The sequence below is a fragment of the Comamonas sp. 17RB genome (assembly GCF_030056555.1).
GTDB lineage: Bacteria > Pseudomonadota > Gammaproteobacteria > Burkholderiales > Burkholderiaceae_C > Comamonas > Comamonas terrigena.
In genome coordinates, this window is the sequence record NZ_JASHHY010000013.1 from 1 (window position 1) to 55,283 (window position 55,283).

53 protein-coding genes (1 of these 53 running past the window's edge) are annotated in these 55,283 nt (G+C 67.4%); 21 read left to right on the top strand and 32 right to left on the bottom strand.

Features of this window, described 5'->3' with window-relative positions; genetic code table 11:
* Window positions 1-246: 246 nt before the first annotated feature.
* Together QM470_RS20125 and QM470_RS20130 are read right to left on the bottom strand one after the other, a co-directional pair.
* Complete coding sequence (locus QM470_RS20125; protein WP_283340496.1) at window positions 247-504, bottom strand: cysteine-rich CWC family protein; 258 nt, start codon at window positions 502-504, stop codon at window positions 247-249.
* A gap of 161 nt (window positions 505-665) precedes the next feature.
* Entirely contained in the window at window positions 666-866 is a 201-nt protein-coding gene (locus tag QM470_RS20130; RefSeq protein ID WP_283340497.1) for a hypothetical protein, read from the bottom strand.
* A 71-nt stretch (window positions 867-937) separates the two neighbouring features.
* On the opposite strand from QM470_RS20130, the gene QM470_RS20135 reads away from it, so the two are divergent.
* Entirely contained in the window at window positions 938-1,825 is an 888-nt protein-coding gene (locus QM470_RS20135; RefSeq protein ID WP_283340498.1) for a LysR family transcriptional regulator, read from the top strand.
* 74 nt (window positions 1,826-1,899) lie between these two features.
* On the opposite strand, the gene QM470_RS20140 is transcribed toward QM470_RS20135, so the two are convergent.
* The 4 genes from QM470_RS20140 to QM470_RS20155 all read right to left on the bottom strand — a co-directional run bounded on the left by QM470_RS20140 (window position 1,900) and on the right by QM470_RS20155 (window position 5,778).
* On the bottom strand, window positions 1,900-2,814 hold the full coding sequence (locus tag QM470_RS20140; RefSeq protein WP_283340499.1) for a ChaN family lipoprotein: 915 nt from the start codon (window positions 2,812-2,814) through the stop codon (window positions 1,900-1,902).
* 137 nt (window positions 2,815-2,951) lie between these two features.
* Window positions 2,952-3,950 carry a Bug family tripartite tricarboxylate transporter substrate binding protein gene (locus tag QM470_RS20145; RefSeq protein WP_283340500.1) on the bottom strand — a complete coding sequence of 333 codons (999 nt, stop codon included), beginning with the start codon at window positions 3,948-3,950 and terminating at the stop codon, window positions 2,952-2,954.
* A gap of 54 nt (window positions 3,951-4,004) precedes the next feature.
* Window positions 4,005-4,388: an AtuA-related protein gene (locus tag QM470_RS20150; RefSeq protein WP_283340501.1), complete on the bottom strand. Its 384-nt coding sequence runs from the start codon at window positions 4,386-4,388 to the stop codon at window positions 4,005-4,007.
* Window positions 4,381-5,778, bottom strand: coding sequence for an acyclic terpene utilization AtuA family protein (locus QM470_RS20155; protein ID WP_283340502.1), 1,398 nt, complete (start codon window positions 5,776-5,778; stop codon window positions 4,381-4,383). The genes QM470_RS20150 and QM470_RS20155 overlap by 8 nt, the downstream gene beginning before the upstream one ends.
* 80 nt (window positions 5,779-5,858) lie before the next feature.
* Here QM470_RS20155 and QM470_RS20160 point away from each other — a divergent pair, with 80 nt between their 5' ends.
* Window positions 5,859-6,755 carry a LysR family transcriptional regulator gene (locus QM470_RS20160; RefSeq protein WP_283340573.1) on the top strand — a complete coding sequence of 299 codons (897 nt, stop codon included), beginning with the start codon at window positions 5,859-5,861 and terminating at the stop codon, window positions 6,753-6,755.
* A 139-nt stretch (window positions 6,756-6,894) separates the two neighbouring features.
* On the opposite strand, the gene QM470_RS20165 is transcribed toward QM470_RS20160, so the two are convergent.
* The 4 genes from QM470_RS20165 to QM470_RS20180 form a co-directional block, all read right to left on the bottom strand.
* Entirely contained in the window at window positions 6,895-7,566 is a 672-nt protein-coding gene (locus QM470_RS20165) for a DUF799 domain-containing protein (protein ID WP_283340503.1), read from the bottom strand.
* Between the two features lies 1 nt (window position 7,567).
* Window positions 7,568-7,936 (bottom strand): DUF4810 domain-containing protein, encoded by a 369-nt coding sequence (locus QM470_RS20170; RefSeq protein WP_283340504.1) that lies wholly within the window; start codon window positions 7,934-7,936, stop codon window positions 7,568-7,570.
* Window positions 7,937-7,947: 11 nt separating this feature from the next.
* On the bottom strand, window positions 7,948-8,634 hold the full coding sequence (locus QM470_RS20175; RefSeq protein ID WP_066541495.1) for a CsgG/HfaB family protein: 687 nt from the start codon (window positions 8,632-8,634) through the stop codon (window positions 7,948-7,950).
* A gap of 169 nt (window positions 8,635-8,803) precedes the next feature.
* Complete coding sequence (locus tag QM470_RS20180; RefSeq protein ID WP_283340505.1) at window positions 8,804-10,996, bottom strand: malate synthase G; 2,193 nt, start codon at window positions 10,994-10,996, stop codon at window positions 8,804-8,806.
* Between the two features lie 324 nt (window positions 10,997-11,320).
* Between QM470_RS20180 and QM470_RS20185 the strand changes: the two genes are divergently transcribed.
* Both QM470_RS20185 and QM470_RS20190 read left to right on the top strand, forming a co-directional pair.
* Window positions 11,321-12,253, top strand: coding sequence for a LysR family transcriptional regulator (locus QM470_RS20185; RefSeq protein WP_283340506.1), 933 nt, complete (start codon window positions 11,321-11,323; stop codon window positions 12,251-12,253).
* On the top strand, window positions 12,250-12,696 hold the full coding sequence (locus QM470_RS20190) for a DUF2214 family protein (RefSeq protein ID WP_283340507.1): 447 nt from the start codon (window positions 12,250-12,252) through the stop codon (window positions 12,694-12,696). The genes QM470_RS20185 and QM470_RS20190 overlap by 4 nt, the downstream gene beginning before the upstream one ends.
* 86 nt (window positions 12,697-12,782) lie before the next feature.
* On the opposite strand, the gene QM470_RS20195 is transcribed toward QM470_RS20190, so the two are convergent.
* The 6 genes from QM470_RS20195 to QM470_RS20220 form a co-directional block, all read right to left on the bottom strand.
* Complete coding sequence (locus tag QM470_RS20195; RefSeq protein ID WP_283340508.1) at window positions 12,783-15,251, bottom strand: TonB-dependent siderophore receptor; 2,469 nt, start codon at window positions 15,249-15,251, stop codon at window positions 12,783-12,785.
* A gap of 130 nt (window positions 15,252-15,381) precedes the next feature.
* A complete protein-coding gene (locus QM470_RS20200; protein WP_283340509.1) occupies window positions 15,382-16,383 on the bottom strand; it encodes a FecR family protein in 1,002 nt (333 codons plus the stop codon).
* The gene (locus QM470_RS20205) at window positions 16,380-16,886 is read right to left on the bottom strand and encodes a sigma-70 family RNA polymerase sigma factor (protein ID WP_283340510.1); all 507 of its coding nucleotides are present in this window, start codon (window positions 16,884-16,886) and stop codon (window positions 16,380-16,382) included. Before QM470_RS20205 ends, QM470_RS20200 begins: the two co-directional genes overlap by 4 nt.
* A gap of 166 nt (window positions 16,887-17,052) precedes the next feature.
* Window positions 17,053-19,518, bottom strand: a complete 2,466-nt coding sequence (locus QM470_RS20210; protein WP_283340511.1) for a TonB-dependent siderophore receptor — start codon at window positions 19,516-19,518, stop codon at window positions 17,053-17,055.
* A gap of 197 nt (window positions 19,519-19,715) precedes the next feature.
* Window positions 19,716-20,690 (bottom strand): FecR domain-containing protein, encoded by a 975-nt coding sequence (locus QM470_RS20215; RefSeq protein ID WP_283340512.1) that lies wholly within the window; start codon window positions 20,688-20,690, stop codon window positions 19,716-19,718.
* Window positions 20,683-21,234 carry a sigma-70 family RNA polymerase sigma factor gene (locus QM470_RS20220; RefSeq protein ID WP_272971707.1) on the bottom strand — a complete coding sequence of 184 codons (552 nt, stop codon included), beginning with the start codon at window positions 21,232-21,234 and terminating at the stop codon, window positions 20,683-20,685. Before QM470_RS20220 ends, QM470_RS20215 begins: the two co-directional genes overlap by 8 nt.
* A 295-nt stretch (window positions 21,235-21,529) precedes the next feature.
* Between QM470_RS20220 and argS the strand changes: the two genes are divergently transcribed.
* From argS to QM470_RS20255, 7 genes are all read left to right on the top strand, one after another.
* Window positions 21,530-23,239: an arginine--tRNA ligase gene (argS, locus tag QM470_RS20225; RefSeq protein WP_272971708.1), complete on the top strand. Its 1,710-nt coding sequence runs from the start codon at window positions 21,530-21,532 to the stop codon at window positions 23,237-23,239.
* A gap of 18 nt (window positions 23,240-23,257) precedes the next feature.
* Window positions 23,258-23,947: an SPOR domain-containing protein gene (locus QM470_RS20230; protein ID WP_218334068.1), complete on the top strand. Its 690-nt coding sequence runs from the start codon at window positions 23,258-23,260 to the stop codon at window positions 23,945-23,947.
* 69 nt (window positions 23,948-24,016) lie between these two features.
* On the top strand, window positions 24,017-24,667 hold the full coding sequence (locus QM470_RS20235) for a thiol:disulfide interchange protein DsbA/DsbL (RefSeq protein ID WP_066541485.1): 651 nt from the start codon (window positions 24,017-24,019) through the stop codon (window positions 24,665-24,667).
* A 154-nt stretch (window positions 24,668-24,821) separates the two neighbouring features.
* Entirely contained in the window at window positions 24,822-25,463 is a 642-nt protein-coding gene (lptA, locus tag QM470_RS20240; protein WP_218334069.1) for a lipopolysaccharide transport periplasmic protein LptA, read from the top strand.
* Complete coding sequence (gene lptB, locus QM470_RS20245) at window positions 25,460-26,239, top strand: LPS export ABC transporter ATP-binding protein (protein ID WP_098065964.1); 780 nt, start codon at window positions 25,460-25,462, stop codon at window positions 26,237-26,239. The genes lptA and lptB overlap by 4 nt, the downstream gene beginning before the upstream one ends.
* 54 nt (window positions 26,240-26,293) lie before the next feature.
* Window positions 26,294-27,859: an RNA polymerase factor sigma-54 gene (locus QM470_RS20250; protein ID WP_283340513.1), complete on the top strand. Its 1,566-nt coding sequence runs from the start codon at window positions 26,294-26,296 to the stop codon at window positions 27,857-27,859.
* A 203-nt stretch (window positions 27,860-28,062) separates the two neighbouring features.
* Window positions 28,063-29,076: a ribokinase gene (locus QM470_RS20255; protein ID WP_283340514.1), complete on the top strand. Its 1,014-nt coding sequence runs from the start codon at window positions 28,063-28,065 to the stop codon at window positions 29,074-29,076.
* A gap of 51 nt (window positions 29,077-29,127) precedes the next feature.
* Here the strand turns inward: QM470_RS20255 and QM470_RS20260 are convergent, their stop codons facing one another.
* Window positions 29,128-29,499, bottom strand: a complete 372-nt coding sequence (locus tag QM470_RS20260) for a hypothetical protein (protein WP_083520633.1) — start codon at window positions 29,497-29,499, stop codon at window positions 29,128-29,130.
* 140 nt (window positions 29,500-29,639) lie between these two features.
* Between QM470_RS20260 and QM470_RS20265 the strand changes: the two genes are divergently transcribed.
* Both QM470_RS20265 and QM470_RS20270 read left to right on the top strand, forming a co-directional pair.
* Window positions 29,640-30,944, top strand: a complete 1,305-nt coding sequence (locus QM470_RS20265) for a THUMP domain-containing class I SAM-dependent RNA methyltransferase (protein ID WP_283340515.1) — start codon at window positions 29,640-29,642, stop codon at window positions 30,942-30,944.
* Window positions 30,941-31,441, top strand: coding sequence for a PIN domain-containing protein (locus tag QM470_RS20270; protein ID WP_283340516.1), 501 nt, complete (start codon window positions 30,941-30,943; stop codon window positions 31,439-31,441). Before QM470_RS20265 ends, QM470_RS20270 begins: the two co-directional genes overlap by 4 nt.
* Here QM470_RS20270 and fos read toward each other — a convergent pair whose 3' ends face one another.
* A complete protein-coding gene (gene fos / locus QM470_RS20275) occupies window positions 31,442-31,855 on the bottom strand; it encodes a fosfomycin resistance glutathione transferase (protein WP_283340517.1) in 414 nt (137 codons plus the stop codon).
* Between the two features lie 269 nt (window positions 31,856-32,124).
* On the opposite strand from fos, the gene QM470_RS20280 reads away from it, so the two are divergent.
* Window positions 32,125-32,442: a DMT family transporter gene (locus tag QM470_RS20280; RefSeq protein WP_283340518.1), complete on the top strand. Its 318-nt coding sequence runs from the start codon at window positions 32,125-32,127 to the stop codon at window positions 32,440-32,442.
* On the opposite strand, the gene QM470_RS20285 is transcribed toward QM470_RS20280, so the two are convergent.
* Window positions 32,405-33,169, bottom strand: coding sequence for a hypothetical protein (locus QM470_RS20285; RefSeq protein WP_283340519.1), 765 nt, complete (start codon window positions 33,167-33,169; stop codon window positions 32,405-32,407). The two genes, QM470_RS20280 and QM470_RS20285, sit on opposite strands and share 38 nt — an antisense overlap.
* Before the next feature lie 141 nt (window positions 33,170-33,310).
* Between QM470_RS20285 and QM470_RS20290 the strand changes: the two genes are divergently transcribed.
* The gene (locus QM470_RS20290) at window positions 33,311-34,456 is read left to right on the top strand and encodes a 3-deoxy-7-phosphoheptulonate synthase (RefSeq protein ID WP_283340520.1); all 1,146 of its coding nucleotides are present in this window, start codon (window positions 33,311-33,313) and stop codon (window positions 34,454-34,456) included.
* A 75-nt stretch (window positions 34,457-34,531) separates the two neighbouring features.
* Here QM470_RS20290 and QM470_RS20295 read toward each other — a convergent pair whose 3' ends face one another.
* Window positions 34,532-34,786, bottom strand: coding sequence for a hypothetical protein (locus QM470_RS20295; protein WP_283340521.1), 255 nt, complete (start codon window positions 34,784-34,786; stop codon window positions 34,532-34,534).
* A 241-nt stretch (window positions 34,787-35,027) separates the two neighbouring features.
* Window positions 35,028-36,032 (bottom strand): isopenicillin N synthase family dioxygenase, encoded by a 1,005-nt coding sequence (locus tag QM470_RS20300; protein ID WP_283340522.1) that lies wholly within the window; start codon window positions 36,030-36,032, stop codon window positions 35,028-35,030.
* Window positions 36,033-36,589: 557 nt separating this feature from the next.
* On the opposite strand from QM470_RS20300, the gene QM470_RS20305 reads away from it, so the two are divergent.
* A complete protein-coding gene (locus QM470_RS20305) occupies window positions 36,590-37,621 on the top strand; it encodes an ABC transporter substrate-binding protein (RefSeq protein WP_283340523.1) in 1,032 nt (343 codons plus the stop codon).
* Window positions 37,618-38,163: a nucleoside deaminase gene (locus QM470_RS20310; protein WP_283340524.1), complete on the top strand. Its 546-nt coding sequence runs from the start codon at window positions 37,618-37,620 to the stop codon at window positions 38,161-38,163. Before QM470_RS20305 ends, QM470_RS20310 begins: the two co-directional genes overlap by 4 nt.
* Before the next feature lie 97 nt (window positions 38,164-38,260).
* Here QM470_RS20310 and QM470_RS20315 read toward each other — a convergent pair whose 3' ends face one another.
* A complete protein-coding gene (locus QM470_RS20315; protein ID WP_283340525.1) occupies window positions 38,261-38,581 on the bottom strand; it encodes a heavy metal-binding domain-containing protein in 321 nt (106 codons plus the stop codon).
* A gap of 132 nt (window positions 38,582-38,713) precedes the next feature.
* Window positions 38,714-39,673: a carbon-nitrogen hydrolase family protein gene (locus QM470_RS20320; protein ID WP_283340526.1), complete on the bottom strand. Its 960-nt coding sequence runs from the start codon at window positions 39,671-39,673 to the stop codon at window positions 38,714-38,716.
* A 650-nt stretch (window positions 39,674-40,323) separates the two neighbouring features.
* On the opposite strand from QM470_RS20320, the gene QM470_RS20325 reads away from it, so the two are divergent.
* The 3 genes from QM470_RS20325 (at window position 40,324) to QM470_RS20335 (ending at window position 43,124) form a co-directional block, all read left to right on the top strand.
* Window positions 40,324-40,962, top strand: a complete 639-nt coding sequence (locus tag QM470_RS20325) for a response regulator (protein WP_279998009.1) — start codon at window positions 40,324-40,326, stop codon at window positions 40,960-40,962.
* Window positions 40,963-41,138: 176 nt separating this feature from the next.
* Window positions 41,139-41,525 carry a hypothetical protein gene (locus QM470_RS20330; RefSeq protein ID WP_283340527.1) on the top strand — a complete coding sequence of 129 codons (387 nt, stop codon included), beginning with the start codon at window positions 41,139-41,141 and terminating at the stop codon, window positions 41,523-41,525.
* 354 nt (window positions 41,526-41,879) lie between these two features.
* Complete coding sequence (locus QM470_RS20335; RefSeq protein WP_283340528.1) at window positions 41,880-43,124, top strand: GGDEF domain-containing protein; 1,245 nt, start codon at window positions 41,880-41,882, stop codon at window positions 43,122-43,124.
* Between the two features lie 114 nt (window positions 43,125-43,238).
* Here QM470_RS20335 and QM470_RS20340 read toward each other — a convergent pair whose 3' ends face one another.
* Entirely contained in the window at window positions 43,239-44,042 is an 804-nt protein-coding gene (locus QM470_RS20340) for a PhzF family phenazine biosynthesis protein (RefSeq protein ID WP_283340529.1), read from the bottom strand.
* 158 nt (window positions 44,043-44,200) lie between these two features.
* Window positions 44,201-46,816 (bottom strand): hybrid sensor histidine kinase/response regulator, encoded by a 2,616-nt coding sequence (locus tag QM470_RS20345; RefSeq protein ID WP_283340574.1) that lies wholly within the window; start codon window positions 46,814-46,816, stop codon window positions 44,201-44,203.
* A 315-nt stretch (window positions 46,817-47,131) separates the two neighbouring features.
* Between QM470_RS20345 and QM470_RS20350 the strand changes: the two genes are divergently transcribed.
* Window positions 47,132-48,457, top strand: coding sequence for a dicarboxylate/amino acid:cation symporter (locus tag QM470_RS20350; RefSeq protein ID WP_283340530.1), 1,326 nt, complete (start codon window positions 47,132-47,134; stop codon window positions 48,455-48,457).
* Window positions 48,458-48,616: 159 nt separating this feature from the next.
* Here QM470_RS20350 and fahA read toward each other — a convergent pair whose 3' ends face one another.
* The 7 genes from fahA to QM470_RS20385 all read right to left on the bottom strand — a co-directional run.
* On the bottom strand, window positions 48,617-49,888 hold the full coding sequence (gene fahA / locus QM470_RS20355) for a fumarylacetoacetase (protein WP_283340531.1): 1,272 nt from the start codon (window positions 49,886-49,888) through the stop codon (window positions 48,617-48,619).
* 114 nt (window positions 49,889-50,002) lie between these two features.
* On the bottom strand, window positions 50,003-51,028 hold the full coding sequence (locus QM470_RS20360) for a 3-hydroxyacyl-CoA dehydrogenase family protein (protein ID WP_283340532.1): 1,026 nt from the start codon (window positions 51,026-51,028) through the stop codon (window positions 50,003-50,005).
* A gap of 23 nt (window positions 51,029-51,051) precedes the next feature.
* A complete protein-coding gene (locus QM470_RS20365; protein WP_283340533.1) occupies window positions 51,052-52,032 on the bottom strand; it encodes a tripartite tricarboxylate transporter substrate binding protein in 981 nt (326 codons plus the stop codon).
* Window positions 52,033-52,072: 40 nt separating this feature from the next.
* A complete protein-coding gene (locus QM470_RS20370; RefSeq protein ID WP_283340534.1) occupies window positions 52,073-52,825 on the bottom strand; it encodes a GntR family transcriptional regulator in 753 nt (250 codons plus the stop codon).
* A gap of 201 nt (window positions 52,826-53,026) precedes the next feature.
* Window positions 53,027-53,785: a YoaK family protein gene (locus QM470_RS20375; RefSeq protein WP_283340535.1), complete on the bottom strand. Its 759-nt coding sequence runs from the start codon at window positions 53,783-53,785 to the stop codon at window positions 53,027-53,029.
* A gap of 73 nt (window positions 53,786-53,858) precedes the next feature.
* The gene (locus QM470_RS20380) at window positions 53,859-54,680 is read right to left on the bottom strand and encodes a BUD32 family EKC/KEOPS complex subunit (protein ID WP_502846871.1); all 822 of its coding nucleotides are present in this window, start codon (window positions 54,678-54,680) and stop codon (window positions 53,859-53,861) included.
* Between the two features lie 119 nt (window positions 54,681-54,799).
* On the bottom strand, window positions 54,800-55,283 hold the 3' portion of the coding sequence (locus QM470_RS20385; protein ID WP_283340537.1) for an FMN-binding glutamate synthase family protein. 1,229 nt of this gene lie beyond the right edge of the window; only the last 484 of its 1,713 coding nucleotides appear in the window; its start codon lies beyond the right edge, outside the window; the stop codon is at window positions 54,800-54,802.

Consider the following 55,283-nt stretch of genomic DNA (forward strand, 5'->3'; position numbering starts at 1 on the left):
GGCGGCGCAGAAAAATACAGAAGGCAAGGCGAAGGTCCCTCCATTATTTAATTCGCCGTTTTCCATTTACAGACAGACAACCCCATAAAAAGGAGCACGCTGCGCGTGCTCTTTTTTATTGATGGGGCAGGGGTTGGTCGTGCCGATGGAAATCGCTGCAGCCGCATCTGGCAACGCGGGTGGCCGCACGCATCCTGGCCAGGCCCTGGGCACCGGTCCCCGGGACGGAACGCGGTAGCTTTCTGCTCAGCTGCGCGGTGCAGTGATCGTGGGGGCGGTCCCCGGGAACTGCCCGGCGGCGCAACGCGGGCACAGGCAGGATTGGCGGCGCTGGGCTTCGGGGATGGCGGCCAGCGCGTCGGGAGCGATATCGGCGCTCATGCACCAGCAGCTTTCCGGCGCCAGGCCGGCGGTGATGGCGCACTGGTTGCTCTGGCCGCACAGGGGGCAGCGCAGCGGGTCCACGCTGGTGGAAGCGACAGGGGAAGGTGCAGAGAACGCCATGCTGTGCAGTGTAGGGCGGCCAGCCATGGCCAGGGTGCGCGGGGATATGGCTGCGGGTGCCTGCACCGCCCCAATAGCTGGGGCTTGCCCAAACAGATTCAACAGATTCTTGCGTCACCAAGGCCGGTGAGAGCTGCCGATCTGGCGTTGCAGCCTGTCCCTCAGCCACCATGGGGCGGCACCCGAAAGTTCTCGGTGATGCGCTTTTCGGCACGCCGCAGTGCGTCCAGGGCACGGACCGCTGCGGTGCGGGCGCTGCGCTGCAGACAGCCCCCCACGTGGCGGCGGGTCTCCGGTGGTGCAGCAACCGGCTCCGGGAGGAGCGGACAGACAACGGTGGTGGGCGGAGGTTGGTGGGGCATGGACGTGATGTTCCATTCCGCACTACCATCCGTAAAGTTGAATTCAATGAAGCATTGCTGCAGAAATTCTGATGCGTAATCTCAACCTCGACCAGTTGCAGACCCTGATCGCCATTGCCGATCTGGGCACTTTCGCCGCCGCCGCACAGGCACTGCATCTGGCGCCGCCGACGGTGAGCCTGCACATCAAGGAACTGGAGTCCCGCCTGGATGCCGTGCTGTTGCTGCGCGGGCGCCGGCAGGCCGAGTTGACACCAGCCGGTGCGGCGCTGGTGGAGCAAGGCCGCAAGCTGTTGGCGGCGAGTGACGATCTGATTGAGCTGGTGCAGCGCCGTGCCAGCGGGCGCGAAGGGCTGGTGCGTGTGGGCGTGTCGGCCGGCGTCAGCACCCGGCTGCTGCCCTTGATGCTGGAAGCCCTGGGCCAGCGCAGCCCGGGCGTGGAAGTGCGGCTGGAGGCCGAGTGTTCTGCCGACGCCATGCAGCGCCTGCAGGCCGGCACGCTGGATATCGCCGTGGTGGCCGGCCTTCAGCCGGCGATGGCCGACATTGTGCTCACGCCCTGGCGTACCGACGCCATGGTGGCTTTGCTGCCTTCGGCCTGGAATGCACCGGCGCAGATCACGCCGGATTGGCTGGCCGAGCGCCGCTGGGCCTCGTTTGCGCCCGCCACCCAGATGCACGGGCTGATTTCTGCCTGGTTTGGCCAGGCCGGCCACCATCCGCGTCCGTTTCTGACGCTGACCTACCCCGGTGCCCTCAAAAGCCTGGCCGCCGCCAGCCAGAGTGCGGCGCTGCTGCCGCTGGAAGAGGTGGAGGACCAGCGCCATGCGCCGGGTGTGGACATCCGCCCGCTGTACCCGCCGCTGCTGCGCCCCATGGCGGTCGCCCACCGCCGGCTGCCCGTGCCCAACCCGGCGGTGGAGGCGGTGCTGCAGGTGCTGGCGGCGTTTGCCAGCTGAGGCAAGGCAGGTTCTCTATAGCCGCTGGTGTCAGGCGTGCCCGCCGTGTGCGCTGGTGCGGTGCATACCCACCGTCAAGGCTGTTTCGCGGCGGGCCGGTTTGTGCCTGGGGCACCGTCTTTCCACTGCGCACGCAGTGCGGCGCAATGGTCTTCGGCGGGGATGGCCGGGGTGTGGACCAGCCAGTCGCGGTCGCTGACCCGCGTGGGCTCGGCGCCTTGGGCCTGGGCCACGGCCACACCGGTGGTGATATGGGCCGGCAGCCAGGTGGGGATCCCCACCTCCCGCAGCACATGGCCGCGCCCGGCCACGATCAGCACGGTCTTGCCAGGTTGGAGCAAGGCCTTGGCGGTCTGGGCCATGCGCTCGTCCTTGGCCAGCTGGATGCGGGCCATGGGGGTGAGCTGGGCCTCAGGCAGCAGGCCGCAGTGGCCGGTGCGGATGGCATCGCGCTGGCGCTCCCAGGCTTCAGGGGGCAGGTGCTGGTCCCAGTGGGCTTGCTGCATCACGCCCCGCATGGCGCTGCGCGCCAGATTGCCGCCATAGACCGGCACGCCGGCCTGCACGGCGGCCATGACCACGGGGGCATAGCGTTCCCAGGGCCAGCCGGCGGCATTCCATTGCAGTGCGGCCTGGACATCGTTTTCGCTGGGGTTGGCGTCCAGCGCACGGCTGTCCGTGCCGGCATGGGCCATCTCCAGCACCACGGCCGCCAGGCGGCCGTCACGGGCCAGGGCCTGGATGGTGTCGCGCTCCCACTGCTGGTGGGCGGGGGCATCGTGCTGTTCGCCCAGCAGCAGGATGGCGGGCAGGGGCTGGGCACGGTCGAAACGTTCCAGATGCTGCAGCCAGGCCGGGGCATCGAGGGCGTCTGCGGCCAGGGAGGATGGAGGGGGCGAGCGCAGTGCGCCACAGCCGGCCAGGGCCAGCACCGCCGCCGCCAAGGTGGCGCGTGCAAGCTTGTTAATGAGAATGGTTTTCAACTGCATGGGCGCATGGTAGCGGAAGCCATGGGCATTCCCCTGCCCACTCCCCAGAAAAAAAGGCCCCGCAGGGCCTGGCAGTGGATGGCGCCATATGGCACCCGGAAAGCGCGGCGGTCGCCTGGCTTCCCGGGGCAAGGCCCTCATTCGGGTGTGATGCCCGCGGCCTTGATCACCTGGCCCCACTTCTGGGTTTCTGCCGCCTGGAACTGGGCCAGCTCCTGCGGGGTGGTGGTCCAGGGCTCGGAGCCCGACATCTCGAAGAACGATTTGGCGGCGGCGCTGGCCACGGCAGTGGTCAGCAACTGGTTGAGTTTGGTCACCACGGGGGCCGGCGTGTGGGCGGGGGCATAGGCGGCAAACCAGTAGCCCATGTCGTAGCCCTTGACGCCGGCTTCTGCAATGGTGGGTACATCGGGCAGCTGGGTGCTGCGCTTGGGGGTGGAGTAGCCCAGGGCGCGCAGCTTGCCTGCCTTGATCTGCGGGACGCCGGTGGAGACGTCGGTGATCATGAGGTTGATCTGTCCGCCCAGCAGGTCGGTGATGGCCAGCGGGTTGCTCTTGTAGGGCACATGCAGGATGTCCACGCCCGCCAGTTGCTTGAGCATCTCGCCTGCGATGCGGCTGGACGAGCTGCCGCTGCCGAAGCTCAGCTTGCCGGGGTTGGCCTTGGCAAAGGCCACCAGCTCGCCCACGCTCTTGTAGGGCGCATTGGCGGGCACCACCAGCACCTGGCCGCCCTTGCCCAAGCCGCCCAGCGGCGCAAAGTCCTTGACGGGGTCGTAGGACAGCTTTTTGTACAGGTGTTCATTGGCCGCATGCGTGGTGTTGGTGGTGATCAGCACGGTGTAGCCGTCCGGGGCGGCCTTGGCTGCGGCCTGCGCGGCAATCATGCCGCTGGCCCCTCCCTTGTTTTCCACCACCACGGGCTGTTTGGTCTGGTCGGTGATGGACTGTCCCAGGGCGCGGGCCAGCTGGTCGGTGGCACTGCCGGCGGCAAACGGCACCAGCAGGGTGATGGGCTTGTTGGGGTAGGCGCCTTGGGCAAAGGCGCTGGGGGCCAGGGCCAGGGCGATACCGCTGGCCAGCAGGGTGCGGCGAGCGAGGCGGGCCAGGGGGGCGGGATGGGGCAGTGTCGGCATGGTGTGTCTCCTTGGTATGGTTATGAAAGCAGTACGTTGGCGGTCTGCTGCCGCCTAGGCGTCTGTCGGGGGGCCGGCCAGATGCGGCTGCAACTGGGGCAGCAGCGCGGTGGGCACGGCAATGGGCATTTGCAGCACGCGAAAGCACAGGGTCTTGCCGTGGCTGTCGAGGTTGAGGGCATCGTTCACGCCCCCGTCCAGCACATCGTCCAGCACCAGGTTCATGGCCTGCAACCGCGGCAGCACGTGGCGGGTGACCTGGCCCGGCTGGCGGTCGGCAAACAGGGCGCGCACGGCGTCTGCGGTGACCTGGGCATGGACCAGTTCCCACAGCGCGGGGTGGTAGGCGATCACGCTGATGTTGGAGCGGTTGCCTTTGTCGCCTGTGCGGCCATGGGCCAGCCGGTACAGCGGCAGGGTGGTGGTGGGCTCAGGCATGGGACAGCTCCGTGGTGGTCAAAGGGGCGGCCCAGGTGAAGCCGGTGGGAATGTGCTGCTGGGCGATGTAGCACGAGGTCAGCCCCAGCCGCTGGCGCATATGGGTGCGCACGCCACCGCCGCCGGCCGGGCCGCAGCAGTACAGGGCATTCACCTCGCGCGGCAGGCGCAGGGCGGCCGCGTGCTCGGCATGCTGCCAGGCCATGCGCAGGCGCACATCCTGGCTGGCCTGCTGCAGGTCGGCGCCTTCCAGCCAGCGGCTGTGGTCATCGCCCCACACGCTGGTCACGCCAATCAGGTCGGTGCGCAGGGGGGCGATATGGCCCAGGCGCTGCTGGATGGTTTGCCCCGCCAGGCGCGCACGCTCCGCGGCACGGGGGCCGGCGTAGGAGATTTCGGCCTCGGCAAACCAGCCGGTGGCGTAGCAGACATTGACCTTGAGCGTGTCGGGGCGGGCATGGCCTTGCACCCCCTGCAGGCGCACCCGGTCCGGGCCGACGGCGATGACTTCTGAGGTGCTGATGTCGGCCACCACATCGGGGGTCAGGTACTGCGCCGGGTCGTGGATTTCGTACAGCAGCTGTTCCTTGACGGTGGCCGTGGTGATGCAGCCGCCGGTGCCCTGTGGCTTGAACAGCGTGCAGTGCCCCTCGGCATCCACCTCGGCAATCGGGTAGCCCAGGCGGTCCATGCCCGGCACGTCCTTGTAGCCGGGGTCGGCAAAGTAGCCCCCGGTGACTTGCGTGCCGCATTCCAGCAAATGGCCGACCATGGTGGCGCGGCCCAGGCGGTCCCAGTCGTCCCAGGCCCAGCCGTAGTGGGCCATGACGGGGCCCACCACCAGGGAGGGGTCGGACACCCGCCCGCAGACCACGATCTCGGCCCCGGCCTGCAGCGCTGCCGCAATGGGCTGTGCGCCGATGTAGGCATTGGCGCTGACCAGCTCCTGTGCGGGCATGCGCTCGGCCAGGGCGGCGGTCAGCAGCGGGCGGTGTGCGGGCGCGCTCAGGTCATCGCCATACACCACCGCAATGCGCGGCGCGCGGATGCCCAGCTCCTGCGCCAGGCGCTGGATGGCGCGGGCCGCCGCTGGCGGGTTGGCCGCGCCAAAGTTGCTGACGATGCGGATGCCGTGCTGCAGGCAGTCGGCCAGCACGGGACGCAGGAATTCGGGCATCAGCGGCTCGAAGCCGGCTTCCGGGTTGCTGCGGCGGGCCAGCTGGGCCAGTGCCAGCGTGCGCTCGGCCAGGGTCTCAAAAATCAGCACCGCCGGTTGCTGCTGGCGGATCAGCTCTTGCACCACGGGGCCGGCGGCATCGATGCGGTCGCCCGAGAAGCCGGCGGCGCAGCCAATCAGCAAAGGGGCGGGAGGGGGCGTAGCGGGTGTCATGGAATCTCCTGTAGACCACTATAGGAAGCGGCATCTAAGCTGTGAAATCGATAGTTGAGATGAATTGATTTGGAATGCAGATGAATCTTTCGGCGCGGGACATCCAGGCCTTTCTGGCGCTGGCCGAGGTGAAGAACTTCACCCGCGCCGCTGCGCGCTGCCACCTCTCCCAGCCTGCGTTCAGCGCCCTCATCAAGGCGCTGGAAGACAGCGTGGGTCTGCGCCTGTTCGATCGCAGCACGCGCCATGTGCTGCTGACCCAGGAAGGCGAGCGCTTCTTGCTGTCGGCCCAGCGCATTGCGGCCGAGCTGGACGACTGCGCCCGCGCCATGCGCGACACGGCCCAGCTGGCGCGCGGCCATGTGGCGGTGGCGCTGCTGCCGTCGCTGGCGGCGGGGTGGCTGCCGCAGGTGCTGGCGCAGTTCATGTCCCAACACCCGGGGGTGGAGCTGGCGGTGCACGATGTGCTGTCCGAGCCCTGCATTGCCGCCGTAGCCCAGGGCGATGCCGACTTTGCCCTGGCGGCCATCCGCGCCGATACGCCGGAGCTGCAGGCCGAACCGTTTTGCCGCGACGACTTTCACCTGGTGTGCCGCACCGACCATCCGCTGGCCGCCCAGGCGCAGATCCGGGTGGGCGATCTGCAGCCCTGGCCGTTTGTGCACCTGGCCCGGCACAGCAGCGTGCGCCAGTACCTGGATGCCGCACTGTTTCCGCAAACCCTGCGCACCCTGGTGGAGGTGGAGCAACTGGCCACGGTGATGGGGCTGGTGCAGGCGGGCCTGGGCATCAGCGTGGTGCCGGCGCTGTCGCTGTTCCACTTTGACAAACCGGGCCTGTGCACCCGGCCCTTGCCGCTGCCCGGGATGGAGCGCCAGATCTACCTGGTGCGCCGGCGCGAGCGCAGCCTGTCGGTGGCGGCCCAGGCCCTGTACCGCCTGATGCTCGCAATGCAGCCGACGTTGGGGCAAGCCTAGGGTCTGTGCTTCGCATGCGCGCATGTCGGCTTGGCCGCGCGAGGATGGGGCAGACCGGTGGCCCCGCGTGCGCAAGGAATGTCAGTCAGGCAACCATGAAAAAAGGCCCCGAAGGGCCTTGGCTTTGCGCTGCGCGGGTTCAGTTCTTGCCGTACTGCGGCGAGCGCGGGCCGTACAGCAGACCGTTGGGAGCACCCACCGCGAGCAGGCGGTTGGTGGCCACTCCCGCCATGGGGTGGGCCGCATCGGTGGCGGAGTTGATGATCTGGTTGACCAGGGCCGTCACCAGCATGCCGATCAGACCGCCACCGGAGTTGTTGCCGCCTTCCTGGTTGGAGGCGGATGCACGACCGTCCCACAGCTGCTCGCCGGTGCGCAGGTCGACGAGGCGGGCCTCGACGCTGACCACCGTGGCACTCTGGATTACCTGGTAGGTGGTGCCGTACTTGGTCACGCGGATGTACAGCGCGGCATCGGCGCCGAAGATTTCCTTGAGCTTGGGCGTCGGCACTTCGTGGATGTCACCGGCGATTTCCAGGCCGTTCTGGCGGAAGGTTTCACTCACCAGCGTGACAGGCATCACGTAGTAGCCGGCCTCGGCCAAAGGCAGGGTGGCCTGTGACAGCACGCTGGCGCTGGCCTGGACTTCGGGGGCGTCGTTGACCGGTGGGAGCACCAGAATGGAGGCCGGCTTGGCGGCGCGGTAGGCGCTGTAGTCCTTGGTGGGGGCTGTGACACAGCCGGCCAGCCAGGCGCTGGTGGCCAGCAGGGCGCCCCATTGCAGGGCGCGGGAAATCCGGGGGAAGCGCATATCAGTTGCCGTTCTTCTTCAGGTTGCTGACCAGGTAGTTGATGTAGGGAGCCGACTCGGGAAACTGCTGTTTCTCCTGTTCCCAGGCGGCCAGGGCCTGGTCGGTGCGGCCGGTGTTCAGGTACAGCAGACCGAGGTGGGCCTGGTAGCCGGGGGGCAGGTGTGCATCCTTGCCGGCGGTTTGTTGCACGCCTTTTTCCAGCTCCAGGATCTGTTCTTCCTGTGCCGGCCCATCGCTCTTGAGGTAGCTGTAAACCTGCGTCTGGTAGCCGTTCCAGCTGTAGAGTGGCTTGGGTGCGGACACGCAGCCCACCAACAAGGCAGTCAGGGCCAGGGCGCTGCCGGTACGGATGGCCGAAGTGATCTTCATGGCGTGCTCCTTCAACGCTGCGCCGAGAGGGCAGGCAGTGCGCCGGCATCCACGGCTTCGCCCAGACGGTCCACGGCTTCGCGGATGGCCAGATCCAGCACCTTGCCGTTGAGGGTGGAGTCATAGCTGGCGGTGCCGCCGAAGCCGATGATTTCGCGGTTGGAGAGCTGGTATTCGCCTGCGCCTTGCACGGAGCGCACCACTTCCGAGGTGCGGATGTTGACAATGTTCAGTGTGACCTTGGCGTAGGCCGTCTGGGTCTTGCCGCGGCCCAGCACACCGAACAGCTGTTTGTCGCCGACTTCCTTGCGGCCGAATTCGGAGATGTCACCGGTGACCACATAGTCTGCGCCCTTGAGCTGCTGGGTGGCGCCCTGGATGGCCGCTTCCTGCTTGATCTCGGCCATGTTGTCCCGGTCCAGCACATTGAAGCGGTTGGTCTGCTGCAGATGGGCCATCAAAATGGTCTTGGCCTGGCTGCCCAGCCGGTCCGCGCCGTCAGAAAACGCACCACGCAGGTAGCTGGAACGGTTGTCGAACTTGCCCACGGCAATCGGGCTGCGCGGGCCGTGGTAGCTGCGGGTGGCGCTCTGGGTCTGGGTGGCGGCCACGGCCTGGGAGGTTTCGGTTGCGCAGCCGGTCAGCACCAGCGGCGTGGCCACGACAGCGGCCAGGAAAGTCAGTTGGAAAGAGCGCATGTGATCGTGCAGGAATAAAAGAAATGAATTCTGCGCGTATGTAACAGCAAGATACTTTTAACTGGCTGACAAGATGTACGCAGAACGCAAAAAAGCGGCACCCAAAGGTGCCGCTTTTGCGCCATGTCATACGGCAGTGGCGAATGCGCGCTGCCGCCGGGGGAAGTCCTTATGCGCCGGCCTTGACCTTCAGACGCCAGGCGTGCAGCAGGGGTTCGGTGTAGCCGGAAGGCTGTTCCACGCCCTTGAACACCAAGTCCAGGGCCGCCTGGAAAGCGGCGCCGCCGGGGTTGGCGGCCAAGCTCTTGTAGCTGGCGTCGCCGGCATTCTGGCCGTCCACCACCTTGGCCATGCGGGCAAAGGTGTCACGCACCTGCTGCTCGGTCACCACGCCGTGCAGCAGCCAGTTGGCGATGTGCTGGCTGGAGATGCGCAGCGTGGCGCGGTCTTCCATCAGGCCCACGTTGTGGATGTCGGGCACCTTGGAGCAGCCCACGCCGGCGTCGACCCAGCGCACCACATAGCCCAGGATGCCTTGCACGTTGTTGTCCAGCTCCTGCTGCTTTTCGGCGTCGGTCCACTTAGGGTCCTTGGCCACGGGGATTTGCAGCAGATCGGCCAGGATGTTGTCGCGCTCGGTGTCGGCACTGGTCTTTTCCAGTTCCTTCTGCACATCGGCCACGCTCACCTGGTGGTAGTGCAGGGCGTGCAGCGTGGCGCCGGTGGGCGACGGCACCCAGGCGGTGTTGGCACCGGCCTTGGGGTGGCCGATCTTCTGCTCCAGCATGGCCTTCATCAGGTCGGGCATGGCCCACATGCCCTTGCCGATCTGGGCGCGGCCGCGCAGACCCATGGTCAGGCCCACCAGCACGTTGTTGCGCTCATAGGCGGCCAGCCAGGCGGAGGACTTCATGTCGCCCTTGCGCACCATGGGGCCGGCTTGCATGGCGGTGTGCATCTCGTCGCCGGTGCGGTCCAGGAAACCGGTGTTGATGAAGGCCACGCGGGCGGGGGCGGCGGCGATGGACGCCTTCAGGTTGACGGAGGTGCGGCGCTCCTCGTCCATGATGCCCAGCTTCACGGTGTTGGCCTTCAGGCCCAGCAGCTGTTCGACGCGACCGAACAGCTCGTTGGCAAAGCCCACTTCCACGGGGCCGTGCATCTTGGGCTTGACGATGTAGACACTGCCGGTGCGGCTGTTGCGGATGCCGTTGGCACCGTGGCCCTGCAGGTCGTGCATGGCGATGGCGGTGGTCACCACGGCGTCCAGGATGCCTTCGGGAATTTCCTTGCCTTCAGCACCCCACAGGATGGCCGGGTTGGTCATCAGGTGGCCCACATTGCGCAGGAACATCAGCGAGCGGCCGTGCAGCGTGACCGGCTGGCCGTTGGCGCCCGTGTAAGTGCGGTCGCCGTTCAGGCCGCGGGTCAGCGTCTTGCCGCCCTTTTCGAACGATTCGGTCAGCGTGCCCTTCAGAATGCCCAGCCAGTTGCTGTAGCCCAGCACCTTGTCTTCGGCGTCCACGGCTGCCACGGAGTCTTCCAGGTCCAGGATGGTGGACACGGCGGCTTCCACGACCACGTCGGACACGCCGGCGGCGTCGGAGCTGCCGATGGGGGTGGACTTGTTGACGATGATGTCGATGTGCAGGCCGTGGTTCTTCAGCAGCACCGAAGTGGGGGCTGCGGCATCACCCTGGAAGCCGATGAACTTGTCCGCGTCCTTCAGGCCGGTCTTACTGCCGTCCTTGAGGGTGACGACCAGCTTGCCGCCTTCGACGGCGTAGGCCGTGGAATCGGCGTGCGAGCCCGCGGCCAGCGGCACGGACTGGTCCAGGAAGTTGCGGGCGAAGGCGATGACCTTGGCGCCGCGCACGGGGTTGTAGCCCTTGCCCTTTTCTGCGCCGCCTTCTTCGCTGATGGCGTCGGTGCCGTACAGCGCGTCATACAGGCTGCCCCAGCGGGCGTTGGCGGCATTCAGTGCGTAGCGGGCGTTCAGAATGGGCACCACCAGCTGGGGTCCGGCGATCTGGGCCAGTTCGGCGTCCACGTTTTCGGTGGTGGCCTTGGCGTCCTTGGGGGACTCGACCAGGTAGCCGATCTGCGTCAGGAACTGCTTGTAGGCCGCCATGTCGGCGATGGGGCCGGGGTTGGCCTTGTGCCAGGTGTCCAGCTCGGTCTGCAGGCGGTCCCGCTCGGCCAGCAGGGCGGCGTTCTTGGGGGCCAGGTCACCCACCAGGGTGCTGAAGCCCTTCCAGAAGGCGTCCTGTTCCACACCGGTGCCGGGCAGCACTTGTGTGTTCACAAAGTTGTACAGCTCGTTGGCCACTTGCAGGCCGTGGGCGTTGGTGCGTTGGGTCATGGAAACCTCGTGGGCAGAAAACAAAACAAAGCGGGCCGGAAACAGCCCACCAGGATAGGTGCTGGGTACACTGTATTAGAAATAATTCGGTTAATAAACCGACCGAATATGTCAAAACCAATGACTTTTTTGCAAAAGTGACGCATGCTGCGCACCAGCGTGGGGCTGCGGGCCTTTCTGCCACGGTGGCAGCGCTGTAGCAATATCTGTTTGGATCGCTGTGCGTGCAAGGACCGCAGGCGCAAGCGGCCGATTCCATGGCAAGGCGTGGAGGGGCCGCCACGCTGCGGGCTTGCACCAGGCACTGTGACTGCACCGGGGTGTATGGACAAACTCAAAGCCTTCGAATCCTTTGTTTCCGTTGCCACCAAGGGCAGCCTGACGGCTGCGGCCAAGGCGGAAGGGGTGGCGCCCGCCATCATGGGGCGGCGCCTGGACGCGCTGGAAGAGCACCTGGGCGTGAAGCTGCTGGTGCGCACCACGCGGCGCATCAGCCTTACACACGAGGGCAGTGCTTTTCTGGAGGACTGCCAGCGGCTGCTGTCCGATGTGGCCAACGCCGAGGCCAGCGTGTCGGCCGGCGGCGTCAAGGCCACCGGGCATTTGCGCGTCACGGCGCCGGCCGGCTTTGGCCGCCGCCATGTGGCGCCGCTGGTGCCGCGTTTTCACGATCTGCACCCCGAGGTGACGATTTCGCTGAACCTCAGCGACCGCGTGGTGGACCTGGCCGGTGAAGGCTATGACTGCGCGGTGCGCGTGGGCGATCTGCCCGATTCTTCCCTGGTCAGCGTGCGCATGGCCGACAACCGGCGCCTGTGCGTGGCCACGCCCGCCTATCTGGCGCGCTACGGCACGCCGCGCCACCCGGGCGAGCTGGCGCAGCACCGCTGCCTGACGCTGTCCAGCGATGCCTCGCAGACGCGGGGCTGGGCGTTTCGCATGCCGCAGGACAGTGGCAGCAGCGAAGTGGTGCACATCAAACCCGGGGGACCGCTGGATTGCTCCGATGGCCAGGTGCTGCACGACTGGTGCCTGGGCGGCTGGGGCATGGCCTGGCGCAGCACCTGGGAGGTGGAGACCGAGATCGCCGCCGGCCGGCTGGTGGCGGTGCTGGAAGCGTTTGCCGCCCCCCCGAATGGCATTTACGTTGTCTTTCCTCAACGCAAACACATGCCGCTGCGCGTGCGGCTGTGGATCGATTACCTCAAAATGCACTATGAGCGCCCGGAGTTCTGGCGCGAGGGAGTGAATCCATGACCCTGGAAGCTGTACTGGCCGCCATCCACATCGTGGCCATCCTGACCCTGGTGGTGTTCCTGAGCAGCGAGGCGGCCCTGTGCCGTGCCGAATGGATGAATGCCGCCGTGGTGCGGCGCCTGGCGCGGCTGGACCTGATCTACGGCATTGCCGCCGTGGTGCTGCTGCTGTCCGGCGTGGCGCGGGTGCTGTGGGGGGCCAAAGGCATGGGCTGGTATGTCAGCCAGCCGCTGTTCCACCTGAAGATGACGCTGTTTGTGCTGGCGGCGCTGATGTCCATCAAGCCCTCCATCGACTTTCGCCGCTGGGCCAAGGCCTTGCAGGCCGAGGGCAGCCTGCCGCCGGAAGAGGCCGTGCGCCGCACGCGCCGCTGGATCATGTGGCAGTCGCACCTGATTCCGGTGATCGCCGTCATCGCGGTGTTCTGGGCGCGCGGCTGGTGAGTGCGCGGCGCTGCTGAAAAGGCCGCTTCAGAGCGGCCTTTTCACTGCCGGGATGGGCGGGCGCCGGTGGTGCGTGCTGGCGCAGGTCAGAACGTGCCGCGCAGGGTCAGCGTCGCATTGCGCGGGGCACCGTAGTAGCTGCCGTTGCGGGTGCCGCCAATGGCCGTCCAGTACACGCGGTCGGTCACGTTGGCGATGTTCAGGGACGCTGTCCACTGGCGGTTGATGCGGTAGGCGGCACGCAGGTCCAGCACGGCGTGGCCGGGGTTTTGCACCGTGTCCACATAGGCATTGCTTTGTGCGGCCAGGCTGGCGCCAATCTTCCAGTCCGACCATGCATCCGGCAAGGTGTAGCTGGTGGACAGGCGCAGCAGATGGCGTGGCGCATCGGACGCCAGGGACTGGCCTTCCGCATTGCGCGTGCTCAGGTAGGTGTAGCCTGCGGCAACGTCCCAGCCCCTGGCGATGCGGCCACCGATTTCGGCATCGAAGCCCTTGCTGCGCAACAGGCTGGCGTTGCGGTAGCAGTCGTTGGTGGTGATGCCGGGGCACAGGCCTTCATGGTCGCGGTCGTAGACGGCGACATTGCGCTTTTTGATGTTGAACACCGACAACGCCACGTTCAGGCGGCTGTCCATGAGTTCGCCCTTGATACCGGCTTCGTAGTTGGCGCCGATGGCAGGCTTGAGCTGCTGCCCTTCGAAGTTGGCGTACTGCGATTGCGGCTCGAAGGTGCTGGTGTAGCTGGCATACACCGACCACTGCGGGCCGAGGTCGTACACCAGACCGGCATAGGGCGTGAACTGGCCGCTTTGCCGGTAGTCATTGGTCAGCGCGCCCGTGAAGTGGTCGTTGGAGCGGAACTTGAACCAGTTGAAGCGCCCGCCCAGGTGCAGGTGCAAGGGATCGGCCAGCTGCAGGCGGGCGCTGGCGTAGATGCCCAGCAGGCTGGAACGCTCCTTGAGCCCAAAGTCATACACCGGCGTGGCTGGCTCGGGAATCAGGTCGTGGTTGAAGTGGAACAGGTCGATCGGAATGCGCTGGCCGGCAGTGAACGACTGGGTGAAGACGTCCTGCTGCTTCCAGCTGGTGCCGAACATCAGCTTGTGCACCCCGCCCCATGCCTGGAAGCTGCCGCTGACATGGGCGTCCAGCCCACTGGCATCGATATCGCGGTCGGTGAATTCCGTGCCCAGAAAGTACGCACCCAGATTGGTGGCAGGGTCGACTGCGCCGCGTGCCATGCCCAGTTTCTGGGTGACCGTGGTCTTGTTGCGGTTGAGCGTGAGCTTGCCCACCCAGTCGCCGGCAAAGTGTTTTTCCAGTTCGGCAAACACTTCGTCCACCTTGGCATCGTGCCGGTTCCAGCGCTGGCCCAACGAGGTGGAGCGCGGCAGGCCCAGCGACGCGCCGGTGGTGTAGCTGGGCAGGCCGAAGATGGCATAGCCATCGATGCCCACCTGCTCATGGCGGTAGCCCACGGTGAGCTTGGTGCTGTCGCCCAGGTCCGCATCGATCACGCCGTAGAGCATGGGAGCCTTGCTGTGGGCCAGATCGTAGAAATACTTGCGATCGGTATAGGCGGCCACCACCCGGCCGCGCACGGTGCCAGCCTCGTTGAGCGGGCCGCCGGCATCGATCTCGCTGCGGTAATTGCTCCACGAGCCAATGCTTTGGGCCACTTCCAGGTGTTTTTCGCTGCGCGGGCGCTTGCGCACCATGTTGACCACGCCGCTGGGGTCGCCAGCGCCGACCACCAGGGCGCCGGCGCCGCGCAGCACTTCCACACGGTCCAGGATGGCGGTGTCCATGGGCACCCAGCCCGTGGGGCTGTAGCTGGCGCCGCCCACACCGTCGAGCAGGTAGTTGCTGTCGGGAATCTCATAGCCGCGCATGGTGTAGACATGGGCGCCATAGTTGCGCTGCGACTTGGATGTGCCCGTGGTCTGGGCGATCACATCTTCCACGGCCACCAGATGCTGGTCTTCCATCTGCTGGCGCGTCACCACGGTGACCGATTGCGGCGTCTCGCGGATCGACTGCGGCATCTTGCCAATGGAGAGGGCGTGCGTGGTGTAGCTGCCGGTGTGCTCGGTCGCCAGGCTGCGCTCCCCCTGGGCGGTCACACGTACTTCCCCCAGGGAGACATCACTGCCCGATGCCGTGCCGGCACCGGAGGCCGGTTTGCCGGCTGGCGCTGCGCGCAGCCCCCAGCTGCCGTTGGCCATGCGCACCAGTTCCAGTCCGCTGCCGACCAGCGCAGCCTGGGCCGCTTGCTGCAGCGTGTAGCGGCCCTGCACGGCAGGGGAGGCGCGACCGCGGACCAGGGCGGCATCGATGGAGATGGTCTGCCCGCCCTCGGTGGCGATGCGCGCCAGCGTGACCCCCAGGGGCTGGGCGGGGATGTCGAAGCTGCGGACCTCGGCATCGGCAGAGATTGTGGAGGCCTGGGCCTGCACGGCGGGGGCGGCACAGGCCAGCAGCAAGGCGGTGGCAAGCACGGTGGGGCGCAGGGCGCGGGGTGGCAGCGGGGTGAACGGGGTGGCGCGTCGCATGGCGGGTTCCGGTGAAAGGTCACAAACAAAAAGGCTTTCACCGGATGTGCAACGAGCCGCCGAAAGTGCTACCGCCTGCCTAAAAAAAGTGCGGATCACGACGCATGTGTATGTGGCCGCCTGCCGGGCCTTACGCCAGGGCGATGCGCACCAGCCACCCCCCTGCCTGGTGGTGCACCACCACGGGCAGCGTCTGGGCGATGGCGGCCAGGGCATGGTCGGTGTCATCCAGCGGGTAGCTGCCGTAGACCTGCAGGGCGGCGGCCGCATCGGTGATGCGGATGAAACCGCGCCGGTAGGCGCGCAGGGCCGCAACGACCTCGCCCAGCGGGCGGTCGTGCACCTCCAGCTGGCCGCGCTGCCAGGTGGCGGCGGTGGACGCGATGTGGGGGGCGGCATCGATGCCGTCCGGACCGAACCAGGCCGCCTGGCCCGGTGCCAGTGCCTGTTGTGCGCCCTGGGGCGTGCTCAGCTGCAGCGGCTGTTCCAGCGCCACGGCCAGGCTGCGTGTGGTGTCCAGGCGCATCAGCATGCGCGCCTGCACGCCGGGCTCCACCTGGAGCTGGCCGTGCGGGCCGCGCAGGGCAAAAGGGGTGCTTCCCGCCGTGACCTGGGCAATGGCCTCCCCTGCCTGCAGCGCCACGCCGCGCACGCCTGGGGTGTGCAAGGGGTTGGCGGCCGAGCGGGCATTGAGCAGCAAGGTGCTGCCGTCCGCCAGGGCAAACTCGCGCCGCTGGCCTGTACCCGTGCACCACGCGGCCAGCATGTCCTGCAGGGGCCAGCAGCGGTCGGCCAGCAGCGCGCCGCCGGCCGACAGGCCGCCCACGGCCAGCGCGCCGCGCAGCAGACGGCGGCGCTGGACCAGGCGCCGGCTGCTGTCGTGCAGCGTGCCGTTGATGACCTCGGCCTGGCCGGGGTGGCGCTGGTTCAGCGCGTGTGCTTGGGTGAACAGGCCTTGGACCGGTCCGGTCAGTTGCTCCCAGGCCTGGCGGTGGGCCTGGCTGCCCTGCAGCCAGTGCTCGAAGGCCTGCTGCTCGGCCCCCGTGGTGGCGCCGGAGCGCAGCACCACCAGCCATTCGATGGCGGCTTCGGTGACGGGATCGAGCGTGCGCGCCGTTACCTTGGCCCTCATAGCGTGGCCAGCGTGCAGGCGCGCCAGCCCTGGGCCATGTACTTGCGCACCATGCCGTGCGAGACGCCGATCTGCGTGGCGATCTCCTGGTAGGTCAGTCCGTCGAGCTGGCTGAGCAAAAAGGCGTGGCGCGCCTTGTCGCTCAGCCCGTCCAGGGCCTGGGCAATCCGGTCCAGCGATTCCAGCAGCAGGGCCCGGTCTTCGGCAGAGGGCATGTGGCTTTCAGGCAGCTGTTCCAGCACCGCGCAATAGGCCCGCTCCAGATCGCGCCGGCGCCAGAATTCGTACAGCACCCGCTTGGCCACGGTGGTCAGGAAGGCGCGCGGCTGCTCGATGGCAGCCAGGCGCTCGCTGCTGATGACCTGGACGAAGGTCTCGGAGGCCATGTCCTCGGCCTGCGCACGGTTGCGCAGGCGGTCGTGCAGACGGCCCAGCAGCCAGGGGTGGTGGTCGGAGAACAGCGCCTGGGCACGCAGGCGGTCAACGGGAGAGAGCGCAGACATGGACGAGGCGGAGCAACAAAGCCATCAATGAGAATGACTCTTATTATAGATTTTGCACCCCTGATACAGGGGATCGTCCGCCACTGTGGCGGAAAGGCCGCACGTCAAAAAGCCGCCCGGAGGCGGCTGGGGATGGGGCATGGCCCGCAGGCAGCGGGCCGCTGCGTCAGAAGTTGCCGCGCAGGGTCAGCATCACATTGCGGGGATCGCCGTAGTGGCTGCTGTTGACCAGGTTGCCGATCGATGTGTAGTAGCGCTTGTCGAACATGTTGTTGAAGTTCAGCGAAGCCTGCCACTGCTTGTTGATCTGGTAGCGCACATAGCTGCTCCACACCGCGCGGCCCGGGGCCTGGATGCTCACGGTGCCCACCTTGCGGTAGGAGGCGCTTTGCGCATTCACACCGCCGCCAAGGGTGAAGGCACTCCATGCACCGGGCAGCTGGTAGGTGGTCCAGGCACGCAGCATGTGCTTGGGCGTATAGGTGTTGAAGTCCTGTCCCTGGTTGTTGATGTCGCGCTCGTAGGTGTTGCGGTTGAAGGTGTAGCCGGCAAACAGGTTCCAGCCGCGCGCCAGCTCGCCGCTGATTTCGGCGTCAAAACCCTGGCTGCGCACCCGGCCGCCGTCGGTGTAGCAGTAATAGCCGTCGCGGCAGTTCGCACCCGAGGCCAGGTCTTCGGTGGCACGGTTTTTCTGGTCCACGCGGTACAGGGCGAAGGACGTGTTGGCGCGGCCGCCGAAGAGTTCACCCTTCAACCCGATTTCATAGGTGGCACCCTGGATGGGCTTGAGGTTCTGGCCTGCCGCATCCAGTGACCACTGGGGGTTGAAGATGTCGGCATAGCTGGCGTAGGCCGACCAGCTGGAGTTGACCGCGTAGATCAGGCCCGCAAACGGCATGAAGCGGTTGTTGTCCTGCAGCGTGGACGAGGGCGTGGCGACGCCCAGCGTGGTGACGGTGGTGTCCCAGATGGTCCGGTAGGAGGCTGCACGACCACCCACCACCAGCTTGAGCGGGTCGCTCAGCTGCAGGCGCAGCGCACCATAGGCGCCCAGCTGGCGGGACGTGGCCAGGCGGTTTTCGGTGTTGGCGTAGCGGATCTCGGCATCGGTGGGTTCGGTCCGGTAGGGATTGGGCGCAAACACATCGATGGGAGTGAACGGGGTCTTGGAGGCGTAGTCTGTGTCCGCCCGGGTGTGGTTGTAGCTGGCGCCCAGCACCAGCTCGTGCTGGCGGCCGAAAGCCGCGAACTCGCCGGTCAGGTTGGCGTCGATACCCCAGGCTGTCTGGCTGGCATCGGTGATGTTGGCCACGGTGCCGCCCAGTCCGGTGGCGGGGTTGACGGTGCGTTGGGAGGAGGCGTACTTGAGGTAGACGTCTTCCTGCACATGGATGGCCGAGACCTTGGCGCGCCACTGGTCGTTGAACTGGTGCGACAGGTCGGCGTAGATGGTCTGGGTGCTGTTGTCCTGGCGGTTCCAGCTGGCGCCCAGGTAGGTGGAGCGCGGCAGGCGGATGTCGCTGCCGTCGCTGTAGCGCGGCAGGCCCGAGATGAAGGGCCGTCCCTTGAAGGTTTCGTAGCTGGCGCCGATGCTGACCTGGGTCTGGGCCGAGAGGTCGTATTCCAGCGTGCCGTACAAGGTGGTGTTGCGGCGGTTGACTAAGTCGATGAAGGAGTGTTCGTCTTCCACGTCCAGCACGGCCCGGCCGCGCAGCGTGCCTTCGGCATTCAGCGCGCTGCTGCCATCGATCTGGGTGGCATACCGGTCCCAGGAACCGGCCTTGGCCGTGACGCTGACGCCGCCTTCCTTCAGCGGGCGCTTGCGCGACAGGTTGACGGCGCCGCTGGGGTCGCCACCGCCCTGCAGCAGGCCAGCCGAGCCGCGCAGGATCTCGGCGCGGTCGTAGATGGCGGTGCTGCCGTTGTAGTTGTTGGAGCGGCCGTACAGGCGCTGCACATTGACCCCGTCGTACTGCAGGGTGGCGATGTCAAAGCCGCGCGAGTAAATGTATTTGCCGCCCTGCGGGCTTTGCAGCAAGGTGATGCCCGTGGTGCTGGCCAGGGCGTCGTAGACCGAGGTGGCGTTCTGCTCGTCCATCAGCTGGCGCGTCACCACGCTGACCGACTGGGGAATGTCCTTGAGGGGCTGCTCGCTCTTGCCGATGGTGACGGCGCGAGCGGTGTAGCTGCCGGTGTGCTCGGTGGTGGCGCTGCGTGTGGCCTCGGCGCTCACGCGCACTTCGCCCAGGTTGGGGGCTTCGCCTGCCGCCCGTGGGGCGGGCGTGGACTGCGTGCGCAGCGACCAGTTGCCGGCGCCGGTGCGCACCAGTTCCAGTCCGCTGCCCGCCAGCGCGGCGCGCACGGCCTGCTCGGCGGTGTAGCTGCCGCGCACGGCCGGTGCGGTGCGTCCGCGCACCAGCTCGGCATCCAGGCTGATCTGCTGGCCGCTGTCGGCGGCAATGCGGGCCAGGGCGCTGCCCAGGGGCTGTGCCGGCAGGTCATAGCTGCGGACGGCGGTGGAAGTGGTGGCGGCGGGGCCCGCGGGGGTGGCGGTCTGGGCGTGGGCGCTCAAGGCGCAGGCCAGGGCCGCGGCGGCCAGGGCGCGCAACGGCAGGGGGCAGGGGTGCAGCATGCAAAGGCTTTCGACAAAGGTGGACAAAGGACAAAACCTGAAGGTGTCCATGGCTTGTCGAACAGCCCGCACAAAGTGTTCATTTTTTTGCGCGGGCAGGGTACGGGAAGCCGGTCGGGGGGCATGGCAGCGCTGTGGCTGCGGAGGGTGGGGGCATCCGCAGCCCGCGGGATGCCCGGTTTCTGTTCCGTGCGGCCCTACTCGATCGTCACCAGCCAGCCGCCGAGCGCGCGGTGCACGGTGATGGGCAGGGTCTCGGCCAGCACGGTGAGGGCGCGGTCGGTGTCGTCCAGTGCATAGGTGCCATAGACCTGCAGGGCCGCCGCACGCGGCGCGATGCGCAGCACGCCCGGGCGGTAGGCGCGCAGCGCCTGCACCACCTCGGCCAGCGGCTGGTCGTGCACCTGCAGCATGCCGTGCCGCCAGGCGGCCGTGCCTTCGGGGCTGAGCGTGTCGGCATCCTCGATGTCCGTGGCATTGAAGCGGGCGCTGTGCCCTTCGTGCAACAGGCGCTGCTGGCCGCTGGCGGTGGTGATTTCCACGCTGTGCTCCAGCATGCCCACCAGGCTGGAGGTGTCCTGCAGGCGCACGGTAAAGCGGGTGCCCAGGGCCTGCACCTGGCCATGCACGGTGTGCACGGTGAAGGCCGGGCCGAGATCGGCCCGGGGTGTGGCCTCGGCCAGCAGGGCGCCCTGGCGCAGCCGGACGCGGCGGTGGCCGGGGCGGAAATCCAGGTCCACGGCCGAGCGCGCATCCAGCGTGAGGCGGCTGCCATCGGGAAGCAGAAATTCGCGCCGCTCGCCGGTACCGGTGCGCAGGTCGGCGCTCCATTGCGCCACGGGCTGGTGGCGGTCGGCCAGCCAGGTGGCGCCCACGGCCACGCCGCCCAGGCCCAGGGCCCCGCGCAGCACCTGGCGGCGTTTGCGGGTGCGGGACTCGGCACGGGCCAGGGTGTCGCTCAGCAGGCGCCCGGCGGCGGGCTGCGGTACGCGCAGCCGTTGCAGCGGCGCCTGCAGCTGTTCCCAGGCGGTGCGGTGCTGCGGGTCGGCGTCCAGCCACTGCGCCAGGCGGTTGCGCTCGGGTGCGCCCATGTCGCCGGAATGCAGCTGTACCAGCCAGCCGATCGCGGCTTCGGTGGCGCTGTCCAGTGGGGTACTGGCGCGGCTAGCCATGGCGGGCCGCCCGGGGGACGCCTGCCTGCTGCTGCAGTTGGGCGATGGCAATGCGGCGAAATGCTTCGGTCATGTGGCGGCGCACCGTGCTGTGCGAAATGCCCAGCTGCTCGGCAATGGCATGGTAGGTCAGTCCATCGAGCTGGCTGAGCAGAAAGGTCTGCCGGGCCTTGAGCGGCAAGCCCTCCAGGGCCTGGGCAATGGTTTCCAGCGTTTCCAGCAGCAGCGCACGCTCTTCGGGGGAAGGGGCCAGTTCGTCCTGGCGCTGGGCCAGGGCTTCGAGGTAGGCGCGCTCCAGCTCGCGCCGCCGCCACAAGGTGAACAGCAGGCGCTGGGCAATGGTGGTCAGAAACGCGCGCGGTTCGTCGATCCGCATCGGCTGCGGCGCAGCGACCACCCGCAAAAAGGTTTCAGACGCCACGTCCTGAGCCTCGGCCGTGTTGCGCAGCCGGGCCTTCAGCCGGGACAGCAGCCAGGGGTGGTGCCCCGCGAACAGTTGCTGGGCCTGCTGCATGGGGTCGAACGGCGGATGCGGCGGGGACATGCGGGCGATTCTATTCTTGAATGAGAATGATTGTTATTTGTTTGGTGTGGTGTAGTGGCATCGCCACGGTGTGCGGGGGAATGGCACGCTGGCGGCGCCCCGTGGCGGTCAGCGAAGTTTTGTGAAAATGTAAAAAGAGGAGCTGTTTGTGTATGTGGCGCAAGGGCGGATGCCGCTTTTCGGGGCGTTTCAGCGGGCCCCGGCTCCCTCTGCCCGGCCCCTGGCCGACAGCACGGCCTCAAGGGTGTGGCCACGGGCCGCCGGCAAGATATGGGCAGCCACGTAAAATCCCCCGATGCTTTCCGTCAAACAGGATTTGCTCGCAGCCCTGGCTGCCGAGCTCGAAACACTTTCGCCCGGCGCCGGCGCCCGCGCCGCATTTGAAAACCCCAAGGTGGCAGCCCATGGCGACTTCGCCTGCACGGCGGCCATGCAGCTGGCTAAGCCTCTGAAGGCCAATCCCCGCGCACTGGGCGAACAGCTCAAGGCCGCGCTGGAAGCCACGCCCGCGTTCCAGCAGTGGGTGGATGCGATCGAGATCGCCGGTCCTGGCTTTCTGAACATCCGCCTCAAGCCTGCTGCCAAGCAGGAAATCGTGCGCGAAGTGCTGGCGCAGGGCGCCCGCTTCGGCTTCCAGGCCGACCGTGGCGAGAACGTCCTGGTCGAGTTTGTCTCCGCCAACCCCACCGGCCCGCTGCACGTGGGCCACGGCCGCCAGGCGGCGATTGGCGATGCCATCAGCAATCTGTATTCCACCCAGGGCTGGAAGGTGCACCGCGAGTTCTATTACAACGACGCGGGCGTGCAGATCGACACCCTGACCAAGTCCACCCAGCTGCGCGCCAAGGGCTTCAAGCCCGGTGACGAATGCTGGCCGACCGACAGCGAGAACCCGCTGGCCAAGAATTTCTACAACGGTGACTACATTGCCGACATTGCCCAGGCGTTCCTGAACAAGGAAACCGTCAAGGCCGATGACCGCGAGTTCACCGCCAACGGCGATGTCGAGGACTACGACAACATCCGCAACTTTGCCGTGGCCTATCTGCGCAACGAGCAGGACAAGGATCTGCAGGCCTTCAACCTCAAGTTCGACGAGTACTACCTCGAATCGAGCCTGTACCAGAACGGCCATGTGGAAGACACGGTCAAGCGCCTGATCGAAAGCGGTCACACCTACGAGCAGGACGGGGCACTGTGGCTCAGGTCCACCGACTACGGTGACGACAAAGACCGCGTGATGCGCAAGACCGACGGCACCTACACCTACTTCCTGCCGGATGTGGCCTACCACATCCAGAAGTTCAAGCGCGGTTACGGCAAGGTCGTCAACATCCAGGGCACCGACCACCATGGCACGATCGCCCGTGTGCGCGCCGGTCTGCAGGCGGCCAATGTCGGCATTCCCCAGGGCTACCCCGACTATGTGCTGCACACCATGGTGCGCGTGGTGCGCAATGGCGAGGAAGTGAAGATCAGCAAGCGTGCCGGCTCGTATGTGACGCTGCGCGATCTGATCGAGTGGACCAGCAAGGACGCGGTGCGCTTCTTCCTGCTCTCGCGCAAGCCCGACACCGAATACACCTTCGACGTCGATCTGGCCGTGGCCCAGAACAACGACAACCCGGTGTACTACGTGCAGTACGCCCATGCCCGCATCCAGTCCGTGCTGCGCGCCTGGCAGGAAGCCGGCGGCGCGGGCGTGCCTGCGCTGGAGAAGGTGGACCTGTCCGCGCTGGAAGGTCCACAGGCCCAGGCACTGATGCTGCTGCTGGCCAAGTACCCCGAGATGCTGAGCGCCGCCGCCGCAGGCAATGCCCCGCACGACGTGACCTTCTACCTGCGCGATCTGGCCTCCAGCTACCACAGCTACTACGACGCCGAGCGCATCCTGGTGGACGATGAAGCGGTCAAGCTGGCGCGTCTGGCCCTGGTCGCCGCCACGGCACAAGTGCTGCACAATGGTCTGGCGGTGTTGGGCGTGTCCGCGCCCGAGCGTATGTAAGCATTGACTCGCAAAACTATGAAGACCAAGCAACGTGGCGGAACCCTGATCGGGCTGATCCTGGGCATCATCATCGGCCTGGGGGCCGCTCTGGCAGTGGCGGTCTATGTGACCAAGGTGCCGGTGCCCTTCCTGACCAAGACCCCCAAGGACACCGAGGCCAAGGAAGCCGAACGCAACAAGAACTGGGACCCGAACTCGCCGCTGTACGGCAAGAACCCGGCCAACCAGACGCAGACGCAACCGGTGACCCAGCAGCCCGTGGCGCCCACTGCGCCGCCGGTGGCCACGCCCACCACGCCACCGACCAGCGGCCCTGCCACGGGTGTCAGCACCCCGCCGGCCACACCACCGGTGCAGGACGCCAAGAAACCTGACGGCAAGGCCTCTTCGGCCGACCCGCTGGGGGACCTGGCCAACCAGAAGCTCAAGCAGTCGGAAGCCAAGGCCGCCGCTGCCTCGGGTTCGGACGGTTTCGACTACTTTGTGCAGGCGGGTGCCTTCCGCACCCAGGCCGACGCCGATGCCCAGCGCGCCAAGCTGGCCATGCTGGGCTGGGAAGCCCGCGTGAGCGAGCGCGAGCAGAACGGCCGTACCGTGTTCCGGGTGCGGGTGGGTCCGTTCGGCAAGCGTGATGACGCCGAGCAGCTCAAGGGCAAGCTCGACGGCGCCGGGGTGGATTCGGCCCTGGTGCGCGTGCAGCGCTGACCGGCAGAACTTTTTGCCACGGCCCGGCTCTGACTGGGCAGTGAATATCCCCTAACAGGAGTAGCTTTGATGAAACGCCGTGAGTTTTCCTTGGCCGTCACCTCGGTCGCATCTGCCATGGCCCTGGGCGCCACTGCGACCGCCCATGCCCAGGCCGCCGCCCCCAAGGAAGGCAAGGACTATGTGAAACTGTCCAAGCCCGCCACCACCGAGGCACCTGCCGGCAAGGTGGAAGTGGTCGAGTTCTTCTGGTACAGCTGCCCGCATTGCAACGCTTTCGAGCCGGCATTCGCCGCCTGGAAGCAGAAGGCTCCCGCCCATGTGGTGGTGCGCCGTGTGCCCGTGGCCTTCAACGCCAGCTTCGTGCCCCAGCAAAAGCTGTATTTCACGCTGCAGGCCATGGACAACTTCGACGCCATGCACGTCAAGGTGTTCCACGCCATCCACGTGGAGCGCAACAAGCTGGCCACCGATGACGCCATCTTCGAATGGGTGGGCAAGCAGGGCGCGAACGTGGCCAAGTTCAAGGAGATCTACAACTCCTTCACCGTGGCCAACCAGGTGCGCAAGGCTTCGGCGCTGCAGCAGGAATACGATGTGGAGGGCGTGCCTTCCATGGGCGTGGCCGGCAAGTTCTACACCGACGGCCCCCGTGCCGGCAGCATGCAGAACGTGCTGAATGTGGTGGATTACCTGGCCAACCAGAGCCGCAAGGCCTGAGCGGTCCCGCTTTCGCCCGGCAGGGCCTGACCGCCCTGCACACAGCCCGCTTTCCAGCGGGCTTTTTTGTGTCGATTTCCCTGCGAGTCGCCCACAGGGCAGCCCTGGGGAAAACCAGTGCCCTACAATGGCTGCAAGATTCATGCCTTCTCACATGACACGCAAACTCCTCCCGATACTCGCGCTGACGGTCCTGGCAGCTGCCATGGGCACGGCACAGGCCGAAAAGGCCGATCGCAACAAGCCCATGAACATTGAAGCCGATGCGCTGCACCATGACGAGCTGCAGCAGGTCAGCACGTTCACGGGCAATGTGGTGTTGACCAAGGGCACCATCGTGCTGCGCGGCGCCAAGCTGGAAGTGCGCCAGGACGCCGAGGGTTACCAGTTCGGCAAGGTCTGGGCGGCCCCCGGCAAGCGCGCGTTCTTCCGCCAAAAGCGCGACACCCAGCCCGGTGCACCCGAAGAGTACGTGGAAGGCGAAGGCGAAATCATCGAATACGACGGCAAGAAGGACGATGTGCGCCTGATCCAGCGGGGCCAGCTGCGTCGCTACACCGGCGCCACGCTGAGTGACGACATCACCGGCAACATCATCACCTACAACAACCTGACCGATGTGTTCACCGTGGACGGCAACCGCCGCGCCACGCCGGGCAGCGAGGAAGCGGCTGCCGGCTCCGGTGGCCGCGTGCGCGCCGTGCTGGCGCCCAAGACCCAGCCCCCGCAGGCCCCGGTGGCGCCGAGTGCGCAGCCGCTCAAGCCTTCGGACACCATGAAATTGCGCAACCCGTGACCCGCTCTTCCGACACCCCGACCGCCCCAGGCGCCAGCAGCCGCCTGGAAGTGCACCATCTGGCCAAGTCCTATGGCAGCCGCAAGGTGGTCAAGGACGTGTCCCTGGCCGTGCAGAAAGGCGAAGTGGTGGGCTTGCTCGGCCCGAATGGCGCGGGCAAGACCACCTCGTTCTACATGATCGTGGGCCTGGTGCGCAGCGATGCCGGCGACATCTACATCGACGGCCATTCGGTGGCGAACATGCCCATCCACCAGCGTTCGCGCCTGGGCCTGTCCTATCTGCCGCAGGAAGCCTCGATCTTCCGCAAGCTCAGCGTGGAAGACAATGTCCGCGCCGTGCTGGAGCTGCAGCAGGACGAACAGGGCAAGCCCCTGACCAAGGCCGAGGTGGAGCGGCGCCTGACCGATCTGCTCAAGGAGCTGCGCGTGGACCACCTGCGCTCCTCGCCGGCGATTGCGCTGTCGGGTGGCGAGCGCCGCCGCGTGGAAATTGCCCGGGCCCTGGCCACGCAGCCGCGCTTCATCCTGCTGGACGAGCCGTTTGCCGGTATCGACCCCATCGCGGTGATCGAGATCCAGCGCATCATCGGCTTCCTGAAGGAGCGCGGTATCGGGGTGCTGATCACCGACCACAACGTGCGCGAGACGCTGGGCATCTGCGACCACGCTTTCATCATCAGCGACGGCCATGTGCTGGCGCAGGGCACACCGGAAGAGATTGTGGAGAACGCCGACGTCCGGCGGGTCTACCTGGGCGAACATTTCAGGATGTAGCCCGCCACTTCCGCCGCCACGACACATACAAGATCACAGAGAGGGAGCGTCGCGTTGAAGCCTGGTTTGTCACTGCGGGTGTCGCAGCATTTGGCGCTGACGCCGCAATTGCAGCAGTCGATCCGCTTGCTGCAGCTGTCCACGCTGGAGCTGGCGCAGGAAGTCGAGCAGATGCTCGACGACAACCCGTTTCTGGAAGTCGACAGCGACGACGCCCCCCGCGAAGACTTCGGCCTGTCCCAGTCGGATACGCCGGCGCAGAGCGATGACTATGCCGCCGATGGCGCGCTGACGGCAGGGGCTGCGGAGGCGCCCGCCGACAGTGCGGAAGGCCCCGGCAGCACGGAATACGATGCCCCCGACTGGGAGGGCGACGGCACCAGCGAACTGCGCCCCGATGACAGCGAATGGGGCGGCGATGCCCCGGCGCGCAACGCACAGGGCGGCGATGGCGATGAAGTCAGCGCCCTGGATCTGGCCCGTGCACATGAATCGCTGACCGACCACCTGCTGCGCCAGTCGCTGTCGCTGCACCTGTCCGAGCTGGACCGCTATGTGCTGCGTTTCCTGATCGAGAACCTGAACGACGACGGCTACCTCGAAGAGTCGCTGCAGTCCCTGGCCGAGGGCCTGGCCGGCACGGACGACCCGGAACAGCTCGACGAGCTGGTGCACCGCTTCACCGTGGCACTGCGGCTGCTGCACAGCCTGGAGCCGGTGGGCGTGGGCGCCCAGGGGCTGGCCGAATGCCTGCAGTTGCAGCTGAACCATCTGCTGCAGCGCGGTGAGGCCGAGGCCAGTGTGGTGGAGACGGCGCTGACCATCTGCGCCCAGCCGCTGGACCTGCTGGCCCGGCGCGATGTGCGCCGCCTGATGCAGGCCACGGGCAGCAGCGAGGAGCGCACCCGCATGGCCATGGCACTGATCGCCCGGCTGGAGCCCCGGCCCGGCCGGCGCTTTGTCAATGTGGAGCGCAACATCATCGTGCCGGACGTGATCGTCACCCGCGCCGGCCGCCGTGCCAGCGAAGGCACGCCCCAGTTCAACGTGCAGCTCAACCCCGACGTGCTGCCGCGTCTGCGCGTGCACGATGTGTATGCCGGTGCGCTGCGCGGCCACAAGGGCAGCGAAGGCCATGCCGGCCTGCAGCAGCGCCTGCAGGAGGCGCGCTGGTTCATCAAGAACGTGCAGCAGCGCTTCGACACCATCTTGCGGGTGTCGCGCGCCATCGTGGAGCGGCAGAAGAACTTCTTCGTGCACGGCGAACTGGCCATGCGCCCGCTGGTGCTGCGCGACATCGCCGACGAGCTGGGCCTGCACGAGTCCACCATCAGCCGGGTGACCACCGCCAAGTACATGGCCACGCCGCACGGCACCTTCGAGCTCAAGTATTTCTTCGGCTCCGGGCTGGGCACGGAAACCGGTGGCAATGCCTCCAGCACGGCGGTGCGGGCGCTGATCAAGCAGTTTGTCTCGGCCGAGAACGCCAAGAAGCCGCTGTCGGACAGCCAGATCGCCGAAATGCTCAAGGAGCAGGGCATCGAATGCGCCCGTCGCACCGTGGCCAAGTACCGTGAGGCGCTGAAGATCGCGCCGGCCAATCTGCGCAAGACGCTGTAAGCGCAGCGGGGCTGCAGAGGGCTGCGGGACGCCCGGTGAGGCCACAGCCTGCGGTGGCGGAGCCCCTGCGGGCATGCTGCGTTGCCGCAATCCCCCAGACCCGTGCAAACCGGCTGGGCAGCGTCGGCAGTTGGAGGTATCGTGCAGCCATCCTTGGTTCATTCCGCACATGCCACGGCCGTTGGCAGCAAAGGAGACACCCCATGGTTGCACCGCTTTCTTCTTCCGCGCTGCCTCGCAAGCTGCTGTCGGCGCAGCCCGAACCCGATCACCCGCACAGCGTGGCCCGCATCGCCGTGGTGGGCAGCCTGCACATGGATGCGGTGTTGCACCTGGAACGCGTGCCCCGGGCCGGGGAAACCGTGATGGCCCACAGCCTGCGCTACCTGCCCGGCGGCAAAGGCGGCAACCAGGCAGTGGCCTGCGCACGCCACGGCGCCCAGGTCACGCTGTTTGGCTGCGTCGGCCGCGACCACCATGGCAACAGCCTGCGGCTGGCGCTGCACGACGCCGGCGTGGACATGGACCATGTGCAGGTGCTGGACGGGGTCTCCACCGGTGCGGCCATGGTGCTGGTGGAGGGCAATGGCCAGAACCGGATCTGCGTGGTGCCCGGCGCCAATGTGCTGCTGGAGCTGCCGGATGAGGCACTGCTGAATGTGCTGGCCCAGGCCGATTTCGTGCTGCTGCAGCGCGAGACCTCGGACAGCGTGTTGGAGCAGGTGCTGGAGGCGGCCCGCAGCGCTGGCTGCCGCGTGGTCTTCAACCCTTCACCGGTGCGCGAGCTGCCCGAAGCCTGGTGGCCCCTGGTCCACACCCTGGTGGTCAATGAGGTCGAAGCCGCCGCCTACAGCGATCAGGTGGTGGACAGCCCGGCCACGGCAGCCGACGGCGCCCAGCGCCTGCTGGCGCGGGGCGTGTCCCAGGTGGTGGTCACGCTGGGCGCTCAGGGGGCGGTGGCCGTGTGCGGCGGGCGTGTCAGCACCCATCCCGCGCTGGCCTTGCCGGTGCTGGACACCACGGGGGCGGGCGACAGCTTTCTGGGGGCACTGGTCACCCGGCTGGCCGAAGGCCATGCCCTGGGCGACGCCGTGCAGTGGGGCATACGTGCCGCCAGCCTGTGCATGGGCCAGGTGGGCGCCCAGGCTTCCATACCGCAGCGCGCCCAGGTCGAAGCCCTGGCCGGTGGCGTGGCCAGCCCGCTGCATGTGCAGTAGGCGGCGGGGCGAGCACGCCAGCCGCCGTGCCGGGCTGCAGGCGTGCCGTGCTCAGCGGGTGCTGCCGTCGCAGTAGGCGTGCCAGCCCGCCGGGGTGTTTTCAAAGCCGCGCTGCAGGGCCAGCTCCCAGGGGCGTTCGCAGCTCTTGGTGCGTTCGCACCAGGCATGGCCGGTGGAAGGCTTGCAGCCATGGCTGTCGGTGCGCTTGCCCAGAATCGGCGGCTCCGGGGTTTCGTCCAGCGGCTGGGGTTCGGCCACAGCAGGTGCGGTGGCTGCGGCGGGCATGGCCTGGCCGGCGGTGGCAGGCGCTGCCGGCTGGGTGGGCGCGGACTGGCAGGCGCTGAGCAGGGCCAGGGCCGAAGCAGCCAGCAGCAGGCGGACACGGGCCAGTGCCGGGACAGAGGTCAGGAAATGCGTAGACATGCCCGCATCGTACGCAAATCCCGGCGGTGCGGAGTGTCCGGGAGGCCAGCAGGGGAGCCTGGACGGTCCGGACAGGGGGGACGCAGAAACTCCACCGCGCGCCGTGGCCGGGGTGTCTCGCGTATCCTTGGCGGCTTGCTATGAACCAATTGCACCTGTTTTTGCCCTGCGCCGCCGGCGTCGAGGGCTTTTTGGCCGACGAGGTCCACGCCATCACCGGCGCCACCGGGCAAGACCTGCTGGTGGGCCGGGGCGGCGTGATGCTGCGCGGCATGTGGCGCGACGCCCTGCTGCTCAACCTGCACAGCCGCCTGGCACAGCGCGTGCTGATCGAGCTGTCGCACAGCATGTACCGCAACGAGAACGATCTGTACCGCGCGGCCAGCGAGGTGGCCTGGGAGATCTGGTTTTCGCCCCAGGAGACCTTCAAGATCGAGGTCACGGCCCAGCACAGCCCACTGACCAGCCTGAACTTTGCCGCCTTGCGTGTGAAGGACGCCATTGCCGACCGCTTCCGCGCCAAGCGCCACGGCGTGCGCCCCAGCGTGGAGACGCACCACCCCGATGTGCGCGTGCACCTGCACCTGACCACCGACGGCGCCACCATCTACATCGACACCTCGGGCGAAGCGCTGTTCAAGCGCGGCTGGCGCGAGGACAAGGGCGACGCCCCGCTGAAGGAAACCCTGGCCGCCGCCATGCTGGCCGCCAGCGGCTGGGACCCGCATGGCGACAACCCGCAGCCGCTGTACGACCCCTGCTGCGGCAGCGGCACCGTGGTGATCGAGGCCGCGCAGATGGCGCGCAAGATTCCCGCCGGCATCCTGCGCCGCTTTGCGTTCGAGAAGCTGGTGCCGTTCCAGCGCCATGTCTGGGAAGCCATGCTGGATGAGGCGGAAAGCGCCATCCTGCCCGAGTCGCCCGTGGGCATTTACGGTTCCGACATCGCCTTCCGGATGGTGGATTTTGCCCAGCGCAATGCCGAGCGTGCGGGGGTGGCCGACACCATCCAGCTGCGCGGCGGCGATGCGCTGCAGCGCATGCCGCCCTGCGAGCAGCCGGGCATGCTGATTCTGAACCCGCCCTATGGCGAGCGGATCGCCGCGGCCGGTTCCGCCGGCCGCAACGCTGCCGAGCGCATGGGGCAGGTGGAGCGCGCAGGCCGCGAAACCGCGCAGACCGAAGATGGCGGCGAGTTCTTCAGCCAGCTGGCCAGCCACTGGAAGAAGAACTACAGCGGCTGGAGTGCGTGGATGCTGACGCCCGACCTCAAGTTGCCCGGCAAGATGCGCCTCAAGGAATCGCGCCGCACGCCGATGTGGAATGGCCCGATCGAATGCCGTCTGTTCTGCTTCGACATGGTCAAGGGCTCGACCAAGCCCCGCAAGCAGGAGAGTGCCTCCGGCGCACCGCAAGGCCCTGGGGCCGAAGGGCACGGGGCATGAAAATCGCTCCGTTGCGCTGGCCGTCCTGCAACGACGGCTATGCCGGTCCGCTGCCGCGTCCCATGGTGCTGGACACCAATGTGGTGCTGGACATGCTGATCTTTGACGATCCGCACATTCCCTCCATACGGGAACTGGTCGCCCGGGGCGAAGTGCGCTGGATTGCCGACCAGGCCCAGCGCATCGAGCTGGAGCGCGTGCTCCACTACAGCCAGATCGCGCCGCGCGTCAGCTACTACGGCAAGACGCCGCAAGGCGTGATGGCGGACTTTGACGCGGCCGTCGAATACGTGGCCGAGGCGCCCAAGATCCGCTTCACCTGTACCGACCCGGACGACCAGCATTTCCTGGATCTGGCCAGCCTGCACCAGGCAGTGCTGGTCAGCAAGGACCGCGCCGTGCTCAAGCAGCGCAAGCGCGTGGCCACGCACTACGGTGCGACGGTGGGCAATGTGGTGGTGCTGGACGCCGCCGAGCCGGCCGCCGTAGCGGCCTGATCAGTCAAAGAACTGCATGCCTGCATAGGGCTGCCGCCGGCACTGCGCCAGCCGGCTTTCCAGCGTGCCCACATGGGCTTCCAGCGCGTGGCCGTCGGGGTCCAGAAAGTAGAAGGAATCGCCTTCGCTGCGGTTGGTCTTCCATTCGCGCACGCCCAGGGCGCGGGCGTGCGCTACAAAGGGCGCAAAGTCGGCCTGCGACAGGCTGAAGGCGTAGTGGGTGTAGTCCGGCGGGCTGCTGACGGACACGCGCTGCGCATCCGGTGACAGGCAGATCCACAGACTGCCCAGCGTCAGATACGCGCCCCCATCCCAGCGCGCATGCGGGCGGCAGCCCAGCACCTGGGTGTAGAAGTCCAGGCTGCGCGGCAGATCGGTCACGGCCAGGGTCAGGTGGTTCAGTGCGGTCAGCATGGGGTGGCGTGGGGATGGCTGGGGAGTGCGCAAATACCTTTTCATCCTAGGGCAGTGGGCGCCGGCCGCTCACCTTTTTGCGGACGACTGTGGCGTGCCAACCACCCATGCGCGGCCGGGCCATGCGGGCGGTCTGTGCCCACGGCCGCCGCTGCGGCTAGGATGACCGTGTTTTCGGTGTGCAGGGACGGCCCTGCACCGCTGGCCCCTGCGGGGCAGCCGCCGCTTGCTGGGACGACCCGGCCATGCAACCGTTTCAGGAGTGGTTTATGGCATGGGTGTATCTGTTGATCGCAGGCGTTCTGGAAGTGGTGTGGGCCTTCACCATGAAGCAGTCCCACGGGTTTACCAACTTCAAATACAGCGCCATCACCCTGGTGGCAATGATCGCCAGCTTTGGTCTGCTGTCGGTGGCCATGCGCACGCTGCCGCTGGGCACGGCGTACACCATCTGGACCGGCATCGGTGCCGTGGGCGCCTTTGTGGTGGGCATCACCGTACTGGGGGAGCAGCTCAGCGCCCTGCGCATGCTGGCGGCCGTGCTGATCGTCAGCGGTCTGGTGCTGATGAAGCTGTCTGCGGAGTGAGTGCCGGGGCGCTGCCCTGCTCCTGCTCCTGCTCCTGCGCCGCGATGGCATCGGGCAGTGCGCTGGTCTCCAGTGCCACGGGGCAGCGCTGCAGCCACAACGCCAGTTGCCGCTGGTAGAGGGCGGGGTCCATGGCATCGCTGTGGCGGGGCAGGTGGTAGGCCTTGCCCTGGGCCGCCAGCGCGGCCGTGGCCAGGCAATAGAAGCCGGGGGTGGCCTGCAGGCGCACGATGTCCGCCCATGCGGTTCGGGCCTGCCGCGGAGGGTGGCGTCCGGCATGCACCAGGGTGAAGCCCTGTGCATCCAGCAGCAGGCGCCAGCGGCCCTCCTCACGCCGCAGTGCGGTCTGCAGCATGCTGCGTGTCAGTCGCTGGTGCAGGCCTTGCAGGGGCGGCTGGCGGTCGGTTTGGCTGCCGCTCTGGCGGGCATGGATGCCGCCCAGCAGCGGCTTGGTATAGCGCCGCCACAGCCAGGTGAAAACCAGACCAAACAGCAGCATGGTGAGGTACGACGCCGCCTGCAGGGCCGGGCCCGGCCGGGCGATGGCCAGCAGGCCTGCGCCCAGGCACAGCCAGTACAGCAAGGGGCTGAGCCAGCGGCTCTGCCAGTGCGCCACGTGGGCGACGGCACGGCGTTGCTGCCCCTGCAACTGCGCGATCTCGCGTTGCAGCGCGGCCTCCAGGCGGATGGCGGTGTGGGCCGGGGTGATGGTGAACTGCAGTTCCATAGGGTGGTGTTCAACGGGGCAAGCGGGGGGCAGTGCGGCCAGAGTCGGAGCGCAGTCTAGCGGGAGTGGGGCCGCCAGCCTGCCCGTGTCTGCACGCCAGGTCATCGCCAAGGGAGAAGCGCATGGCGCGACAATAGCGGGATGACTTCCTCCACGACGCCCCTGCCTCCCACTGCTGCAACGGTCCGCAAGGCCGTGCCCGCCTCCCCCAAGCTGACCACGCTGGACAAGACCCGTGTGGACGACACACGCATCAAGATCGTGCGTCCGCTGCTGACGCCGGCGCTGCTGGAAGAGTGGCTGCCGATCACCGAGCAGGCGTATGCGCTGGTGGAGTCCAGCCGTGCCGCCATCTCGCGCGTGCTGCACGGGCAGGACGACCGCCTGGTGGTGGTGGTGGGGCCGTGCTCCATCCACGACCACGACCAGGCCATGGACTATGCCCGCCAGCTCAAGGTGCAGGCCGATGCACTGCAGGACGATCTGCTGATCGTGATGCGCGTGTACTTTGAAAAGCCGCGCACCACGGTGGGCTGGAAGGGCTATATCAACGACCCGCACCGCGATGGCAGCTTTGCCGTGAACGAAGGGCTGGAGATGGCGCGCCGCCTGCTGCTGGACGTGCTGGAGCTGGGCCTGCCGGCGGGCACGGAGTTTCTGGATCTGCTGTCGCCCCAGTTCATCAGCGATCTGGTCAGCTGGGGCGCCATCGGTGCCCGCACGACCGAAAGCCAAAGCCACCGCCAGCTGGCCAGCGGCCTGTCCTGCCCCGTCGGCTTCAAGAACGGTACGGATGGCGGCGTCAAGGTGGCCAGCGACGCCATGCTGGCCGCAGCGTCCAGCCATGCCTTCATGGGCATCACCAAGATGGGCCAGAGTGCCATCTTTGAAACACGTGGCAACCAGGATTGCCACATCATTCTGCGCGGTGGCAAGGCCCCCAATTACGACGCGGCCCATGTGCAGGCCGCGTGCGAGCTGCTGGAAAAAAGCGGCCTGCGCCCGCAGGTGATGGTCGATCTGTCGCATGCCAACAGCAGCAAGCAGCACCGCCGCCAGATCGACGTGGCCGCCAATGTGGCGGAACAGGTGGCGGGTGGCGATACCCGCATCACCGGCGTGATGATCGAAAGCCATCTCCACGAAGGCCGCCAGGACATCGTGGACGGCGCCGAGCTGGCCTATGGCGTGTCGCTGACGGACGCCTGCATCAGCATGGAGCAGACCGTGCCCGTGCTGCAGCAGCTGGCGGCTGCGGTGCGCGCACGCCGGGCACACCAGGCCTGAGTCGGTCGCCGGCGCGGCCGCGCCGCCAAGGGGCAGATGCAAGGCCCAGACATGGCTGTGGCACTGGCATGCCGTTCATTCCGCGGGCGCCAGATCCTGGTCCGCTTCCACGGCGGACGTGCTCGCGGTGCTCTGGGCTGGGTCGGGCGGTGCGGGCTGCAGCCAGATGCCGCTGAACAGTGCCAGGGTCGCGATGACGGCGGCCGCCACCAGCAACTGGCTGCGGTAGCGCAGGTGCAAGGGAGGCACCGAGGCCTGCGGGTGGGAGCGCGCATGGAGCCGGAAGTGCAGGCGGTCATGCGCCCGGTGGGCGTGGAGGGTGTGGCGCATGGCAGGGCTCCGTAGCGACGTGCTGCCGTTATGCGCCGTTTATCCTCTGCTGTGGCGTGGGAGCCCGTGAGGCTGCGGTGTAGGAAAAGCATGTGCCCGTGCTGCGCCTGCCAGCGCGCAGGCCCACCGGGCACCCGCTGCGCGGGCCGAGCCCGCATCCGGGGGCGGATACGGGCGCTGCCGGTGCGCAGGCTGCCCCGTGCTTTTCTGCGCAGGCGTGGGCCTGCGCTGCCGGGTTTTCTCAGTACTTGTTGGAGAAATTGGCGCTGATGCGCTGCTTCAGGTACTCGGCGGCGGTGATGTCGGGGTATTTGCCGCTCTTGCTGTGGATGAGCACGTCCTCGTCGGCCTGGCAGAAGAAGGCCAGGCTGTAGCGGTCGCCCTGGTATTCATGTGCGGCGGGGTTCTTCACGCGGTGGAAGTTGGAGGGCAGCTGGTCATCGCTCCAGCGCATCAGCATGTCGCCGATATTGCAGGTGATCACGCCTTCCACGGGCTCCACAGGGGTCCAGGCACGGCCTTCCATTTCCTTGCCTGGCAGCACCTGCAGCCCCCCTTGGCCGGGGCGCTGGAACAGCAGGGTCAGGCAGTCGAAGTCGGTGTGCGCACCGGCGCGCCAGGCACCGGGTTCCTGGCCGGGTTGGGGCGCAAAGTAGCGCAGCATGCGCAGCGTGCTCTGGTAGTGCGGGCTGGCCGGGTTGTGGGCGCGGGTGAAGAAGTCACGCTCCATGCCCAGCTTGTCGGCAAAGCAGGACAGCACGCGCATGCCCACGGCCCAGCATTGGGCCTCGAAGCCCAGGGTGTCGGCCTGAAATCCGGGCAGCTCGGCCTCGGTCGGCCACAGGCCGGCCATGCGCGGGCGCGTGACCTGGTAGCTTTCCTTCAGGTCGGCCTTGCCGGTGGACGGGCGGATCTGCGCACGGCTTTCCCAGCCGGCGTTGCGCGCCAGCGGCCACTGGGCCTTGGTGGTCTCGGCCTGGGCAAAGAAGGCGGCAGAGCGGGCGAACGCTGCGTCGATGTCGGCCTGGGCAATGCCGTGGTGGCTGACCTGGAAGAAGCCGATTTCCACTGCAGCGCTCCACAGCTGCTCGGTGATCTCGGCGCGGCGGGCCTCGAAGTCGCTCAGATCGATCACGCGCACTTCGCGCGCCACGGTCGTGCCTTCGGTGCCCATGGTGGATTCCTTGCGCAGTTCTTCCAGCGCGAAGTCGGAGGGGGCGGGGGTGTTGGTGACAGGGTTCAGCATGGCTGGCTTTCCAAAACAGGGAGCAGGGGAGTGCTCCGGTGTGGTGAATGCCCCAGGCTGGGTGGCCGTGCACGCTGCTGGTGCAGCGGTCTTGCAGGTGGCGTCCAGCCCTCAGGCGCGGCGCACGGTGCGGGGGCTTCCCGCCGCTGTGCGGCCTGAGCAATTTCCTGCCCGCTCCCTGTGGTGCAGGGGGCGGTGCTGAACGCTTCTACTCGTGCGCTGCACCTGCATGCACAAGCTGTGCCAGCATGCCGGACCGGATGCCGGGGCGTGCCTTGCACCGGTGGCATGGCGGCCACGCGCCGTGGCGCCGGTCCGGCGCAAAGTTGCGGAAGTTTTTGCGCTGTATCAAACATCTGGCACGGCAAATGCTTGCAGCGCCGAACGAGTAGAAGCGTTCAGCGCAAGGCGGCTGCATCCAGCCGCCAACGCCCGGAAATTGCTCAACCTGCCTTGCCACCACCGTTGCAAGGGAGCGGGTTGTGGCATGGGCGCGGGCCCGGTTGCTTTCTGCTTTCCGGCGGCGGCGTGGCACCCACGATCCCAGGAGATTTGCCATGCAACGCCGCCACTTCCTCTCCAGCGCCTGTGCGCTGACCGCTGCTTCCGCTCTGCCGCTGGCCGTGCACGCCCAAACCAAGACCTTGCAACCGCTCAAACTCACGTTGGACTTCAAGTTCAGCAGCCAGACCGCGCCCTTTGTGCTGGCTGCCGCCAAAGGCTATTACGCGGCCGAAGGCCTGGAGGTGCAGATCGATTCCGGCTCCGGCTCGGTGGCCTCCATCACCCGTGTGGCTTCCGGTGCCTACGACCTGGGCCTGGGCGACATCAGTGCACTGATCGAGGCCCATGCCAAGGCCGAGACCGCATTACCGGTGCAGGCGGTCTACCAGTACTACAACCGCGCGCCGTTTGTCATCATCGGCCGCAAGGACCGGGGCGTGGGCACCAGCTTTGCCAGCCTGCAGGGCAAGAAGGTGGCGGCGGCGGCGGTGGAGTCCACCCGCCGCAGCTGGCCCATGGTGGCCAAGCAGCAGAAGCTGGGTGCCGACCTGTTCCAGTGGGTGACCACCGATTTCTCCGCCCGCGACAACGTGGTGGTGCGCGGCGATGTGGATGCAGCCACCTATTTCCACGATTCCGCGGTCTCGCTGTTCCAGCGCATGCCGCCGGCCCAGCTGAGCGTGCTGTCCTATGCCGATGCCGGCGTGCACCTGTATGGCAATGCGGTGCTGGCTTCCACCAAGCTGATGCAGGAACGTCCCGAAGCGCTGAAAGGCTTTTTGCGTGCCACCCAGCGTGCCCTGGTGGAAATGCTGGCCAACCCCCAGGCCGGGCTGGATGCCGTACGCCAGCGCGACCCGCTGCTGCGCGCCGATCTGGAAGCCGCGCGCTGGGCCATTACCCGCGGCTACCTGGCCACGGCCGAGACGCAGGCTGCCGGTCTGGGCCGCATCGTGCCTGCGGTACTGAAGCAGCAGATCGCCGAGGTGGGCGAGACCTTTGCGCTGGGCCAGCTGCCGGCGCCCGAGAAGCTGTGGAACACCGCCTTCCTGCCGACCGCGGTGAAGCAAGGGAGCGCTGCATGAACGCCGTTGAAAACATTTTTGCAGGCCCGCCAGCCGGGCAGGCGGTGCTGGCCGCCGAACAGGCCGTGGACGAACGGGATGGCCGCTATCTGCGCCAGGCCATCGCGCTGTCGCGGACCGCGCGCGAGCGGGGCAACCGGCCTTTCGGTTCGGTCATCATCGCTGCCGACGGCACGGTGCTGGGCCAGGGCTGGAACAGCAATGGCGAAACCGGGGACTGCACGGCCCATGCCGAGGTGCAGGCCATTCGCGACGCCTGCCAGCGCCACGACCGCGCCACGCTGGAAACGGCCACCATCTATGCGTCCGGCGAGCCCTGTGTGATGTGCGCCGGCGCCATCTTCTGGGCCAATATCCGCCGCGTGGTCTATGGCATCGACGACCGCCGCCTGCGCGTGTTCCGCGGCGAGCGCCTGGACCAGCGCGATGTGGAGCTTTCCTGCCGCGATGTGTTCCGTGCGGCGCCGTTTGCCATGGAGTGCACCGGCCCGTCCCTGATCGACGAAGCCACGGCCCCGCATGTGGGGGCGTGGAAGGCGTAAGCGGAGCGCGCGGGGTGGACGGCGGCGTGAGGGTGCGTGCCGCGGCGGTTGAAAAATCCTTTTCAGCCGGCCGGGCGCACCGCTGTGCGTCCCCGCTTCACTGCACCACCACGGCCGTGCCGCTGGCGCTGACCATCAGCATGCCGTTGCCCTGGCCCAGCACCTCGTAGTCCAGGTCCACGCCGACCACGGCGTTCGCGCCCAGGGCGGCTGCGCGCTCCTGCAGTTCGCGCAGCGCAATCTCGCGTGCCTTCTGCAGCTCGCGCTCATAGGTGGCGCTGCGCCCGCCCACCAGATCGCGGATGCCGGCAAACATGTCCTTGAACATATTGGCGCCCAGGATGGCTTCGCCGGCCACCACGCCGCAGTAGCGGGTGATGGATTGGCCTTCGATGGTGGGGGTGGTGGTCACGATCATGGCGGCAGCTCCTGGCAAAGGTGGACAAGACCGGGACGACAGATCCCGGATGCCGGCAGCTTAGCAGCCAGGGCCTGCCAGCCGTGCCACCGGGTGTGGCCGTGCGCCGTTTCGGTGCACGCCACTGCGGCTTTATTGCCCCTGGCCAGGCTGCAGGTCCACCGCGCGCTGTGCGGCGGTGTGCACGCGCAGCTGGAAGACATCGGGCCGCGCGTAGTGGCCCACCGGGTCGAAGTCCATCTGCATGCGCGGAATCTCGTCCAGATCGATCTCGGCGGTCAGCAGGGCGTCCTCGCCATACACCGGTCCGGCCAGGATGCGCCCGGCCGGGCTGATGATCACACTGCCGCCGCGCATCAGCACCGTGTCGTCGGCGGCCGGCAGGCGGTTGTGCATGGCGTCCATGGGGAACTGGCTGCGGCGCAGGTGCTGGCAGGCCGACAGCACAAAGCAGCGCCCTTCCATGGCGACGTGCTGCATGCTGCTGACCCAGGTGTCGCGGTCGTCCGCGGTGGGCGCGCAGTACAGGGCCACACGCTGCTGGTACATGGCCATGCGCAGCGCGGGCATGTAGTTTTCCCAGCAGATCACCGCACCCAGCTTGCCGTGGGGCGTGTCGATGGCCTGCAGCGTGGAGCCGTCGCCATAGCCCCAGACCAGGCGTTCCAGCGCCGTGGGCATCAGCTTGCGGTGGTGGCCCAGCACCGTGCCGTGGCCGTCCGCACCGCGGCCCAGGTAGGCGGCGGTGCAGTACAGCGTGCCGCCGTCGCGCTCGATGACGCCCACACACACGGTCAGGTCCAGTTCGCCCGCGGTCTGGGCCAGGGCTGCCAGCTCGGGGCCGTCCAGCGTGACGGCGGCTTCGTAGTACTTCTGGTAGTCGGCCCGGCCCTCGGGCGTGCGCGCGCCAATGAAGATGTGGAAGTCCGCCCCCTTGGGGTAGCCGCCGATATAGGCCTCGGGAAACACCAGCACCCGGGCACCCTGGCGGGCGGCCTCGTGCATCAGGCGCTGGGCCTGGGCCACGGTGGCGGCGGTATCGAACAACACGGTGGCGGTCTGTGCCACGGCGACGGTCACATTGCGGGTCATTGCGGTCCTCCTGAACAGATGCCTGCCAGTGTGGACAGTCGCGGCGCTGCAACACAGTCACCTGGGCGGCGTTGTGCGGGTTCTCCCCGGGGAGCGGCGGCATGGTGGCCGTTGCGTGATGTGGCTGTGCACAAATTTGGATTGTGGTTTATACTTAGGTCTACGGGTTAACACTTATCGGGTTTGACCCTAGGAATGGCCGTCGAGATGCAGCCATTCCCACCCTCAGTGGAAGTGCATCTCTCCGTAGCATTACGAAAGAAGGTCTGTCATGCGCCAAGCTATCAACTCTCTGATCAACTTCATCCACGAAGCCCGCGAAGCCCACCTGGAAGTCGCCAGCCAGTAAGCCCCTGCGGCTCCGCGCCCGCCGCGCGGTCACTTCCCGGCGGATAGGGTGCCCTGGCGGCACCCCAGCAATATGCCCTCCAGCACTGGCTGCAGGGCATTTTTGTTGCCTGTGGCGCCTGTTGCCGTTCGGTGAAAGGCTGAAGGAGGGCACAGCCATGCGGCCTGCCCCCGGGCCCACCGCCCTGAATGCCGGTGTGGGGTGGGGCTGGGTGGTGGCGGGCCGTGCGGCGCGCGCTGCACGGGGTGTTTTTTGCGCTGCGTCGTCGTCGCTGCCGCTGGGCATGGCAGACTTGCCGTCCATGTCCGCCCCCACGCTTCTGGTCGCCGACGACCACCCGCTGTTCCGCGCCGCCGTGATGCATGTGCTGCGCGAACGCCTGCCGCAGTACGCCATTGTGGAAGCCGCCAGTGCCGCCACCCTGGGCGCGGCGCTGCAGGCCCACCCCGAGGTGGAGCTGGTGCTGTTGGACCTCGCCATGCCCGGTGCGCGCGGCTTTTCCGTGCTGCTGCATGTGCGCGGCGAGTACCCGGAGATCCCGGTGGTCATCATCTCCTCCAATGACCACCCCCGCGTCATCCGCCGTGCCCAGCAATTCGGGGCGGCGGGCTTTATCCCCAAATCCACACCGGCCGACACCATGGGGGCGGCACTGGACGCGGTGCTGGCCGGCGACAACTGGTTTCCCCCCATGGTGGCCGAACGCTCCGAAGCCGATGCTGCACTGGCCGCCCGCCTGGCGCAGCTCACGCCCCAGCAGTTCCGTGTGCTGCTGTGCCTGGCCGACGGCTTGCTGAACAAGCAGATCGCCCATGAACTGGGCCTGGCCGAGAACACCGTCAAGGTGCATGTGACGGCCATTCTGAAAAAACTGGAATGCTATTCACGCACCCAGGCGGCGGTGCTGGTGAAGAGCCTGGAAAACGACCAGGAGATGTGAGGCCGCTGCGGCTGCAGGCCTGCTGGTACTGGCTACCACCGGTCCGGTCGCCGCCGCGTCCACACATGGCTGGGGCTGGCGCTGCGCCGTGCGGGATCCGCGACAGTCGGGACGCCCCTGTGCGGGCAAAACGCGCCATGGCGGCCATTCGGCGTTATCGTGTGGTGATGTTGCAAATGAAAAAAGCCATCTCCCTGGGTGCGGCCTGCGCTGCGGTCGCTTTGTTCATGCCTCTGGGCGCACAGGCGCTGTCGCTGGGTCCGCTGAACCAGTCGGTGCTGCTGCACATCCCTGCCCGGGACGTGCCGGATTTCCGTGCTTTCATCGGCAAGGCCTTGAATGAAGGCCAGGCCGGCGTGGCCCAGGAATGGAACAGCAGCGCTCGCAGCAGCAAGCAGCCCGTGAAGGTGCAATTGACGCCGGGTGCCACCGTCGCCACGCAGTCGGCCGGCCAGTGCCGTCTGCTGTCGGCCCAGGTCAGCCAGCGCCAGCAGACCGAGAGCTGGAATGTCTGGTTCTGCCAGCAGGCCGACGGTGCCTGGAAGATCAGCGGTCTGGAATAAGCGCAGGCCGCCCGCGGCGCCTTCCGCGCGCCTCTCACCGCCGCAGGCAATGGACCATGCCTGCCTGTGCCATGTCCCGCGTGCGAAGGCGGTTCCCCAGGCCGTCAGCGCCGGCGGCTTGGTCGAGCCCGGGCTGCACCTGTGCGTGATCGTGCAAGGTGCCGACGATCCCGCAGCGCTCGCAGCGCGCGCTGCGGCAAGCCGGTTCCGCTTTCCCATGCACCCGGCCGCCGTCGCCTGGACTGGTGCACACCTGCCACATCGGCTGCAGCCCCACGGCCAGCAGGGGTGTCAGCGCAGAATGTAACAATAGAAAATAACAATCCCTGCCATTGCCTTGTCCGTGCTTTGACTATGACCCCGCCCGACTCTCCTGCGAACACGACGGACAGCCGCCTGCTGTGGGGGCCGGAAGCGGCGGGCGACACCGACCACGCCGCGCGGTGGCGGCGGCGCACCTGGCAGCTGCATGGCTCCGTCGTGCTCAGCCATCTCTATGCGCTGCTGCTGTTCGTTGGCCATGCCTGGGCGGGCTATGCCCCCTGGCAGGCGCTGGGCTGGTATGCGCTGTGGATTGGAGCCGGCATGGGCTTCATCACCTGGGCCTACGCCAGCGGCTGGAGCCAGACACGGCGCGATCCCGGCATGTTTCTGGCGCACCAACTGATAGCCATCTGCGGCACCCTGGGGCTGTGGATGGCCGCGCCGCAGGTAGCTCTCCAGGCCATGGTCATGCTGCTGGCCTTCAGTGCCGACGGTTTTCTGGCGCGGCGGCGCACCAGCTTCTGGATGACCTGGGGCTGCACCCTGGTGGCCGTGGCCGCCATCGTCTGCGCCCTGGGCCCGCAGATGCGCATGACCACCGACACCCCCGCCGGCCAGTTGCTGGCCGTGGCGGTGATGGTGGGGGGCGTGTTCCGCTGCAGCCTGCTGGTCACCTACTTCCGCGGCATGCAGTACCGGCTGCGTGGTGCCCATGACCAGCTGGCCGGGGCACTGGCCCGGATCGAAAGCCTGGCCCGCAGCGACGAACTCACCGGCGTGGCCAACCGCCGTGGCGTGATGGAGCGGCTGCAGCAGGCCCAGCACGCCGCGCAACGCCAGGGCACGCCGTTGTGCGTGGCCTTGCTGGACATCGACCATTTCAAGCAGATCAACGACCGCTACGGCCACGACGGTGGCGACACCGTGCTGCGCACCTTTGGCCAGCTACTGGCCGCCCAGGTGCGGGCCATCGACTGCGTGGGCCGTTACGGCGGCGAAGAATTCCTGCTGGTGCTGCCGGACACCACGCCCAGCCAGGCCCAGGTGCTGCTGGAGCGCGTACGCCAGCACATTGCCGAGCTGCCCTGGGCCCAACTGGTACATGCCGACCTGCAGGTGCACTGCACCGTGGGCCTGAGCGCCTACCGAAGCGGCGAACCGACGGAAGCCGTCATCTCCCGCGCCGACGCGGCGATGTATGCCGGCAAAGCCGCCGGGCGCAACCGCATCGTGCTGGAGGATGCGCCGGCACTGGCTCCGGCGGGTTTGCCGCCGGCCGACGTGCTGCAAGAGGCTGCGGCGCAGAGGGACCCCGCTTCAGCGAAAGTGGATTGAGTGCGTTGGAGCGCTGCAGTACCACGTGCGGGTGCGCGAACCGCTGTGTGCCGGGGCTGGTAACCGACCGGCTGCAGGGTTCGCCCTCGGCCGCATGCGGCCGATGGGCCAGCGTCAGACCGTGATCGTGCCGCTCAGATAGCGGGCGCAGTGGCCCGACACCTGCACCGTGGTGTCGCCCACCTCGCAGAACAGCGTGCCCGTGCGCTGCGAGACCTGGTGGCCCACCAGGCTGTTTTGGCCCAGTTGTCCGGCCCAGTAAGGGGCCAGTGCCGCGTGGATGGAGCCGGTGACCGGATCTTCAACCCCGCCATTGGCCGGCCAGAAATAGCGGCTGACAAAGTCATAGGGCGCGCCGGCCGGAGCCGGGGCGGTGACCACCACATCCAGTGGGCCCAGCGTGGTGAGCTTGTCCAGATCCGGCTGCACCTGGCGCACATCGGCTTCCGAGGCATACACCGCCACATAGGCCTGCTGGTTGACCAGGTAGCTCAGAGGGCGCGGAGTGAGGCCGTCGACCAGCGCGGCCGGCGGGGCCTCCACCGGCCGGGCATCCCGGCGGGGAAAGGTCATCTGGATGCGTCCTCCGGCCTCCTGTGTGGCGGTGACATTGCCGACGGCCGCCGCCCAGAACGTGATGCTGCGCAGGGCGGCATCGGCTGCGAACAGCACGAATGCACTGGCCAGCGTGGCATGGCCGCAGAAGTCGATTTCCTTGAGCGGGGAGAACCAGCGGATCTCGAAGGCGGCGCGTTCGGCGCTCCAGACCAGGAAGGCGGTTTCCGACAGATTGTTCTCGGTGGCGATAGCCTGCAGCGTCGCTGCAGGCAGCCAGGCCTCCAGCGGCACGACGGCCGCCTGGTTGCCCTTGAAACGCTCGGTGGTGAAGGCGTCGACGATGTGGATGGGAAGTTGCATGGACACGGAACCGGATAAGGGGTTTTTCTATGCGCCGCAGCGGGGAGGCCACAGGCGCGTGCACGACGGATATCCAGTCCGGCATTCTAGGAGGCGCCTTCGCTGCAGCTTTTTGCCACCCATGGCGCGGTGCGTTCCGCTCCGCGGCCTTACCTGCCTTACCCGCCTTCTCGCCCCCGGACCAGGGTCTGGCTCATCAAGGCCCGCAGCGCCGGCGGCCGGACCGGCTTGGCCAGAAAGCCCCAGCCGCGCTCGGCGGCCTGCCGGCGCAAGGTGGCGTCGCGCTCGGCGGTGAGCAGGATGACGGGAGGCGCGCTGCCCCAGCGTTCGCACAGCTGGGTGTAGACATCCGGGCCGTAGAACGTGCCCAGGTGCACATCCAGCAGCACCAGCTGGGGGGCATTGCCGGGGGCAGCCTCGGCCAGCGCTTCGGGGGCACCTCCGGCAAAAGGCACCTGGCAGCCCCAGCGTTGCAGCAGGGCGCAGGTGGCGGCGCGGGTGGACGGGTCGTCTTCCACATACCAGGCGCAGGCACCGTGCAGCGGGCCGGTGTCCGGTTGCTGCACATGGCTGGGCACGGGCTGCGGCGCCAGCGCGGCGGCGTTGCCCAGCGGCACGGTGACCCAGAACACGCTGCCCTTGCCCAGCTGGGAGCGCAGGCCGATCTCGTGGCCCAGCAGGCGGCCCAGGCGTTCGACGATGGCCAGGCCCAGACCGGTGCCGCGGTCGTCGGCGTGGCCTTCGTCCAGGCGGCGGAATTCCTCGAACACCTCCTGCTGCAGGCTCTCGGGGATGCCGGGCCCCTGGTCGTGCACCTCGATGCGCAGCTGCTGGCCGACGCGGCGGCAGCCGACGACGATGCGGCCCTTGCGCGTGTAGCGGATGGCGTTGGAGACAAAGTTCTGCAGGATGCGGCGCAGCAGCGCCTCGTCGCTGTGCACCACATAGTGCGTGGGCAGGCAGCGCAGGGTCAGGCCTTCGCTTTCGGCCTGCATGCCGAAGTTGTTCTGCACCACTTCCAGCAGGGCGTTCAGCGCGAAGTCACGCACATGGACTTCCAGCTGGCCGGACTCCATGCGGGCAATGTCCAGCAGGCTGGTGAGGATGGCGTCCTGCGAGGCCAGGGCCTGGTCGATGCTGTGCGCCACCTGGCGGCCGGCCGTGTCGTGCAGATGGCCGGGCAGCAGGCTGGTGTACATGCGCGCGGCATTCAGCGGCTGCAGCAGATCGTGCACGGCGGCATTCACAAAACGGGTCTTGTAGCGGTTGGCGCGCTCGGCCTCCTGCTTGGCGGCATCCAGATCGCGGGTGCGCTCGGCAATGCGCTTTTCCAGTGCGTCCGCCAGGGAGCGCAGTTCGCGCGCCGCGTTCTTGTAGCTGGTGATGTCGGCGTAGCTGGTGACAAAGCCGCCGCCGGGCAGCGGATTGCCGCGGATCTCCAGCACCGTGCCATCGCCCTTGGCGCTTTCGTGCAGATGGGGCTTGCCGCTGCGCAGATGCTGCAATCGGCGCTGGATGGCGCCTTCCACCGGGCCGCTGCCCAGCAGGCCGCGCCGGGCGTTGTGGCGCAGCAGGTCTTCGATGGGATGGCCCACGCGCATCAGCTCGGCCGGATAGCGGAACAGCTCCACGTAGCGGGAGTTCCAGGCCACCAGGTTCAGGTCGGCGTCGATGATGACCACGCCCTGGGGCAGGTGCTCCAGGCTGGGGGAGAGGCCGGTGTCGGTGGTGCGGGCGGCCTGCTGGGCGGCCTGCAGAATGCCGTCCTGGGCGGTGCGCAGTTCCTGGGCATGCTGGTGCAGCACGGTTTCCAGCTCCTGCCGGCTGCGCAGGCGCAGGCGGGTGATGCGCTGGCGCTGGCGCACAAACAGCCACAGCAGGCACAGTGCCAGCCAGGCGCCGCCGGCGGCGGCGGCGGCCCAGCGGCTGGTGGTGCGGCTGGCGTCGGTGTTGTGCAGCAGGTGCAGTTGCCAGCGGCTGCTGGGCAGAAGCTGGGTGTGCCACAGGGTGCGGCCGGGCAGTGCCGGCTCCTGCAACTGTGCCAGGGCACCGCCGTGGCCCAGTTGCTCCTCCACCTTGTAGCGCAGCGGGCGCAGCGGCTGGTTGGCGTACTGGCGGGTGGCGGCCAGCTCGGCCTCGTCGGCCGCGGTCAGCGGCTGCAGCAGGCGGTAGCGCCAGTCATCGCCGCTGGCCAGAAAGACCACGCCGTGCGCGTCCGATGCCAGCACCGTGTCGGGCACCTGCAGCCATTCGCTTTCCAGCTCGTGCAGCAGGATCTTGATGGCCACCAGGCCGGTGATGCGGCCGTGCTCGTCTTCGATCGCGCGCGACAGAAAGTAGCCGGCCAGGCCGGTGGTCATGCCGATGCCGTAAAACCGCCCGCTGCCCTGGGCCAGGGCCTGCTGCACATAGGGCCGGAAACTGTAGTCCTCGCCCACATTGCTGCGCGCATCGCGCCAGTTGCTGGCGGCCAGGGCCTTGCCGTGCAGATCGATCAGGGTCAGCGTGGACGCCTGGCTGGCGCCGTTGGCCAGCTCCAGCTTGCGGTTCAGGTGGTCCACCTGGGACGGGCTGAGCGGCTGGTCCAGCGCCTGGTGCAGGGCGCTGCGCAGCTCGGGGTCCAGCGACAGCACTTCGGGCAGGGTGCGGTAGCGGTCGATGCGCTGGGCCAGCGCCTGGGCGTACAGGCCCAGCTGGCGCTGCACGTTTTCACTTTCACCGCGCAGCGCATGCTGCCAGGCCAGCTGGTAGGCCAGGGTCATGCACAGGCACATGCCGCCCAGCAGGATCAGCAGGGTCCAGGCCGGGTGGCGGCGGGGTGAGAACAGGTTGAAAGAGCTCACGGTGTGGTGCGGTGCAGTGGCGCCGGTGGGCGCGAAAAGGGCGGATCGGCAGGCCGGACCCCGGCCCGGCGTGGCCTGGGGGTGACATGGCATATTAGGTGTTTACCCTTGGTTGTCTGCATTTTGCCTAGGGAAGCCTCTGCGTCTAATACCAATAGGTTATCGGCACGGAAAACGGACCGCAGTCCAATGCGGGCAGTGGTGCACCGAGGTGGTGCATTTTTTGCGTTTTCAGGAGCCTGCGTCATGCACGCCATTCCCACCGAAACCATCCAGACGCTGCGCAAGCCGTTCTACCGCCAACTGTACTTCCAGGTGGTGTTCGCCATCATCATCGGCGTGCTGCTGGGCTATTTCGAGCCTGCCTACGGCGAGGCCATGAAGCCGTTTGGCGATGCCTTCATCAAGCTGATCAAGATGATCATCGCGCCGGTGATCTTCTTGACCATCGTCACCGGCATCGCCAGCATGACGCACCTGAGCGCCGTGGGCCGCGTGTTCGGCAAGGCCATGGCCTATTTCCTGACCTTCTCCACGCTGGCGCTGGTGGTGGGCCTGATCGTGGCCAATGTCATGCAGCCCGGTGGCGGCATGCACATCAACGTGGCCGATCTGGACCAGACCGCCGTCAAGGGCTATGTGGCCAAGACCCACGACATGACGGTGACCGGCTTTGTGATGGACATCATCCCCAAGACCCTGGTCAGCCCCTTTGTCGGTGACAACATCCTGCAGGTGCTGCTGGTGGCCGTGCTGTTCGGCGTGTCCCTGGCCCTGGCCGGCGAAGGCGGCAAGCCGGTGCTGAGCTTCCTGGAATCGCTGACCAAGCCCATCTTCAAGCTGGTGAACATCGTGATGAAGGCTGCCCCCATCGGTGCCTTCGGCGCCATGGCCTTCACCATCGGCAAGTTCGGTCTGGGCTCGCTGGTCAACCTGGCCGAGCTGGTGCTGACGTTCTACATCACCTCCGCCCTGTTCGTGCTGGTGATCCTGGGTGCCGTGGCCCGCTTCTGCGGCTTCTCCGTGGTCAAGCTGATCAAGTACCTGAAGGACGAGCTGCTGCTGGTGCTGGGTACCTCGTCGTCCGAGTCGGCCCTGCCTTCGCTGATGCACAAGATGGAAAAGGCTGGCTGCAGCAAGTCCGTGGTCGGTCTGGTGGTGCCCACCGGTTACTCCTTCAACCTGGACGGCACCAACATCTACATGACGCTGGCGGCGCTGTTCATTGCCCAGGCCACCGACACCCACCTGACGCTGGGCCACCAGATCGCGCTGCTGCTGGTTGCGATGCTGTCGTCCAAGGGCGCGGCCGGTGTGACCGGCGCCGGCTTCATCACCCTGGCCGCCACCCTGGCCGTGGTGCCCGAAGTGCCCGTGGCCGGCATGGCCCTGATCCTGGGCGTGGACCGCTTCATGTCGGAATGCCGTTCGCTGACCAATTTCATCGGCAATGCCGTGGCCACCGTGGTGGTGTCCAAGTGGGAAAACGCCCTGGACCACGACAAGCTGGATGCCGCCCTGTCGGGCAATCCGGTGGAACTCGAGGAACCCGAACACCGCGCCCATGCCTGAGCACGGTCGGTAGCCTGCGGGCTGCTGTGCTCGGCCACTGCGCTGCAGTGCCATCTAAAAAAACCGCCCGGGCTGGGAAGCCGGGGCGGTTTTTTTATGGGGTAGTGTTTCTGGTGGCAAACATCGGGCGCTGTGGCTGCGACCCGGGTTACCCGGGTCTCACCCCTGTGGGTAGGCCACCGCCGGTGCCACGGTGCTGCACAGTTCCCCGAAGCCGATGCGGATGCCGCCCTGGCAGGCCTGGGCGCTGAAGCGCAGCGTGTCGCCGTCTTCCAGGAACCGGCGTGCTTCGCCGGTGAGCAGGTGCAGCGGCTCCTGGCCGTTGCGCGTCATCTCCAGCATGCAGCCCAGGGCATCGTGGTCGGTGCCGCTGATGGTGCCGGTGCCCAGCAGGTCGCCCACGCGCAGATTGCAGCCGCTGCCGGTGTGGTGGGCGATCAGCTGCTCGAAGCTCCAGTACAGGTGCTGCAGATTGCTGCAGCTGATGGGCGTGGCACGGTCGGCAGTGCCGGGCTGCAGGCTCACGGACAGTTGCACATCGTAGGAATGGCGCTGGGCTTGCTGCAGATAGGGCAGCACGGTGGGCTGCTGCGGCGGCAGTGCCACACGGAAGGGCTGCAGTGCGTCCAGCGGGACCACCCAGGGCGAGATCGAGGTGTGGAAGGCCTTGGCCTGGAACGGGCCCAGCGGGGCATATTCCCAGCGCTGCACCTCGCGCGCGCTCCAGTCGTTGAGCAGCACCACGCCAAAGATGGCGTCCTGTGCCTGGGCAATGGGCAGAGGCTGGCCCAGCGCCGTGTCACGGCCGATGAAGACGCCGATCTCCAGCTCGAAGTCCAGCGACTGCGTGGGCCCCCAGCTGGGCCCTTCCTTGCCGGGCAACTGGCCGTTGGGGCGCACCACCGGCGCGCCGCCCAGCATGACGCTGCTGGCGCGGCCGTTGTAGCCGATGGGGATGTGCTTCCAGTTCGGCGGCAGGGCGTTGGCCGGGTCGCGGAACAGGCAGCCGCAGTTGTAGGCGTGGTTTTCCGAGGCATAGAAGTCGGTGAAGCCGCCGATGGCAAACGGCAGGTGCATCCGGGCTTCGGCCTGGGGCACCAGCAGCTGCGTGGCCTGCGGGTAGGTGGCCAGCGGTGAGCCTTCCTGCAGCAGCGCGGCCAGCTCGGCCCGCAGGGCGGTCCAGCGCGCGCGGCCCAGGGCGGCCAGCGCGTTCAAGGTGGGCTGCAGCAGGGCGTCTGCCGACACGCTGACCAGCAGACCGGCCTGGGCGGCAGCGGCCAGGTCCAGGATCTGGTCGCCAATGGCCACGCCCACGCGGGGCCGGGGTGCCCGGGCGGTGTTGAAGATGCCGTAGGGCAGGTTCTGGAGCGGAAATTCCGAATCCTGGGCGCCAGGCACAAAGGCGCGCAAAGCAAAGTCGATAGTGTGCATGGGGGATGCAAAAAAAGAGGGGGCGGGGTGGACTGGCGCGGAGGGCACCGCGCAGTCCCGCGCGGTGCAGGGAAGACAGAGTGCTGCGGCGGCGGTGCAGCACCTGCCGGGGACTCAGCGCACCGGGCGGGGGCCGTCGACGTAATGGCTCAAACGCTCCATCACGCGGTAGAGGTGGCGGTCGCGTTCGTTCTGCAGCTCCAGCATGGTCTGGGTGCCGTAGTCGAAGAAGCCCTGGCCGGTGGCCACGCCCAGGTGGCCGTCGTTGACGCGGTCCAGCAGGTGCTTGGGCACTTCTTCGTACGGCGGGTCCTGGAAGTCGGGGTCGCGGAAATTGCGCACGCTCAGGCCCAGACCGGTGAAGTCGTAGCGTTGCACCACGCCCAGCACCTGCATGCGCGGGGCAATGCTGGCGCGCACGGCGATGTCCATGTCTTCCGGGCTGATGACGCCGCTTTCCAGCAGGTGGAAGATTTCGCGGCCCAGCAGGCGCTGCAGGCGGTTGATGACAAAGCCGTTGACCATCTTGTTCAGGCGCACCGGTGTCTTGCCCACGGCGCGGAGCACCTCGCAGGTCTGCTGCATCAGCGTGTCGGTGTGGGGGGCCGAGCCCACCACTTCCACCAGCGGAATGATCTGGGCCGGCGCAAACCAGTGCGCCACCACCAGGCGGCCGCGCATGCTGGCGTCGCTGAGGGCGAATACATCCAGCGACGAGGTGTTGCTCCAGGTGATGACCGTGGGCTTGCCGATGCGGGCGATGGTGTCGAAGACCTGGCGCTTGACGTCCTTGTTCTCGGACACGGCTTCGATCACCAGGTCCGCGCGGGCGATGGCCGCATCACTGCCCACATGGCCTTGCACGCGGGCCAGGGCCGCGTCGGCGGCTTCCTGGGTCAGCAACTGTTCGCTGACTTTCAGCGCCAGGCCATCGCGCAGCGATTGCATGCCTTTGGCAAGGCCGGCCTCGTGGATTTCGCACAGGTCCACCTGGTAGCCATGTTCGGCAAACACCAGGGCAATGCCGGGACCCATGACGCCGGCGCCCAGCACGGTGACGCGGCTGGTACCGGGCGTGAAGGGCTGGCTGCCCAGTTGCAGATCAGAGGAGGCGGGAGCGAGAGGGGGGAGAGATGTCATGGCGTTGTCAGCAGATCACAGGGTTATTGGCCCGCCAGGCGGGTGATGATGGTTTTTTCTTTGGCGTAGGTGTCGGCGGCCCAGGCCGTGTAGGCCTTGCTGCCGCGGTAGTTCAGCTCGACGCCCAGCATGCGGGCCTGCTGGATGAAGTCGGGGTCCTGCATGACCTCGCGCACCGTGCTGTCGAGCTTGTCGACGATGTCTTTGGGCAGGCCGGCCGGGCCGGCAATGCCCAGCGGCGAGGCCATTTCCACGGGATAGCCGGCCTCCTTGAGCGTGGGGACGCCGGGGAAATCCGGCGAGCGTTCGGCACCGGCCACGGCCAGCACGCGCGCTTTCTTGGATTCGACGAACGGCAGGATGGTGCTGGTGGCGCTGATGATGTCCACATGCCCGCCCAGCAGGGCGTTGATGGCCTCGGCATCGCCCTTGTAGGGCACAAAGGTCCATTGCAGCTGGGCGGCACGCGCCAGCTCGGTCATGGCCAGGTGGTTGGAGCTGTACTGGGCCGAGCCGGCATAGGAGTATTTGTCGGGCGACTTCCTGGCGTCGGCCACCAGTTCCTGGATGCTCTTCCACGGCGCGCTGTAGGGCACGGCAATGGCGTAGGTGTAGTTCATCACCGTGGCGATGTACGACAGGTCCTTGAGCGGGTCGTACTGCACCTTGGTCAGGTAGGGCTGGCGGAAGACCGACAGCGGCACCAAGGTGAGGCTATAGCCGTCGGGCCGGGTGCGCACCATCTGCGTCACGCCCAGGGTGCCGGCCGCCCCCGGCTTGCTCTCCACAATGAAGGGCTGACCCAGCTTCTTGCCCATGCGGTCGGTCAGCGCGCGGGCCAGGGCGTCGGTGCTGCCCCCGGCGCCATAGGGCACGATCAGCGAGATCGGCTTGCTGGGGTAGGGAGATGCGGTCTGGGCCGCCGCACTGGCGGTCAGACCCAGTCCCAGGGCGGCGGCTGCGGCCAGGCGGACAGGCAAGGGGGCACGGAACGTGAATGGCATAAGGTCTCCTTTGATGTATTTATTAATTCCGGAAAATGATTTATTTCACTAAATCAAAATCCAGTCGTATATATCGGCTGTCATAATGCACACAGGCCCAATAAATCAATTTATTCTCCGCGTCATAAATGCTGCGGGTGATTTCTGCCACTGGCGACCCCACCGGAATATGCAGATGGGCAGCCGTGTCATCCCCGGCGGAAATGATGGTGATGCTCTGCTTTCCGGACTGGATGTGCGTCTGGCGGTCATTGCCCAGCACGGTGAGGACGGCCTGCTGGCGGATTTCTGTTTTCAGCCGCCGATAAATACTGGCTTCCAGAAAAACACGGCTGTGGCACACGCGGATACCTTGCCGTGAATACACGCGCTCCAGCAGATAATATTTCTGGTTCTGGCCGGCCTGCATGCCGCACCAGGCGGGCAGCGGCAAGGCTTCTTCCTTGGCGCTGTTGAGCGACACCGTCAAGGCGTTCAGATTGCCGCGCGCCACCAGTTCTTCCCAGGTGGTGCCCACGACGAATTTCTGCGGCGCATTGGCGGGCAGGTCCTGGATGAAGGTGCCCTTGCCGCGGGAGCGCACCAGCAGGCCTTCGCTCTCCAGCTCCGCCAGCGCACTGCGCACGGTGACGCGGCCCACACCGAATTCGCGCATCAGCATTTCCAGCGTCGGCGTCTGTTCGCCACGCGGCCACAGGCCGGTTTCCACGCGGCGGCGGAAGATGGTGGCCAGCTGCAGGTACAGCGGCTGCTTGCCGATCGACCAATCCGGCGTGAGTTTCTTTGGTTCCATAGTTCTATTGTTAGAACTATTGAAGGGTATGAAGACTGGGGTTAACCCTTGGGTGTTGGCGCGTCCGCGTCGAGCCGGTGCGGTGTATCACCTGTGCCGTTGCGGCCTGCCAGCGTGCTCACCGTGCTCGCCGCGCATCCAGGGGCACGGTCCGGCTTGTTGCTGACCCGCCACCTGCGGTGCGCACGGCCCTGCGTGCGGCTAGTGCGGGCCGCGCCGCTGCCGGGAGCGCGGCAGATCGCGCAGCAGCGGAGGCACGGCCAGGGCCAGCAACAAGGCCGCCAGCGGCACCACGCAGACAAAGCCCAGGTGCTGGAAACCCAGTGCCCCGGCCATGCCGCCCAGCACAAACATCGCCAGCAGCCCCGCCGAGGCTTTCATCCGCGGCCAGTGGTGGGGCACGGGCTGTGCGCTGGCGCTGGCCCTGCGCTGCCACAGCAGCAGCTTGCCCAGTTCCATGCCCAGGTCAGTGATGTTGCCGGTCATGTGGGTGGTGCGCATGCTGCCGCCGGAGGTCTTGGAGCCGACGGCGTTCTGCAGTCCCATCATGAAGGACAGCAGCAGCACCGTCAGCGGCACGGCGAACGGGGTGTTCCAGCGCAGGGTGGCGGCGCCCATCAGGCCGAAGGGGAACAGCAGCAGCGCCTCCAGCATCAGTGGCAGGGCATAGACGCTGTGCAGATGGCGCTGGCGGCTCCAGTTCACCAGCACCGCGCAGGTGGCGGCCCCGGCCATGAAGGCCAGGATGGCGCCCAGGGCGTTCAGCAGCAGCCGGTGGTTGTCCAGTACCAGGGCATCGGCCAGCTGGGAAGCAAAGCCCGTCATGTGCGAGGTGTACATGTGCAGCACCAGAAAGCCGCCCGCGTTGATGGCGCCGGCCGTGAACGCCAGCACCAGGCCGAGCGTGAGGTTGGTGCCGGGGGTGCGGTGGCGGTTGGTGAGGTGAATCAGGTTGCGCATGGTGCTCCGGCACCCAGTATCGCGCAGCCCATGCGCCCCGGCATCCCTCTGTGCGGCGGGCGCAACGCGGGCGTCAGGGCCGCAGCAGTTCCCAGGCCATGCGGATGCGCTGTGCGTCGCGACCCCATTTGCGGCTGTCGGGGAAGCGACCCGCCCAGGCCATGCGGGCCACGCTGTCGCGCAGGGCCTGCTGGGCGGCGGGAGTCAGCGTCTGCACCCAGGCCTGCCACTGGGTGCGGGCGGCGGGCAGGGCGTCGGCAGCGTGCAGGATCCAGGCCGTGGAATGGGCAAAGCACAGTGCATCCCGCGCATGGCACAGCGGCAGCGGCAGGGCGGTGGCGGGGTCGTCTTCAAAGTCGATGTAGCCGATCACGCCGTCCGGGCAGCGCACCAGGTTGCGGGCAAAGGCCTGGCTCAGGCAGGTGCCGGCCCGGTGGACCTTGGTGAGCGATTGCAGCCCCTGCTTCCACAGTGCCAGCACGGCGGCGCTGCCACGCGGCACGGCCTGTTCCATCTCGTTGCCCAGGCTGGGGGTGTTCTCGCCGGGCGCGCCCAGGTGGCGCATCAGAAAGCCGTCTTCGCAGGCGGCCAGCACCTCGGGCACGCGCAGGCCGCGGGCTGCCAGATCGCGCAGGCGGGCCACCTCGGTGGCAATCGCCACGCGCCCGCCCGGGTTGGGCACGGGGGTGAGCACCGGCACGCGCAGGCCGCGCGCCACGGCCCCCAGGAAACGGTAGCGCCAGGCGGCATTGCTGCGGCCCACGCGCTTGAGCCACAGCGTTTCCGTGGGCTGCACATAGCGCACCACGCTGTGCGGCTGGCGGTGCACATGCTCCCGCAGAAAAGCGGCGTAATCCAGGGCGGGGACGGGCAGGTCGGTAGCGGGCACGGGCAGCGATCGAAAGGGAAACAAGGGCACAGGGCACACCGGGGTCAGGCCGGTGTGTGGACAGCGGATTGTGCCGTTTTTGCGGCGCCGCACGGCGCCCTGGCCGGCCGGGGTCGTGGCGGCGCTCAGGCCTGGGGCGCGTTCTGCGGGCGCTCGGCCGAAGGCGTCATCGGCGGTGGGGCGATGTGAAAGCTCTCTGCACAGGCGCGCGGCCAGTACATCTGGAACACATTGTGCTGTCCATCCAGCGGCCCCAGCAGGGCGCCGGGCTGCACATGCAGCACCACATTCGACAGCAGGTGCACCTGGCTGTCGCCGGTGCGGCGCACGATGTGGTGGGGCGTGAAATCGCGCGGATGCTGCAGACCGGCGGCCTGCACCAGCTCCATCAGGGCGTGCAGGGTCTGGCGGTGGTAGTTGGCCACGCGCGTGGCCTTGTCGGGCACCACCAGGGCCTGCTGGCGCCGTGCGTCCTGGGTGGTGACGCCGGTGGGGCAGCGGCCGGTATGGCAGGTCTGGGCCTGGATGCAGCCCAGGGCCATCATGAAGCCGCGCCCGCAGTTGCACCAGTCGGCACCCAGCGACATCATGCGCGCAATGTCGAAGGCG

Bases quoted from the DNA above. Each gene is read 5' to 3' on its own strand.
- QM470_RS20335 (WP_283340528.1), top strand. From the start codon at position 41,880: ATGACCCCGCCCGACTCTCCTGCGAACACGACGGACAGCCGCCTGCTG.
- QM470_RS20215 (WP_283340512.1), bottom strand. From the start codon at position 20,690: ATGGCTAGCCGCGCCAGTACCCCACTGGACAGCGCCACCGAAGCCGCG.
- QM470_RS20180 (WP_283340505.1), bottom strand. From the start codon at position 10,996: ATGACCCAACGCACCAACGCCCACGGCCTGCAAGTGGCCAACGAGCTG.
- QM470_RS20310 (WP_283340524.1), top strand. From the start codon at position 37,618: ATGAACGCCGTTGAAAACATTTTTGCAGGCCCGCCAGCCGGGCAGGCG.
- QM470_RS20340 (WP_283340529.1), bottom strand. From the start codon at position 44,042: ATGCAACTTCCCATCCACATCGTCGACGCCTTCACCACCGAGCGTTTC.
- QM470_RS20135 (WP_283340498.1), top strand. From the start codon at position 938: ATGCGTAATCTCAACCTCGACCAGTTGCAGACCCTGATCGCCATTGCC.
- QM470_RS20330 (WP_283340527.1), top strand. From the start codon at position 41,139: ATGAAAAAAGCCATCTCCCTGGGTGCGGCCTGCGCTGCGGTCGCTTTG.
- QM470_RS20205 (WP_283340510.1), bottom strand. From the start codon at position 16,886: ATGTCTGCGCTCTCTCCCGTTGACCGCCTGCGTGCCCAGGCGCTGTTC.
- QM470_RS20320 (WP_283340526.1), bottom strand. From the start codon at position 39,673: ATGACCCGCAATGTGACCGTCGCCGTGGCACAGACCGCCACCGTGTTG.
- QM470_RS20160 (WP_283340573.1), top strand. From the start codon at position 5,859: ATGAATCTTTCGGCGCGGGACATCCAGGCCTTTCTGGCGCTGGCCGAG.
- QM470_RS20360 (WP_283340532.1), bottom strand. From the start codon at position 51,028: ATGACATCTCTCCCCCCTCTCGCTCCCGCCTCCTCTGATCTGCAACTG.
- QM470_RS20140 (WP_283340499.1), bottom strand. From the start codon at position 2,814: ATGCAGTTGAAAACCATTCTCATTAACAAGCTTGCACGCGCCACCTTG.
- QM470_RS20290 (WP_283340520.1), top strand. From the start codon at position 33,311: ATGACTTCCTCCACGACGCCCCTGCCTCCCACTGCTGCAACGGTCCGC.
- QM470_RS20370 (WP_283340534.1), bottom strand. From the start codon at position 52,825: ATGGAACCAAAGAAACTCACGCCGGATTGGTCGATCGGCAAGCAGCCG.
- QM470_RS20210 (WP_283340511.1), bottom strand. From the start codon at position 19,518: ATGCTGCACCCCTGCCCCCTGCCGTTGCGCGCCCTGGCCGCCGCGGCC.
- QM470_RS20145 (WP_283340500.1), bottom strand. From the start codon at position 3,950: ATGCCGACACTGCCCCATCCCGCCCCCCTGGCCCGCCTCGCTCGCCGC.
- QM470_RS20230 (WP_218334068.1), top strand. From the start codon at position 23,258: ATGAAGACCAAGCAACGTGGCGGAACCCTGATCGGGCTGATCCTGGGC.
- QM470_RS20295 (WP_283340521.1), bottom strand. From the start codon at position 34,786: ATGCGCCACACCCTCCACGCCCACCGGGCGCATGACCGCCTGCACTTC.
- fos (WP_283340517.1), bottom strand. From the start codon at position 31,855: ATGCTGACCGCACTGAACCACCTGACCCTGGCCGTGACCGATCTGCCG.
- QM470_RS20305 (WP_283340523.1), top strand. From the start codon at position 36,590: ATGCAACGCCGCCACTTCCTCTCCAGCGCCTGTGCGCTGACCGCTGCT.
- QM470_RS20270 (WP_283340516.1), top strand. From the start codon at position 30,941: ATGAAAATCGCTCCGTTGCGCTGGCCGTCCTGCAACGACGGCTATGCC.
- QM470_RS20200 (WP_283340509.1), bottom strand. From the start codon at position 16,383: ATGAGGGCCAAGGTAACGGCGCGCACGCTCGATCCCGTCACCGAAGCC.
- QM470_RS20325 (WP_279998009.1), top strand. From the start codon at position 40,324: ATGTCCGCCCCCACGCTTCTGGTCGCCGACGACCACCCGCTGTTCCGC.
- QM470_RS20315 (WP_283340525.1), bottom strand. From the start codon at position 38,581: ATGATCGTGACCACCACCCCCACCATCGAAGGCCAATCCATCACCCGC.
- QM470_RS20130 (WP_283340497.1), bottom strand. From the start codon at position 866: ATGCCCCACCAACCTCCGCCCACCACCGTTGTCTGTCCGCTCCTCCCG.
- QM470_RS20125 (WP_283340496.1), bottom strand. From the start codon at position 504: ATGGCGTTCTCTGCACCTTCCCCTGTCGCTTCCACCAGCGTGGACCCG.
- QM470_RS20195 (WP_283340508.1), bottom strand. From the start codon at position 15,251: ATGCGACGCGCCACCCCGTTCACCCCGCTGCCACCCCGCGCCCTGCGC.
- QM470_RS20260 (WP_083520633.1), bottom strand. From the start codon at position 29,499: ATGTCTACGCATTTCCTGACCTCTGTCCCGGCACTGGCCCGTGTCCGC.
- QM470_RS20220 (WP_272971707.1), bottom strand. From the start codon at position 21,234: ATGTCCCCGCCGCATCCGCCGTTCGACCCCATGCAGCAGGCCCAGCAA.
- QM470_RS20300 (WP_283340522.1), bottom strand. From the start codon at position 36,032: ATGCTGAACCCTGTCACCAACACCCCCGCCCCCTCCGACTTCGCGCTG.
- QM470_RS20265 (WP_283340515.1), top strand. From the start codon at position 29,640: ATGAACCAATTGCACCTGTTTTTGCCCTGCGCCGCCGGCGTCGAGGGC.
- QM470_RS20280 (WP_283340518.1), top strand. From the start codon at position 32,125: ATGGCATGGGTGTATCTGTTGATCGCAGGCGTTCTGGAAGTGGTGTGG.
- QM470_RS20235 (WP_066541485.1), top strand. From the start codon at position 24,017: ATGAAACGCCGTGAGTTTTCCTTGGCCGTCACCTCGGTCGCATCTGCC.
- QM470_RS20350 (WP_283340530.1), top strand. From the start codon at position 47,132: ATGCACGCCATTCCCACCGAAACCATCCAGACGCTGCGCAAGCCGTTC.
- lptA (WP_218334069.1), top strand. From the start codon at position 24,822: ATGACACGCAAACTCCTCCCGATACTCGCGCTGACGGTCCTGGCAGCT.
- QM470_RS20375 (WP_283340535.1), bottom strand. From the start codon at position 53,785: ATGCGCAACCTGATTCACCTCACCAACCGCCACCGCACCCCCGGCACC.
- QM470_RS20155 (WP_283340502.1), bottom strand. From the start codon at position 5,778: ATGACACCCGCTACGCCCCCTCCCGCCCCTTTGCTGATTGGCTGCGCC.
- QM470_RS20165 (WP_283340503.1), bottom strand. From the start codon at position 7,566: ATGCGCTTCCCCCGGATTTCCCGCGCCCTGCAATGGGGCGCCCTGCTG.
- QM470_RS20150 (WP_283340501.1), bottom strand. From the start codon at position 4,388: ATGCCTGAGCCCACCACCACCCTGCCGCTGTACCGGCTGGCCCATGGC.
- QM470_RS20365 (WP_283340533.1), bottom strand. From the start codon at position 52,032: ATGCCATTCACGTTCCGTGCCCCCTTGCCTGTCCGCCTGGCCGCAGCC.
- fahA (WP_283340531.1), bottom strand. From the start codon at position 49,888: ATGCACACTATCGACTTTGCTTTGCGCGCCTTTGTGCCTGGCGCCCAG.
- QM470_RS20170 (WP_283340504.1), bottom strand. From the start codon at position 7,936: ATGAAGATCACTTCGGCCATCCGTACCGGCAGCGCCCTGGCCCTGACT.
- QM470_RS20190 (WP_283340507.1), top strand. From the start codon at position 12,250: ATGACCCTGGAAGCTGTACTGGCCGCCATCCACATCGTGGCCATCCTG.
- QM470_RS20255 (WP_283340514.1), top strand. From the start codon at position 28,063: ATGGTTGCACCGCTTTCTTCTTCCGCGCTGCCTCGCAAGCTGCTGTCG.
- QM470_RS20345 (WP_283340574.1), bottom strand. From the start codon at position 46,816: ATGTGCCTGTGCATGACCCTGGCCTACCAGCTGGCCTGGCAGCATGCG.
- QM470_RS20285 (WP_283340519.1), bottom strand. From the start codon at position 33,169: ATGGAACTGCAGTTCACCATCACCCCGGCCCACACCGCCATCCGCCTG.
- QM470_RS20175 (WP_066541495.1), bottom strand. From the start codon at position 8,634: ATGCGCTCTTTCCAACTGACTTTCCTGGCCGCTGTCGTGGCCACGCCG.
- QM470_RS20185 (WP_283340506.1), top strand. From the start codon at position 11,321: ATGGACAAACTCAAAGCCTTCGAATCCTTTGTTTCCGTTGCCACCAAG.
- argS (WP_272971708.1), top strand. From the start codon at position 21,530: ATGCTTTCCGTCAAACAGGATTTGCTCGCAGCCCTGGCTGCCGAGCTC.